This window comes from Streptomyces sp. SYSU D01066-1 (assembly GCF_054956795.1).
On sequence record NZ_JBUDHV010000015.1, the window covers coordinates 1 to 57671 of the forward strand.

Genomic DNA, 57671 nt, shown 5'->3' on the forward strand with positions numbered 1-57671 from the left:
GGGGGGACACCGCGGTCAAGGGCCGCTTGCCGAAAGGCTGTTACCGGGTCCGCGTCGGCCGGGCGTCCCGACGGCGGAAGGGCGGGACGGGGCGCCCGGCCGCGCGCACGGCCGTATCCGGAAGGCGTCCGAGGACGTGCCCGGGGCGTCAGTGAGCAGAGCGCGGGGGCATGCCCGGGACGGTCGGTCGAGCAGCCGCGCGGGGGGCGTGCCAGGGCGGTCAGCGGGCGGCCGCGCGGCGCAGTACCTCCGAGGCCGCACCACCCGTGCGCGGCGGGGGGAGCGGGGCCTCCGACGTGGCGAAGGGCTCCGGAGTCGAAGCCGAATGGGGGCGGCGTCCGCCCCGGCCCTCGCCGAACACCTGCCATCCGTCACGGGTCAGCGTGATGTACGCCCCGCAGCGCAGGCCGTGCAGGGTGCAGGCGTCCCTGAGGCCCCACATCCACGCCCCGTCCTCCTCCGTCCAGCGCGCGTCGCCGTCTCGGCAGCGCATCAGCACGGCGGTGCGGACCGGCGTACGGCGGCGCAGGTCGTGCGGGACGACCCGGCGGAGCTGGGAGAGCAGGACGTTGCGGAACATCCACCCGTCGGCCTGAGCCGGACGGCTGACGAACGAGGCGCTGGCACGCAGGCGTTCGTCCGGGTCCAGCACGGCAACGACCGTGGTGGCGGGCTTGGGATGATGGCGCGCGTGCAGTCCGCTGACGATCTCCCGGGGGTTGCGCAGCAGCGGGATGCCCGCGGCGGCCCACTCCGCCGGTTCGAGTACACGGGTGGCGGACGTGGTGGACGGCGACAGCGACGTCGCCGAGGACGGAGCGAATCCGAAGGTCACGTTCCTCCCTTCGGCTACGCGCCCGCACGCGGGCAGGGGTCGGATTCGGGGGACGCGCACCGCAGTGAAGCCCTGCCGGATCACGGACGAGCCGTGCGGGGAGCGGAGTCCAATTCTTCCTGTCGAACTGAGTTGCGGCAACGAGCAATCGGAATGATCGACCGTTATCGGGTGATGTGTGTTTTATATCCCTACCCAGGGTCGCCCCGGGTGACGCATGGGACCTCTGGAACGGGTGCCCGGGTTACGCGAACCTGTCACGTGAGCCGACACGGATGTCGCGGCCCGGCGTCGTCAAGCGGTGTCAGTGACCGCCTCCGCAGCCGGTGTCCGAGACCGGCCCTCCGAACCGGTCTCCGAAGCGGAGCCCGGAACAGACGTCCGGGAACCCGTACGGCCGTGCGCGGTCAGCCCTGTACGGCCAGGACCAGCGGCAGCGCCTCCTCCGCACCGGCCCGCCGGAGCAGGCGCGCGGCGACCGCGAGGGTCCAGCCGGTCTCGGTGAAGTCGTCTACGAGGAGCACGGGGCCCGGCTGCCCGGCGAGGGCGGCCGCGAGGTGGGGCGGCACGGTCAGCGCCCCGTCGAGGAACTTGAGGCGCTGGGCGCTGTTGCTGCGTGTCGCCCGGGCGGCGTCGGCCGTGTACTCGACGGATCCGAGCAACGGCAGCCGTCCGACCTCGGCGATGCGCTCGCCGAGGGAACGGACCAGCCGGGGCCGGGTACGGGAGGCGACGGTGACCACGCCGACCGGGCGTGACCGGGCTTCCGGCGCGCCCGGGGCCCAGCCGCCGGGCGCCTTCGCCCAGTCCGCCAGGACTCCGACGACGGCTCGGGAGACGTCGTCGGGCACCGGCCCGTCCGGGGCCTGCGCCGTGAGCATGGGCCGCAGCCGGTTGCCCCAGCCGATGTCGGACAGCCGCCCCAGCGCCCGTCCCGTCGCCGCCTGCTCACCGGCCGGGATCCGGCCCTTCAGCTCGACTCCGATCGCGGGCAGTCCGGTCGGCCACATACGGCGCGGCTCGACCTCCACGCCCGCCCGGCCCAGATCCGCGCGGGCGGCGTCGAGCGCGGCGACGGACGTCTCGGCGGTGAACCGCGGCCCCGCGCAGTTGTCGCAACGGCCGCAGGGCTTGGCGCCCTCGTCGTCCAGTTGCCGTCGCAGGAACTCCATGCGGCAGTCCGTCGTCGACGCGTAGTCGCGCATCGCCTGCTGCTCGGCCTTCCGCTGCCGGGCGACCCAGTCGTACCGCTGGGTGTCGTACGTCCACGGCCGTCCGGTGGCGATCCAGCCGCCCTTGACCCGGCGCACCGCGCCGTCCACGTCGAGGACCTTCAGCATGGTCTCCAGACGGGACCTGCGCAGCTCGACCAGCGGCTCCAGCGCGGGAAGCGACAAGGGCCGTCCGGCGTGGGCCAGGACGTCGAGCGTACGGCGCACCAGGTCCTCGGGGGGGAAGGCCAGCGAAGCGAAGTACTCCCAGATGGCCTCGTCCTCCCGGCCGGGGAGGAGGAGCACCTCCGCGTGCTCGACGCCGCGCCCGGCACGGCCGACCTGCTGGTAGTAGGCGATGGGAGAGGAAGGTGAACCGAGGTGCACCACGAAGCCCAGGTCCGGCTTGTCGAAGCCCATGCCGAGCGCCGAGGTGGCGATCAATGCCTTGACCCGGTTGGCCAGCAGATCGTCCTCCGCCTGCTGCCGGTCGGCGTTCTCGGTCTTGCCGGTGTAGGAGGCGACCGTGTGCCCGCGCTGCCGGAGGAAGGCGGTGACCTCCTCGGCCGCGGCCACGGTGAGCGTGTAGACGATCCCCGACCCCGGCAGCTCGTCGAGGTGGTCGGCGAGCCACGCCATCCGGGCCGGCGCGTCCGGCAGCCGCAGCACGGACAGGCTCAGGCTCTCCCGGTCCAGCGGGCCGCGCAGCACCAGGGCGTCCGAGGTGCCTCCCGTGCCGAGTTGCTCGGCGACGTCGGCGGTCACGCGCGCGTTGGCGGTGGCCGTGGTGGCGAGCACCGGGACCCCGGGCGCCAGGTCGGCGAGCATGGTGCGCAGACGCCGGTAGTCCGGCCGGAAGTCGTGGCCCCAGTCGGAGATGCAGTGCGCCTCGTCCACCACGAGGAGGCCGGTCGCGGCGGCGAGCTTCGGCAGGACCTGATCGCGGAAGTCCGGGTTGTTCAACCGCTCCGGACTCACCAGCAGCACATCGACCTCACCCGCGGCGATCTCGTCCTGGACCATGTCCCATTCCTCGGTGTTGGAGGAATTGATGGTCCGGGCACGGATGCCCGCCCGGGCGGCGGCGTCGACCTGGTTGCGCATCAGCGCGAGCAAGGGGGACACGATCACGGTGGGCCCGCTGCCGCGAGCGCGGAGCAGCGCCGTCGCGACGAAGTAGACCGCGGACTTGCCCCAGCCGGTGCGCTGGACCACCAGGGCCCGGCGCCCGTCGGCGACCAGCGCCTCGATCGCCCGCCACTGGTCCTCGCGCAGCCGGGCCTCGCCGGAGGCATCCCCGACGAGACGGGAGAGGACCGCGTCGGCGGCTGCCCGCAGGTCCGCGTTGCTCGTGTGCTCCATGCGCTCCATACAACAGGAAGCCACTGACAATCGGGGCGTCGCCCCGGGGCCGGGGGCGCCCGCCGGGGAACCGGCTGCCGTGCTGGCGGACGGCCGGAAGGGGAGCGGCCGCTCGGCGCGGGTGCCGGCCGCCGCGCCTTTCAGGATGACGTGTTCCTGATCGAAGTTATCCACAGGCAAAGCGGAGATTCGTATTCCGCGAGATTGTCGGGCCATGACGAACCACAGCGGATCGACCGGATTCCCCGAGAACGGCGACATCAGCGGGCGTGAGCGGCCGGAGGCCGCCCTGCTCCCGTACGGGCACGAGGACGAGCACCCGATCACCCTGCGGACCCCGGCCGAACTGGCCGACGCGCTGCCCTATCTCCTCGGTTACCGGCCCGAGGACAGCATCGTCCTGGTCGCCCTGCACGAACGGGACGGGCGGGGCCGGTTCGGCGGCCGGGCCCGGCTGGGCATTCCTCCGCACCCTGACGACTGGGACGCCGCCGCCAGGCAACTGGTCCACGGCCTCGTGACCGGAAGCGAGCGCAGGGGCGACCGGCCCGAGCAGATGGTCGCCTACCTCTGCCAGGAACCCGCCGAGGGCGAGACCGGACAGCAGGTCATGGCCCGGCTGCGGGCACTGGCACAGACACTGCGCGTCGAATGCGGCACCCTCGACGTGCCCGTGGTCGAGGCCCTGTGCGTCTCGGGCGGACGGTTCTGGTCGTACTGCTGCGACGACCAGTCGTGCTGCCCGGCAGAGGGGACCGCGATGGGCCTGCCCGGCACGTCCGTGCTGGCCGCCGCCGCCACGTACGCGGGCATCCAGGTGCGGGGCACGCTGCGCGAGCTGCACGCCAGGCTGCGTCCCCGGGAGGGCTCCGCCGCCCGTGAACAGGAGACCGCCCTTGACGCGGCCAGCATGACGCTGGTCTCCCGCATCCTCGACGACGGGAGCCGCGCCGAGGTGGCTGAGGAGACGCTCGACCTGGCGGAGCGGGTCATGAGGCGGCTGGCCGACGCCCCACCGGTGACCGGTGCGGACCGGGCGGACCTCCGTGACGACGGACTTCTCAGCCATGACGAGGCAGCACGGCTGATCCTCGGTCTCCAGGACCGGACGACACGCGACCGCGCGGCCGAGTGGATGGAGGGCGAAGAGGCCCACCGGGCCCTTCGGCTGTGGCGCGCGCTGGCCCGCCGCTGCGCCGGGTCCTACGCAGAGTACGCGGCAGCGCCGCTCACCTTGGCGGGATGGGTCGCGTGGTCCACCGGTGACGAATGGGAGGCACGGGAGGCGCTGGCCATGGCCCTGGCGGCGGACTGCGACTATCTCTTCGCCCGACTGCTGCACCAGGCCTGCAACGAGGGCCTCGACCCGGAGTCGCTCCGCGCCTGCCTGCGCGGCGAACGGGACAGCCGGGACCGTCCGGACCCAGGGACGCGAACCGGCGGCGGGGCTGCCGAGGACGAGGTCGAGGGCACGCCGGCCCCGCGGGAGGACGCGTCTTCTTCCGCTCCGGGGGACGGGCCTTCCTCCGCTCCGGAAGCCGCGGCCGGGCGGCCGGCGCGCGCGTGCGCCGCGGGATCGGCGGGCGGTACCCGCCGCCGTCCCGCGGACCGCGCCCGGAGGACGGCTACGAACCGCGTCCGCCCGCGTACACCGTTGGGCGGTACGCGTCCGGGGGCGGCGCCGTCGGGCCGTACGCGACGAGCCGGCCGACGGCCGCACGGGTGAGCGGCGTGAGTGCCCGCGCCCACCTCCTCGACACCGGGCTGCTGGGCGGGGGCGCCCACGCCCCGGGCCTGCTGGACAAGGCGCAGACCGATCAGCTGGCCCGGCTGCTGGGCACGCCGGCCCTGGATTGCGGCTGGGGCCTGCGCGGACTCGGTGCGAAGGAGAGGGGATACAACTCGTTCGGTCACCGCGCGGGCGCCGTACGGGTTCACGAGACGGCGGTCGCGGTGGCGGGGCTGGCCGCCGCCGGGTACGAGAAGACGGCGGGTTCGCTGCTGAGCGGGGTACTGGCGGCGGCCGGAGCCTTCGGCCACCAGTTGCCCGAGATGTACGCGGGGGAGCAGCGCACGGAGGGGAGCGCGCCACTGCCGCACCGGGCCGCCTGCCGGCCGGCCGCGACCGCGGCGGCGGCAGGCGTCCTCCTGCTCACCACGCTCGTCGGCATCCGTCCCGACGCCCCCGCGGGGACGGTCGCGCTGCGCCCCTTGCGCGGCGCGCCCCTGGGAGAGATCTGCCTGACCGGGTTGCGGGTAGCGGGCGCACCCTTCTCCGTACGAGTCGGCAGACTGGGGCCGGCCATGGTCGAGGAGGCGGCTGAAGGGCTGCGACTGGGGGAGTGACCTGGCGTGACATCCCATCGAACGACCATCGGGAGCAGAAGGTGAGCCCCATCCCGTACCCGGCTGGGCCGGCGGCTGGTGCAGGCACCGGAGCGCGTGTTTATCGTCAGGAAGACGACTATGATCGCGGTATGCCCTACGACCCGTCAGCCTTTCCGCCCTTCGCCGTCACAGTGGACCTGGTCGTGCTGACCGTGCGACGCCATTCCCTGTGCTCGCTGGCGGTGCGCAGGGGTGAGCCGCCGTTCCAGGGACGCTGGGCCCTTCCCGGCGGTTTCGTACGGACCGACGAGGACCTCGCCCAGGCCGCGGCGCGCGAGCTGGCCGAGGAGACGGGGCTGTGCGTCCACGATCCCGCCGCACCCGTCCAGGACAACGGCGCGCACCTCGAACAGCTGGCTACGTACGGTGATCCCGAGCGTGATCCCCGGATGCGGGTGGTGAGCGTGGCCCACCTCGCCCTCGCCCCCGACCTGCCCGCGCCCCGGGCGGGCGGTGACGCCAGCAACGCGCGCTGGGCGCCGGTCGAGGAACTGCTGGGCCGGAGCGCCTGCGGCCGGGAGGACGAGCCCGTCGCTCCGCTGGCCTTCGACCACGCCCAGATCCTGGCCGACGGGGTGGAACGGGCCCGGTCCAAGATCGAGTACTCCTCGCTGGCCACGGCTTTCTGCCCGCCCGAGTTCACGGTGGGCGAGCTGCGCCGTGTCTACGAGGCGGTGTGGGGAGTGGCGCTGGATCCGCGCAATTTCCATCGCAAGGTCACGGGCACCCCGGGGTTCCTCGTCCCCACCGGCGGCACGACCACCCGCCAAGGCGGCCGCCCGGCCCAGCTCTTCCGGGCCGGCGGCGCGACCCTGCTCAACCCGCCCATGCTGCGTCCCGAGGTGTGACGACCGGGATCCGACGGGAACCGTCGGCCCGCATCGGAGGGAAGGGACGAGCGGACGGCACGCGACGCGGTGGGCCGTGGGGCCGGATGCCCGTGGAGCCGGACGTCCGGCGTCGGGTGGGCCGCGCGGTGCCCGGAAAAACGGACATACCGCGCTATCTTGCTGCGGGTGATCCAGGCCTTCGGACTGACCAGCACCCCACGCAAAGAACTGCCACCCGCCGTCGACGACGTCTCCTTCGCGGCCCGCGCGGGTCGCGTCACCGCGCTGCTCGGAGCGCCGGGCGCCGGCAAGACCACGGTGCTCAGACTCATGCTCGAGCTGCAACGAGGCCGGGGCGTCACGCACTTCAGAGGCCGCCCCCTGCACCGGATCGCACACCCGTCACGCGAGGTCGGCGTGTTGTTGGGTGAGGTGCCCGGACATCCGGCCCGCACGGTCCGCGGACATCTGCGCATGCTGTGCGCGGCGGTCGGCGTCCCGGCGCGGCGCGCCGACGAAGTGCTGGAAGCGGTGGGACTCATGAGTCTGCGCGACGAACGCCTGGGCACCCTGTCACGCGGCATGGACCGCCGCCTCGGCCTCGCCTGTGCGCTGTTGGCGGACCCGCACACCCTCGTCCTCGACGCCCCCGCCGAGGGGCTCTGCGCGCGTGAGACCCGCTGGCTGCACGACGCCCTGCGCGCGTACGCGGCCCAGGGCGGCACGGTGCTGTACACCACGGCCGACCCCAAGGAAGCCGCCCGCACCGCCGACCACGTCGTGACGCTGGAGCGGGGCAGGGTCGTCGCCGACCAGCAGGCGGCGGATTTCCGGCGCACCCGGCTGCGTCCTCGCGTCGCCGTCCGCAGTCCGTACGCCGCCCGCCTCGCCACCGTCCTCGCCAAGGAAGCGCGTACGGCCCACCGCTCGGTCGAGGTGGTCCACGAAGGGGGCAACCGCCTCTTCGTGTACGGCAGTACCTGTGCCGACGTCGGTGAGACCGCGTACCGGCACGGCATCCTGGTCCACCAACTGGCTCACGAGATCGGCGACATGGGGTCCGGCGCCGGTACGGAGGGGCGGTCCGGCCCGGGAGGTGCCACGGTCGCGGCGGGGAACGGGCCGGAGTCCGGGCGCCCCGCGGCCAGGGACACGGACACCGCGCGCGCGGAGCGGACGACGGACCCGCCCGCCCGGGTGAGCCAGGGCGGCACGGCGGGGAACGGGACGGAAAGCGGCCGGCCCGCTGCCGCGGCCGTGGCGCCGACGGGCGCGCGACAGGCGGCGAACGGGTCCGCACCGGCAAGCACCGGGGTCGCAGCGGAAAACCGGACCGGGGCGGACCGACCGGACAGCGCCTCCCTTCCGCCCGCACCGACGTCAGCCTCCCGCATCCCCCTCCGTGTTCCCTCCCCAGCCCCCTCCGCCATCCCCGGCGACGGCCCCCTCGGCGGCGCCTCGTCCGCCCTTCCGCCCCCCATCTCCGTCCGGTCCGCGCCCAGCCCGCTCCGTCCCCTGCGGTACGAGTTGCGCCGCGTCACCGGTGTCGGTACCGGGATCGTCACCGGGGCGGTCGTGCTCGCCCTGTCCGCCGTCACCGCCGTACTCCTCGCCCATGCCGGACATACCCCGCAGCCGCGCCTGCTGGCCGCGTGGCCGCGGCAGGTGCCCCTGCCGCCGGCGGCGCTCGGGGCGGGGCTGCTGGGGGCACTCGCGTTCGGTGACGAGTTCCGCCATCCCGCGCTGGCGGCGGATCGCGGCACGGTGCCCCGCCGACTGGGGCTGCTGACCGCCAAACTCGTCGTCTCCGCCGCCACCGCACTGCTGCTGGCCGCCCTCACGGTGGGCTGTGACGCGCAAGTGCTGCACCTGTTCTACGGACGGGAGCTGGTACGGGTCCCCGCCGACTGGGCCGCTCTGGGCGCGGGTTGGGCCGGTCTGATGATCGGCTGCGCCTGGGCCGGTGTGCTGGCCGCGGGACTGTTCCGGTCCACCACGGCCGGACTGGCGGCGGTGGTCGCCGTACCCGTCCTCGTCGTTCCCCTGGTGCAGAAGGTCTGGCACGACCGGTCCGTACGTGCCGCCGCCGACCTTCCGCTGCGGGTGCGCGAGGTCCTCCTGAGCCAGTGGCCCTTCGGCGGGGAGCGTTACGTGGTGGCGGTGCTGCGGGCGGTCGCCCAACCCGTGGGCAGCGCGCTGGCGTTGTCGCTGACCGCCCTGCTCTGCGCGTATCTGCTCATGACCCTGCGCGGACGGGTCCGGTGACGACCGCTCGGAACCGCCCGGCCCGGGAGTGCGCGCAACTCCCCGGGGAAAGTCCATTTCTTTCCGATAAGGCGTCAATTGCGGTGAGGTGAGCGATCACCCTTTCGTGTGCTTTTCACTAAAGACCTCAAGGGAGTTGGGAACGGCGCCGACAAAGGATGCGTGAGTACCCTTGCGCACACCATGATGACCGCCGCCCGCTCCGCAGACTCCGGCCTCCAGGGTCCGGGCGAACTCGACCGCTACCCCTACGCGGAGACGCCTGGCGTCGACCGCGCCGGGGCCCCCGCCTGGGAAGGGGCGGACCCCGAACTGGGCCGCGTGGGCCGGCGTACCGCGGGCAGCCGCGGCCGCGGACTGCACGGACAACTGGTTCAGCAGCTCGGTCAGATGATCGTTTCCGGAGACCTGGGCGCCGACCGGCCCCTGGTGCCCGAGGAGATCGGCCAGCGCTTCGAGGTCTCCCGCACCGTCGTCCGGGAGTCGTTGCGCGTCCTGGAGGCGAAGGGGCTGGTGAGCGCCCGTCCGAACGTGGGCACGCGCGTGCGCCCCGTCAGTGACTGGAACCTGCTGGACCCCGACATCATCGAGTGGCGGGCCTTCGGACCGCAGCGCGACGACCAGCGCCGCGAGCTGAGCGAGCTGCGCTGGACGATCGAGCCGCTGGCCGCGCGCCTGGCCGCCGGACACGGCCGGGAGGATGTGCAGCAACGCCTCTCCGACATGGTCGGCGTCATGGGACACGCCATGGCGCAGGGTGACGCCCTCACCTTCTCCCGCGCCGACGCGGAATTCCATGCGCTGCTCATCCAGGTCGCGGGCAACCGCATGCTGGAGCACCTCTCCGGGATCGTGTCCGCCGCCCTCCAGGTCTCGGGCGGTCCGGTCACGGGCTGTGACCGGCCGAACGACGTGTCGCTGGCCCAGCACGCACGGATCGCCGATGCCCTCGCGGCCGGTGACGGCGCGGCGGCCGAGACGGCCATGCGCCAGCTGCTCACCGTCCACCCCGAGGTGGAACGCGTGGTGCCCGCCCCGCGCGAGCACTGACCGCGTCCCCGTTCCAGCGGCACGGCCGGACCCGCCATCCCCCCTCCTGTGGCGGCGCACGGCCGGGTCGCCGCCGCCGTCGACCCCGCAGCGCCTGGACGGCTCTGCGGGGTCGACGGCGTGACGCCGTACTGTTGGCACGGTCGGACCGGATGGCCGTCGTCGGCGATTGCTCCTGACCGCATTTGGCTGAGTTTTGACCCTTATGAGGTGTGACTCGGGCCACGCGGATTGGGCGTAACGCTCGTGGGGACAACGCGATGACCTAAGAGGTGACAGCCGAGGAGGGAATACGGACGCCGTTCACGGCGCTGTGCCTCTCCCGGCCCCGCCCGCGCCGTCGGCCCATCCCCAAGCCGGCGGTCGGCACCTGTCCGCCAGGACGGGGCCGAAAGCCGTTTTCAACGTTCCGAGAGGTTGTTCGTGTCGGCCAGCACATCCCGTACGCTCCCGCCGGAGATCGCCGAGTCCGTCTCTGTCATGGCGCTCATTGAGCGGGGAAAGGCTGAGGGGCAGATCGCCGGCGATGACGTGCGTCGGGCCTTCGAAGCTGACCAGATTCCGGCCACTCAGTGGAAGAACGTACTGCGCAGCCTCAATCAGATCCTCGAGGAAGAGGGTGTGACGCTGATGGTCAGTGCCGCGGAGCCCAAGCGCACCCGAAAGAGCGTCGCAGCGAAGAGTCCCGCCAAGCGCACCGCCACCAAGTCGGTCGCGGCCAAGACGGTGACCAGCAGGAAGACCGCCGCCAGCGCGGCGCCGCCCGCGACCGAGCCCGCCGCCGGGGACGAGACGCCCGCCAAGAAGACGGCGGCGAAGAAGACGACCGCCAAGAAGGCGGCGGCGAAGAAGACCGTCACCGCGAAGAAGACGGCGGCCAAGAAGACCGCGGCCAAGAAGGACGACGCCGAGGTCCTCGAGGACGAGGTGCTCGAGGAGACCAAGGTCACCGAGGAGCCCGAGGGCACCGAGAACGCGGGCTTCGTGCTGTCCGACGACGACGAGGACGACGCTCCGGCCCAGCAGGTCGCCGCGGCCGGTGCCACGGCCGACCCGGTCAAGGACTACCTCAAGCAGATCGGCAAGGTCCCCCTGCTCAATGCCGAGCAGGAGGTCGAACTCGCCAAGCGCATCGAGGCGGGGCTGTTCGCCGAGGACAAGCTGGCGAACTCCGACAAGCTCGCCCCCAAGCTCAAGCGCGAACTGGAGATCATCGCCGAGGACGGCCGCCGCGCCAAGAACCATCTCCTGGAGGCCAACCTCCGCCTGGTGGTCTCCCTGGCCAAGCGCTACACCGGCCGCGGCATGCTCTTCCTGGACCTCATCCAGGAGGGCAACCTCGGTCTGATCCGCGCGGTCGAGAAGTTCGACTACACCAAGGGCTACAAGTTCTCCACGTACGCCACCTGGTGGATCCGGCAGGCGATCACCCGCGCGATGGCCGACCAGGCCCGCACCATCCGCATCCCGGTGCACATGGTCGAGGTCATCAACAAGCTCGCGCGCGTGCAGCGGCAGATGCTCCAGGACCTGGGCCGCGAGCCCACCCCGGAGGAGCTGGCCAAGGAGCTCGACATGACCCCGGAGAAGGTCATCGAGGTCCAGAAGTACGGTCGCGAGCCCATCTCGCTGCACACTCCCCTGGGTGAGGACGGCGACAGCGAGTTCGGTGACCTCATCGAGGACTCCGAGGCGGTCGTCCCGGCCGACGCGGTCAGCTTCACGCTCCTGCAGGAGCAGCTGCACTCCGTCCTCGACACCCTGTCCGAGCGCGAGGCGGGCGTCGTCTCCATGCGCTTCGGCCTCACCGACGGCCAGCCGAAGACCCTCGACGAGATCGGCAAGGTCTACGGCGTCACGCGGGAGCGCATCCGCCAGATCGAGTCCAAGACGATGTCGAAGCTGCGCCACCCCTCGCGCTCCCAGGTGCTGCGCGACTACCTCGACTAGGCCGGACCGACACGGTCGGCAAGGGCCCGCCTCCCGTCCCGGCGCTTTCGGCGCTTTAGAGGGGGGGCGGGCCCTTCCCCGTGCCGGGAGGGCGGGGCGTTCGTCCGCGCGGGGTGCGGGGTGACGGCGGCTGGATCACTCTGGGTGTTTCATGAACACCGTGAGTGAGGAGTCCGTATGCGTCGTCCCTGTGCTCGGTCGCTGGTCCGGCCGCTGGTCCTGGCGGCCGCCGCGACCGTCATATCGGCGGTGTCACCGTTGGCGACCGCGCATCCCGCGACCGCCGACAGCGTCGTCGTCGGGGGATTTCCGGTGAGCGCCGCCGACAGCCCGTGGACGGTGGCCCTGTCCAGCCGTGACCGGTACGGCGGGACGAGAGCGGGGCAGTTCTGCGGGGGAGTGGCCGTCGGCCGGACCACCGTGCTCACGGCCGCCCACTGCCTGGACCAGGAGGTCCTCGGGGCGCCGCCGACGCGGCCGGGTGACCTGAAGGTCATCGCGGGCCGTACGGACCTGCTGGGGGGCGGGGGCGAGGAGATCCCGGTACGGGACGTGTGGGTGAACCCGGCCTATGACAGCGTGAGCAACGCCGGCGACTTCGCCGTGATCACCCTGTCCGAAGCCCTGCCGGACGGATCCGTCCTGGCGATGGCGGCCGAGGGCGACGCCGCGTACGAGCCGGGGACGGCCGCGGTGGTCTACGGCTGGGGCGACACCACGGGGGCCGGGGACTACGCGCGGAGTCTGCGCGGATCACGCGTGCGCGTGCTGCCCGACTCCGTCTGTGAGCGGGCGTACCCGGGCGGTGAGGAGGGCGAGTACCGCGCGGGAACGATGGTGTGCGCCGGGGAACGGGCCGGTGGCCGGGACGCGTGCCAGGGGGACAGCGGGGGGCCGCTGGTGGCCGACGGGAAGCTGATCGGGCTGGTGTCCTGGGGGAACGGCTGCGGGCGGACGGGCAGCCCGGGGGTCTACACGCGCGTCTCCGCCGCGCTGCGGAGTCTGGGGTGGGGCCCGAGTGGCAGGCGCCCCCTCCACGGGTGGCACGGGGGCGTTCGGTGCGTCCTGAGGGGTTCTGCGGGCGAGCGAAGGCGGCCCGCCTCCGGGTGGGAGGCGGGCCGCCCTGCCGGCCTGTGCCGGTCTCGCTCGTCGTGGGACGCGAAAGGTCAGCGCTCGTCTTCCGAGTCGCTTGCCGGAACGGAGGTCAGGCGCTCGGTCTCGTCCTGTATCTCAGCGGCGATCTTCTTGAGTTCCGGCTCGAACTTGCGCCCGTGGTGGGCACAGAAGAGCAGTTCTCCGCCGCTCAGCAGGACGACGCGCAGGTACGCCTGGGCGCCGCAACGGTCGCAACGGTCGGCGGCCGTCAGCGGGTTCGCGGAAGTCAGAACAGTAGTCACGTCGCCTCTTCTCTAGCTCGACGAGCTGTCGTACCAGGGTCAACATCCAACCAGCCCCAAAACGTTCCCGCTCGTGGCTTTTCCTCGAAAAAATTTTCCGAGGAGGCTGGCTGTTGCCGGTTGGCGGCGAATGTGCCGTATTGCGTGTCTATGTGTCGTACGGGTTCGCGCTCTCGGTCAGTGTCGGTCCCCGCCGGCTGGCTTGCCGGTTGTTCATGAGGACGTGCCCGGAGCCTAAATGGTTCATGCCTCGAAGGGAACGTGATGTGTGCTTCACCCCATCCAGGGATCGAACAGGTATGCGATCGTGGACTAGGCTGCCGTCGTGACGAGGGTGGCGTTACAACGGCTCTACCTGGGCTCGGTACCCTCTGAGCGGTGAACGACGCCGCGCCCTTACCCAACGGGGCCCCATCTGAAATTCAGCGAGGAGCGAACCGCGTGACCGCCGAGACGTCCGTGCCGTCCACTGCGCTGCTGGCAGGAGCAGACCGGGACGGTTCCAACTACACCGCGCGGCACCTGCTCGTCCTCGAGGGGCTCGAGGCCGTACGCAAGCGCCCCGGCATGTACATCGGGTCGACCGACAGCCGTGGTCTGATGCACTGCCTGTGGGAGATCATCGACAACTCCGTGGACGAAGCCCTCGGCGGCTACTGCGACCACATCGAGGTGATCCTCCACGACGACGGCTCGGTGGAGGTCCGTGACAACGGCCGGGGCATCCCGGTCGACGTCGAGCCCAAGACCGGACTCTCCGGTGTCGAGGTCGTCATGACCAAGCTGCACGCCGGCGGAAAGTTCGGCGGTGGCTCGTACGCCGCCTCCGGCGGTCTGCACGGCGTCGGCGCCTCCGTGGTCAACGCCCTGTCCGCGCGGCTGGACGTCGAGGTGGACCGGGGCGGTCACACCCACGCCATCAGCTTCCGGCGAGGCGTCCCCGGTGCCTTCGCCGGCGGCGGTGCGGACGCCAGGTTCGAGGCCAGGAGCGGGCTGCGCAAGGCCAGGAAGATCCCGAAGTCGCGCAGCGGCACGCGCGTGCGGTACTGGGCGGACCGGCAGATCTTCCTGAAGGACGCCAAGCTCTCGCTCGACACGCTGCACCAGCGGGCCCGCCAGACCGCCTTCCTGGTGCCCGGCCTGACGATCGTCGTCCGGGACGAGTTCGGCCTCGGTGAGGGCGGCAGCAAGGGCGAGGAGTCCTTCCGCTTCGACGGCGGCATCAGCGAGTTCTGCGAGTACCTGGCCAGCGACCGGGGTATCTGCGACGTCCTCCGCTTCACCGGGCAGGGCAGCTTCAAGGAGACGGTCCCCGTCCTGGACGAGCACGGCCAGATGACGCCCACGGAGGTCACCCGTGACCTGGGCGTCGACGTGGCGATGCGCTGGGGGACCGGTTACGACACGACCGTCAAGTCGTTCGTCAACATCATCGCCACACCCAAGGGCGGCACCCATGTCGCCGGCTTCGAGCACGCCGTCGCCAAGACCATGAACGAGGTGCTGCGCGCCAAGAAGCTGCTCCGCGTCGCCGAGGACGACATCGTCAAGGACGACGCCCTCGAAGGGCTCACGGCGGTCGTCACGGTGCGGCTGGCCGAGCCGCAGTTCGAGGGGCAGACCAAGGAGGTGCTCGGCACCTCGGCCGCCCGCCGGATCGTGAACAATGTGATCACCAAGGAACTCAAGGCGTTCCTGACCTCCACCAAGCGTGATGCCGCCCAGCAGGCGCGGGTCGTCATGGAGAAGGCCGTCGCCGCGGCCCGCACCCGCATCGCCGCCGGTCAGCACAAGGACGCCCAGCGCCGCAAGACGGCCCTGGAGTCCTCCTCGCTCCCCGCCAAGCTCGCCGACTGCCGCAGCGACGATGTCGACCGCAGCGAGCTGTTCATCGTCGAGGGGGACTCCGCCCTCGGTACGGCGAAGCTGGCCCGGAACTCCGAGTTCCAGGCCCTGCTGCCGATCCGCGGCAAGATCCTCAACGTCCAGAAGTCATCCGTGACGGACATGCTGAAGAACGCCGAGTGCGGCGCGATCATCCAGGTCATAGGGGCCGGCTCGGGGCGGACCTTCGACATCGACACGGCCCGCTACGGCAAGATCATCATGATGACCGACGCCGATGTCGACGGTTCGCACATCCGCACGCTGCTGCTGACCCTCTTCCACCGCTACATGCGGCCGATGGTCGAGGCCGGCCGGGTCTTCGCCGCGGTGCCGCCGCTGCACCGCATCGAGCTGACCCAGCCGAAGAAGGGCCAGGACAAGTACGTCTACACGTACTCGGACCGTGAGCTGCGCGACAAGCTCATGGAGTTCCAGAGCAAGGGCGTCCGGTACAAGGACTCCATCCAGCGCTACAAGGGTCTCGGTGAGATGGACGCCGACCAGTTGGCGGAGACGACCATGGATCCGAGGCGCCGCACCCTGCGCAGGATCAACCTCACCGACCTCGAGGCCGCCGAGCAGGTCTTCGATCTGCTGATGGGCAACGACGTCGCGCCCCGCAAGGAGTTCATCTCCAACTCGGCGGCGACGCTCGACCGGTCGCGGATCGACGCGTAGGGCGCCCGGGCGTCCGGGCGACCAGGTGCCTGGCGAGGAGCGGTAGCGGACGGTCACGGAGCGTTCGTGGCGGGGCCAGGAGCGGCGATCCGGAGCCTGGGTTGCCGGTTGCCGGTTGCCGGTTGCCGGTTGCCGGTTGCCGGGGAGCGGGCTGTCTGCTATCGAGTCACCGGTTCACCGGCATCATCGACTCACCGGCGTCACCGAGTCACCGGCGTCACCGAGTCGCCGTGAGTGGCGGCCGGCCAGCCGTCTCCACCCGTGGGTGGAGTCCCACTGTTCCGAGGCTCCACCCATGATCCACCCGAGCTCCGATCTTCCCGCCCGACACTTTCCGTAACGTCGAAGGCGTCGGCGGGACTCGCTGCCGACCTCCCCTTCTCGTACACGGAGGCTTGGATGTCCGGGGTTGTCGACGTGCTGGTGATCATGGCCGTGGTCGGCCTGGTGTTCTCTCGCCAGTTCCGCCCGAGCCGGATCGACACGGAGAAGCACTGGTGGACCATGCCCGTGGTGCTGGCTTTGGTGGCGCTCAAGCAGGGGGAACCGCTCGGCGCCGGCCACTACACCGCGTCGGCCGCCCTGCTCGTCACGGAACTGCTCCTGGGAGCGGCGGTCGGAGCGGGGCTGGCCTGGACCACCCGCATATGGCTGGAGGCGGACGGCACGGTCTGGAGCAAGGGCAGCAAGGCGACCGCCGCGGTATGGGGCGTCGGCACAACCGTCCGCGTGGCCGTGTTCCTCCTCGGCTCGGTCCTGGGCGTGGACCAGGACACCTCCGCCTTGCTCCTCACCCTCGCGGCTACCCTGCTGGCCCGCTCCGCGACGCTTGCCTGGCGTCTGCGCGCAGTGCGCCCGACCGCCCCCTCGGCCGTGACACACGGCGCCGTCGTGTCCTGGTCCGCTCGGAAGGAACCGGTGTGACGGAGAACGCCTGGACGCGGTGGCCGTCCAAGGAAGCGCTCGGCCGGGAGAGGCGCTCGGCTCACCGGCGCCTGCTGGCCGTCGCCGTACGGGTGGGGGGACTGGGGGCGCTCCTGTGGGGGGCGGTCGCCGACGGCGAAGGCTGGGACGCGTTCGGTGCGACCGCGGTGGTCCTGCTGTCCGTGGTGGTGACCTGGGGTCTCTTCCGGACCACGCTCGCACACCGGCTCTGGCCGTCCCTGAGCCTCGTGGCGGCTCTCCTCGGCCTGGCGGGCATCGCCCATGCCGCCGGCTTCGGCATCCCCGCGGCGGTCCTCTGGTGCGGGTGTGCGGTCGTCGCACTGGAGCGGCTCCCCCTCGTGGCGGCGCTGCCCGTGAGCCTGGTGGCCTTCGCCGCCTACGCCGTGGTCGGTGACAACTCATGGACGAGCAGCGCCGCCCTGGCGGCCGGGCTGGCCCTGGGCGGGTACGTCCTGCGGCTCGACGCGGAGGCCCGCGGTCACGCACAGCGGCTGCTGGCCCAGGAGCGCGCCGCTCGGGCGGCCGAGGCGGAGTCGGCGGCGCTCGCCGAGCGGGCCCGCATCGCACGGGAGATCCACGACGTGCTGGCGCACAGTCTGTCGGCACAGATGGTCCACCTGGAGGCGGCACGGCTGCTGATCGAGGGGGGAGCGGAGCGGGAGCGGATCCTGGAACGAGTGGTGGCGGCGCGGGGGATGGCCCGTGACGGACTCGCCGAAACCCGGCAGGCGCTGTCCGCCCTGCGCGGAGAGCTGACGCCACTGGAGGATTTCCTGGAGCAGCTTGTGGGCACGTCGGACGGCGCCCATGCGACCGTCACCATTACGGGTGAGCGCCGGCCGCTGCCGGCCGAGGCGTCGCAGACCGTACGCCGGGTCGCCCAGGAGGCGATGACCAACGTCCGTATGCACGCTCCGGGCGCGGGGGTCCGGATGGTTCTCGACTACGGAACGCGCGAAGTCACCCTGGACGTCCGGGACTCGGGCGGCGGAACCGGTGAACTGACCGGCACGGGAGGCGGCTACGGTCTTCTGGGCATGCGGGAGCGGGCCGAACTGCTGGGCGGCTCGCTTCGGGCAGGACCGGGCGAGGAGGGGTTCGTGGTGACGTTGAAGGTTCCCGTATGACGGGGGAGGGCCAGGACAAGGGCTCCTGGGGCAAGGACGCCAGGGTCCTGGTCGTGGATGACCAGACGGTGGTGCGCGAGGGCATCGTCATGCTGCTGGGGCTGCTGCCGGGCGTCGAGGTGGTGGGCGCCGCGGCCGACGGCGAGGAGGCGGTGCGGCTGGTGGCCGAAATGGCTCCGGACGTGGTGCTGATGGATCTGCGCATGCCGCGGTGCGACGGGGTCGAGGCCACCCGGCGGATCCGGGCCGAGCACCCTGGGACGCAGGTCGTGGTCCTTACGACGTACGTGGACGACGAGTCGTTGTTCCCGGCGCTGCGAGCGGGGGCGCGCGGTTATCTCACCAAGGACGCGGGCGGGGAGGAGATCGTGCGGGCTGTGCACAGCGTGCTCTCCGGAGACGCGGGCCTGTCACCGGCCATCCAGCGCCGGTTGCTGGAGAGGCTGTCGGAAGCGGAAACGCCCCCCGCACCGCCGGCCGAGGCACCGGACGGGCTCACCGCGCGGGAGACCGAGGTGCTGGTGCTGATCGCCGAGGGACTCAGCAACCAGGAGATCGCCCGCAGACTGCATGTCTCCACCGCGACGGTGAAGACCCACATCAACAACCTGTTCGCCAAGACCGGCATCAAGGGCCGTGCACAGGCGGTCCGTTACGCCTATGGGAAGGGGCTTGTACGGCCTCCAGCGGGATGAGTCACCTGAAGGAGTGAACAGCGGGAGGAAGAAGAGTCGGGGATCTTCCCGTTCTGTCCATCCTTTGGCATGCAGTCAAGCAACGATCGCCTCCGTGAGGCGGGGACCTACGACGACCCTTGGTACGAGGCTCTCGCCTCCGGATGGGGTGAGGTGGCGGAAACGGCCGCCGCGGCGACGCCGGTTTCCCCGCCGACGCGACGGGGACCGTGTGACGACGGTACCCCGGCCCCGGCCTCTTCCACGACCACGACGAGGGCTACGAGCAGGGCTGCGGCCGCGGCTACCGCCGAGGCGTACTTGGAGGCGCAGGGGAGTGCGGCGTTCCAGGAGGTGCGCAGCCGGTATCGAAGGTTCGTGGTACCGGCGGGGGTCGGTTTCCTCGTGTGGTACCTGGCTTACGTGGTGGCCGCCACGACCGCGCCGGGGCTGATGGGCCGGCCGGTGGCGGGCGCCGTGAACGTGGCGATGCTCGCAGGGCTCGGCCAGTTCCTCACCACCTTCCTGCTGACCTGGGCCTACACCCGGCACGCTCGCCTCCGGCGGGACCGGGCGGCGCTGGAACTGCGCTGGCACACGCAGGAACGGGCCCGCGTCCGGGACGGTGCGGTATGACCGGGGAGCACCAGACGCTGGCGTTGGCGCTGTTCAGTTGCTTCGTGGCGGTCACGCTGGGGATCACCACCTGGGTGAGCCGGAACCGGCGGGGATCGGCGGAGGAGTTCTACGCGGGGGGCCGTCTGTTCTCCCCGTCGGAGAACGGCTTCGCCCTCGCGGGGGACTACATGTCCGCCGCCTCCTTCCTCGGCATCTCGGGCCTGATCGCGCTCTACGGCTATGACGGCATGCTCTACTCGGTGGGCTTCCTGGTGGCGTGGCTCGTGGTGCTGCTCCTCGTCGCCGAACTGGTGCGCAACTGCGGGAGGTTCACCCTCGCCGACGTGGTGGCGGCGCGGATGCGGGAGCGCCCGGTGCGGATCGCCGCGGGCACGTCCTCGGTCACCGTGTCCGTGCTGTACCTGGTGGCGCAGATGGTGGGGGCGGGCAGTCTGGTGGCGTTGCTGCTCGGCGGCACCGGCGAGGCGGGGCGGGCCTGGACCGTCGTGGGAGTCGGCGTGCTCATGATCGTCTATGTGTCGTTGGGCGGGATGCGGGCCACTACCTGGATCCAGATCGTGAAGACGGTGCTGCTGCTCGGCGGCACGACGGCGCTGACCGCGCTGGTCCTGGTCCGTTTCCACGGCGACTTCAACGATCTGCTGCTCAGCGCGGCCGGGCGCAGCGGGCAGGGGGAGGCGTTCCTGGCGCCGGGGCTGAGGTACGGCGGGGACTGGACCGCCCGTCTCGACTTCATCAGCCTCGGGCTCGCCCTGGTCCTGGGCACCGCCGGGCTGCCGCACATCCTGTCCCGCTTCTACACCGTGCCCACGGCCCGGGCGGCCCGGCGGTCGGTGGTCTGGTCGATCGGACTGATCGGCGGGTTCTACCTGATGACGATCGTGCTCGGCTTCGGCGCGGCCGCTCTCGTCGGACCCGACGCCGTGCGGCAGTCCAACCAGGCCGGTAACACCGCGGTGCCGTTGCTGGCGCTCGAACTCGGCGGCGGCCCGGACTCCACCGGCGGAACCGTGCTCTTCGCGGTCGTCGCCGCGGTCGCCTTCGCCACGATCCTCGCGGTGGTCGCCGGAATCACGCTGGCCTCCTCCACGTCCGTGGCCCACGACCTGTACGCCTCGCTGCGCCGCCGCGCCGAGCCGCGCGGTGAGGTGGCCGTGGCCCGCTGCGCCGCCGTCGGCGTCGGGGCGGTGGCGATCGCCCTCGGGCTGCTGGCCAGGGACCTCAACGTCGCCTTCCTGGTGGGTCTCGCCTTCGCCGTGGCCGCCTCCGCCAACCTGCCGGTACTGCTGTACTCACTGTTCTGGCGGCGCTTCACCACACGCGGCGCCGTGTGGGCGGTCTACGGCGGTCTCGTCCCGGCGGTGGTGCTGGTGCTGGTGTCGCCGGTGGTGTCGGGCGGCTCCGGGGCGCTGTTCCCGGGCGCCGACTTCGCCTACTTCCCGCTGCAGAACCCCGGCCTGGTCTCGATCCCGCTGGGGTTCGTCGCGGGCTGGCTCGGCACCGTCACCTCCGCCGAGCCCGCGGACCGGGCCAAGCACGCGGAGACCGAGGTACGGGCGCTGACGGGGGCGGGAGCCGTGTGACGGGGTCCGTCCCCGGTGCCGTACCGGCGCGTCGTACTCCGCTGCTGGTCGGCGTCGGTCGGCGTCGGTCGCCGTCGGTCGCCGGGGAGACAGGAAGGGCCGGGCAGGAGCGAGACGCGGCGCGGTCCGGCGGGCCTCAGGTGTGGGTCACCCATGCGTACCGGTGTTCCGGGCGGCCCGCGTCGCCGTATCGCAGGGTGAGCCTGGCCCGTCCCGTCCGCTCCAGGAGTTTCAGGTAGCGCTGGGCGGTCTGCCGGCTCACGCCCGTCCGGTCGGCGATCTCCTGGGCCGACAGCGACCCCTCGGCCCGCATCAGACACTGGCGCACCAGCTTTGCGGTGGTGGGGGAGTGGCCCTTGGGCAGCCCCGGCTCCGACGGCGCCGACAGGGCCCCGAACATCCGGTCCACCTCGGCCTGTTCGGCCTCGCCGCCGCCGTCCAGGGCACGGCGCAGCTCCGCGTACGCCTCCAGCTTGACGCGCAGGCCCGCGAAGGCGAACGGTTTGACCAGGTACTGCAACGCGCCCTGCCGCATCGCCGCCTGCACGGTGGCCCGGTCCCGCGCGGCCGTCACCATGATCACGTCGGTCTGGTGGCCGCGCCGGCGCATCTCCTGGACGACCGTCAGACCGGTCAGGTCCGGCAGGTAGTGGTCCATGAGCACGAGGTCGAGGCGGGGCAGCGTCTCCAGCCGCCGCAGGGCCTCGGCCGCGCTGTGCGCCTGGCCGGCCACATGGAAGCCGGGCACTTTCTCGACGTAGGCGGCGTTCACGCGCGCGACGCGGGTGTCATCGTCCACGACCAGGACCTCGATCATCGCGACTCCTCCTCGTCGTCTGCCCCGGCGGCCGGCCGGGAGGAGGGCCCGGGGACACCGGACCCGGGCGGGGACACGGTGGCGGTCGTCGTGGGATGGGCTCGGGCAGCGGTCGTCGTGGGGCGGAGTGGGGTGCCGGTCGCCGTGGGACCGGGTTCGGTGGCGGTCGTCGCAGGACCGGGCTCGGCCAGTGCCTCGGGCAGGACGACCGTGAACTCGGCTCCCCCGCCGGGAGCCTCGCCGACCACCGCGCTGCCGCCCTGCCGCTCGGCGAACGTCCGGACCAGGGAGAGCCCGATCCCGCGCCGGCGGTGCGCCGGCGGCTCCTTGGTCGACCAGCCCTCCGTGAACACCACCTCGCGTCGCGAGGCCGGTATACCAGGCCCCGTGTCCCGCACACGCAGGACCGCCGTACGCCCCTCGCCCCGCAGTTCCACCTCCACGCGCGCGTGCCGGGTGCCCGCGGCGGCGTCGACGGCGTTGTCGACCAGGTTGCCGACGACCGTGACGAGTCCCCTGGGATCGATCAGCCGGTCCGGCAGCCGGGTCCGGTCCGACACCCACAGGGTGACGCCGCGCTCGGCCGCGACGGTCGCCTTGCCGACCAGCAGCGCGGCCAGCAGCGGGTCGGTGATGCGCTCGGTGATCTGTTCCGCGGTGGCGCGGTGGTTGCCGACCACCTCGCCGACGAACTCCGCGGCGTCGTCGTACATCTCCAGTTCGAGCATCCCCAGCAGGGTGTGCATGCGGTTGGCGTGCTCGTGGTCCTGGGCGCGCAGGGCGTCGATCAGGCCGCGGGTGGAGTCCAGTTCCCGGCCGAGCTGCTCCAGTTCGGTGCGGTCGCGCAGGGTGGCGACGGCGCCGCCGTCACCGGTGGGCATCCGGTTGGCGACCAGCACGCGCGGGCCGCGGACGGTGAGCAGGTCGGTACCGCTCACCCGGCCGGCCAGCACATCCGCCGTACGGCCCTCACCGAGCGCCTCGCCGGGCGTTTGGCCCACCGCCTCGTCACCGAGGTCGAGCAGGCGCCGCGCCTCGTCGTTGAGCAGGCGGACACGGCCCGTCCGGTCCAGGGCGACGACGCCCTCCCGGATGCCGTGCAGCATCGCCTCGCGCTCCGAGAGCAGCGCCGAGATGTCGGAGAAGGCGAGGTCACGGGTCTGCCGCTGGACCCGGCGCGCGATCAGCCAGGCGGCCAGCGCGCCGACCGCCAGCGCGCCCCCGGCGTACGCGAACAGTCCGGGGACGGCCCGCAGCAGACGGGCCCGGACGCTGTCGTAGGCGATCCCGACCGAGACCGCCCCGACGACGTCACCGTCACCGTCGCGCAGCGGCACCTTGCCGCGGGCCGAGCGGCCCAGGGTGCCCTCGTCGATCTCCATCACCTCGTGCCCGGCCAGGGCCTCGCCCGGGTCGGTCGACACGACCGCGCCGATCCGGTCAGGATCGGTGTGCGACCAGCGCACGCCCCGCCGGTCCAGGACCACGACGTACTCGGCCCCGGTGGCCTTCCGGATCCGTTCCGCCTCCCGCTGCACCGGACCGTCCGCCGTCGCCGGGGTGCTCCGCAGGTCGGCCGCGAGCTGCGGCTGCTGCGCGGTCGTCTGCGCGATGGCGAGCGCCCGGCGCATCGCCTGGTCGTCCAGCTGATCACCGAGCGGCGCGAGGAACAGCCCGGTGGCCAGCACCGCGACTCCGGCGGCGATCGCCAGCTGCATCAGCAGTACCTGGGAGAACACCCGCCGTGGCAGACCGAGGCGCAGGCGGCGCGGGCGAGGAGTGGGGCTCATGGCCCTCGACGGTACGTGGTGCCGGCACTCAGCCGAAGACGGTGTGACGCGGATCTACCACAAGCGCCGGCAGTGGGGGACGGCCGGTGGTGTCCGCGTACCAGGGACGGTCGGCGGCGTCCGCGTACCGGGGACGGCCGGCGGCATCCGAGCCCCGGCAGGCGGTCAGCCGGCGAGTGCCACCGCCACCGCAAGTTCACGGATCCCGCCGACCTCCATCCGCGCCGGTGAGCCGAGGACCGACGCCCCGCAGCTCTCCGGGCGCGGCGGCAGCGACGCGCCCTGGGCCACCGTGACCCGCCAGTGCCGTCCGTCGACGTGGGCCACGGTCACCTCCCAGCGCGGTGCCGCGCCGTCGGTGCGCACGACGCTGAGCGTCTCGGCCGTGTACTCGCCCACCGCCGCGCGGACGGCCAGCTCGGCGGCTTGCCCGGGCCGCTCCCAGGCCGAGCTGCCACGGCAGCCCGTGAGGACGATCCGCTGGTCCCGCACGCCCCGCAGGACCTCCCCGACCGCCCGCGCGTCGACCCTGCCGTAGGCGTATCCGTACGGCAGGACGAGCACGGTCGGCGAGAACCGGTGGCCGCCCAGGTGGGTGACCTCCCAGACGCCCTCGGTGCCGGCGGCGGCGAGTTCCGCGGCCAGCGGCCGGCCCAGCAGCGCACAGCACCGGTCGCGCTTGCCGTTGGTGCAGACGAGGACGAGCGGGTCACCGGTGTGCGGCCCGCCCCGGAGCGCGGTGTCGAAGCCACGGTGGTCGCCCCGGCCGAGCGCGGCGAAGTCGAGGTCGAGCAGCCGGGCGGGATCGGCGACCGTGGCGGCGCGCAGCCAGGTGTTCCCCGGCGCGGTGTGGGCCGTGTAGACCCGCCGCGCGGCGGACGCGCCGGGGTCCGCGTGACGCCCGGGACGGCGGATGAGCGCGATCCGCACGCCCGTGCCTCGCGTGGCCTTCTCCAGGGCACGGCCCAGGGCGGGGTCCAGGTGGCTCGAAACGAGCGCCTTGGCACCCCACGGGCCGGGCTGCTCCAGCAGCAGCCAGGTCCGGGCGGTCGCCGCGGTTCCCGAAACGGGCTCGTCGAGGTCCTGGGAGACGGTTGAGCACCTACTCACACAGGTGAGCCTAACCTGAGTTGAGTGCGACGACTTCCCGCCGCACTCGAACAGCCGCCGGTGGAGTGACGCCGGAGCGGTCGCGGAGCGTGCGCGCCGCCCCCGGGGGAGGAGCGTGCGGCCCGGCGCCGGGCCGCATCGGTGGAGCGTCGAGCGGGGACGGGGTACCGGGCTGCTCGCCGGGTGGCCGGTCCGGCTCGGGCAACGGCGGGTGCGGCCGGAGTGGGCGGCGGGTCAGGCGTCGGGGATGTCCGCCTCGGCGCGTACGCGCGTACGAGGGTCTCCCGGCTCACGACGACGATGCGTTCGTAGTCGGCGCGGGCGGCGTCGGCGGGCAGCTCGCGTTCCAGCGCCTCGGCGGCCTCGGCGGCGATGACGGCGTCAGCCCCCGTGTCAGGCGGCCGTCCGCCGGTCGTCGCGTGCGGGGCGGGCGACGGGAACCGGCGAGCGGTGGGCGGTGGGCGGTGCTTGCCGGCACCGGAGTGCCGAGCGGCTCCGACCGGCGAGGAGGCGGGGAGGCGGGGAGGTGGCGCACGGAGGGGAACGAGGGCCGCGCGCATCGGTGTCTTCCCCCACACCTGTCCCGTACGCGCCGCTGGCAACCGTTCACTCCGAGGCGTTCGGGAGACTCGTATCCTGAGGCGGCACACGGTCCGGCAGACGTCGAGGAGGCAGCGCATTGGGGCAGCGTCCGACCCCGCGGGTTCCGGCCCCGCAGATTCCGGTGGTCATCCTCGCCGGATTCCTCGGTTCCGGGAAGACCACGCTCCTCAACCACCTGCTGCACCGCTCCGGGGGCAGCCGTATCGGTGCGATCGTCAATGACTTCGGTGCCATCGAGATCGACGCGATGGCGGTGGCCGGCGTGCTCGGGGACTCCACCGTCTCGCTCGGCAACGGCTGTCTGTGCTGTGCCGTCGACCCCGGTGAACTGGACGTCTACCTGGCCCGGCTCGCCCGGCCGGAGGCCGGCGTCGACGTCATCGTCATCGAGGCCAGCGGTCTCGCCGAGCCCGAGGAACTGGTGCGCATGCTGCTCGCCAGCGAACTGCGGGGGATCGTCTACGGCGGCCTGGTCGAGGTGGTCGACGCCGCCGAGTTCGACGGGACGCGGGCCCGGCACCCGGAGATCGACCGGCATCTGGCCCTCGCCGACCTGGTCGTGGTCAACAAGCTCGACCGGGCCCCGGACGGCGGCGAGCGGGTACTCGGTCTGGTCGGCTCGCTCACCGACCGGGCCGCCGTCGTCCCGGCCACCTACGGCCGCGTCGACCCCGAGTTCCTCTTCGACTGCCGGCCGGCCGAGGAACGCGTGGGACAGCTGTCCTTCGACGACCTGCACGACCGCTCCCGGACCGACGGCCACGCCGACCACCTGCACAGCGCCTACGACAGCCTGTCGTTCGTCTCCGACGTCCCCCTGGACCCGCGGCGCCTGATGCGGTTCCTCGACAGCCGGCCCGAGGGCCTGTACCGGATCAAGGGGTACGTCGACTTCGGCCCGTACGACCCGCGCAACCGCTACCTCGTGCACGCCGTGGGGCGCTTCCTGCGCTTCTGTCCCGAGCCCTGGCCGCCCACCGGCCCCGGCCCCGGTACCGGCCCGGAGCGGCTGACCCAGCTCGTCCTGATCGGCTCCGGCATCGACGCCCCCGCCCTCACCGAGGAACTCCAGGAGTGCGCGAGCCACGCCCCGCACGCCGACGAGCACGGCATGTGGGGCGTCCTGCGCTACGTACAGGGCCCGGAGGAGCAGGCCCCCGACGACGGGACGGAGCCGGACCCGGGCCCCGACGAAGAGGCGTACCCGGCTCCGGAGCCGATCCTCTAGTACCGATACCGGCGATCCGGTCCGTTTTCCGGCGAATCGGCTTGGCTCTGATCGGCCCGGTCCGGGTGGGGACGGTCGAGGGAGACGGTCTGGCGGCGGACCATGACCGTGCCGTCCACCGCGACCAGCCGCCCCCCCGATACCAGGACCCGCTCGTGTCCCCGGCCGCCACGGGCCGGCGCACCCGGGCGAACAGTGCCTTCGGCGGCTCCGGGCCCGGCCGCGGACAGCCCGGGCCGATCGCCGCGGTGGGCCGGCCGGTCGCCGCGGTGGCCGGCACCCGCCACGTCCCCCTTCACCGGCCGTCCGCTGAAGTCCGTGTGCCAGGAGCCGGACGACCTCGCTTGTGGCCCTGTCCGGAGGACACGCACACCGTCGGCACGGAACGGACCGCGACCCGGGCGGACAGCAGCAGCCGCCGGCGTCGCCCGGCCCGGCCGCGATCCGCGACCACCTCGCCCACCGGCTCCGGGGGAACGCGCGGGCCGGCACCCCCAGCGCGACCCGAGCCGGCAACCGCTCATCCGGCGACGACCTCACCGGTCCGGGCCTTGACAGCCTCGGCACACCACACCCGACGGACCAGGAGCCCGAAACCGCCGGTATCGCGTCTAGGCCGGACCGGCCACCACCGAGACCGTCTTCGGCAGTGACACACCCGACCCGTCGCGGCGCGGGTCGATCTCCGGCAGCTCGGCCGGTGTGCCGTTCTTCTGCGCGGCCCGGGCCGGCGCGGGACCCGCCCAGGCCAGCGCCAGGCAGTCCTCGCCCTTCAGGAACCGCTGGCAGCGCACACCGCCCGTGGCCCGGCCCTTGCGCGGATACTGGTCGAACGGCGTCAGCTTGGCCGTGGTCTGCACGGAGTCGTCCAGCGTCCCGCGCGAGCCCGCCACGGTGAAGACCACCGCGTCCGTCGCCGGGTCGACCGCCGTGAACGAGATGACCTTCGCACCCTCGGTGAGCTTGACGCCGGCCACGCCGCCCGCCGGACGGCCCTGCGGACGGACCTGCGAGGCCTGGTAGCGCAGCAGTTGGGCGTCGTCCGTGATGAAGACCAGGTCCTCCTCGCCCGTGCGCAGCTCGACCGCGCCGACGATCCGGTCGCCCTCCTTGAGGGTGATGACCTCCAGCTCCTCCTTGCTGGCCGGGTAGTCCGGCACCACCCGCTTGACGACGCCCTGCTCCGTACCGAGCGCGAGGCCCGGCGAGGACTCGTCGAGGGTGGTCAGGCAGACCACCGTCTCGTCGTCCTCCAGGGAGACGAACTCCGCCAGCGGCGCGCCGCCCGCCAGGTTGGGCGTGGGCATCTCCTCGGGCAGCTGCGGCAGGTCGATCACGTTGATCCGCAGCAGGCGCCCGGCGGACGTCACCACGCCCACCTCGCCGCGGGCCGTGGCCGGCACCGCCGAGACGATCAGGTCGTGCTTGACGCGCTTGCCGCCGCCGTCCGGGGCGAACGGCTCGTCGTTCGCCGTACGGGCCAGCAGTCCGGTCGAGGAGAGCAGCACCCGGCACGGGTCGTCCGCCACCTGGAGCGGCACGGCGGCCACGGGGGTGGCCGCCGACTCCAGCAGCACGGTCCGGCGGTCGGTGCCGAACTTCTTGGCCACCGCGGCCAGTTCCGCCGAGACCAGCTTGCGCAGCTCCTGGTCGGAGTCGAGGATGCGGGTCAGCTCCTCGATCTCCGCGGTGAGCCGGTCCTTCTCGGCCTCCAGCTCCACGCGGTCGAACTTGGTGAGCCGGCGCAGCGGCGTGTCCAGGATGTACTGGGTCTGTACGTCGCTCAGCCCGAAGCGCTCGATCAGGCGCTCCTTGGCCTGCGCGCTGTTCTCGCTGGAGCGGATGAGACGGATGACCTCGTCGATGTCGATCAGCGCGGTGAGCAGGCCCTCGACCAGGTGCAGCCGGTCGCGGCGCTTGCCGCGGCGGAACTCGCTGCGCCGCCGTACGACGTCGAAGCGGTGGTCGAGATAGACCTCCAGCAGCTCCTTCAGGCCCAGGGTGAGGGGCTGGCCGTCCACCAGGGCGACGTTGTTGATGCCGAAGGACTCCTCCATCGGCGTCAGCTTGTAGAGCTGCTCCAGGACGGCCTCCGGCACGAAGCCGTTCTTGATCTCGATGACCAGGCGCAGTCCGTGCTCGCGGTCGGTGAGGTCCTTGACGTCCGCGATGCCCTGGAGCTTCTTCGCGCCGACCAGGTCCTTGATCTTGGCGATCACCTTCTCCGGGCCGACCGAGAACGGCAGCTCGGTGACGACGAGGCCCTTGCGGCGGGCCGTCACCGTCTCCACGGTCACCGTCGCGCGGATCTTGAACGTGCCGCGGCCCGACGCGTACGCGTCCCGGACACCCGGCAGTCCGACGATCACACCGCCCGTGGGCAGGTCGGGACCGGGGACGTGCTTCATCAGGGCTTCGAGATCGGCGTTCGGGTACCTGATGAGGTGCCGGGCGGCGGCGATGACCTCGCGCAGGTTGTGCGGCGGCATGTTGGTGGCCATGCCGACGGCGATGCCCGAGGCACCGTTGACCAGCAGGTTGGGGAAGGCGGCGGGCAGCGCCTGCGGCTCCTGCTCCTGGCCGTCGTAGTTGGGGGCGAAGTCGACGGTGTCCTCGTCGATCGACTCCGTCATCAGCCCGGCCGCCTCGGCCATCCGGCACTCGGTGTACCGCATGGCGGCGGGCGGGTCGTCGTTGCCCAGCGAGCCGAAGTTGCCGTGGCCGTCGACCAGGGGGACGCGCATCGAGAACGGCTGGGCCATGCGGACCAGGGCGTCGTAGATCGACGCGTCGCCGTGCGGGTGCAGCTTGCCCATCACCTCGCCGACGACGCGGGCGCACTTCACGTACCCGCGCTCGGGCCTGAGGCCCATCTCGTTCATCTGGTAGACGATGCGGCGGTGCACCGGCTTGAGTCCGTCGCGTGCGTCCGGCAGGGCACGGGAGTAGATGACCGAGTACGCGTACTCAAGGAATGAGCCCTGCATCTCGTCGACGACGTCGATGTCGAGGATCTTCTCCTCGTACGGGTCGTCGGGCGGCGGGGTCTTCGTACTACGGCGGGCCATCGCTGCCGGCTCCTCGCTGAAGCGTGAACGGTGATCTGACGCGGTCCATTGTGGACCGAGGCACTGACAGCGACCGACCAGGACCCGTCGCGGGCGCCCGGCCCGGTGCTGTCCCGCAGGGTACGCCCTCACCTTTGCGGCCTCACGCGCACGCCCGGGCCCGCCGTCGGCGGCGCCCGCCGGGCAGCCTCGGAGCGATCTGCCGGCCCCGACGCGCGTCACCACGAGCACCGGCCGGTTCCCGCTGAGGCGCGCGCCGGGGCGCTCGCCCGCTCGCGGCCTCCGTCCCGTGCCCCTGCCTGCCCGCGCCCTCCCCTTGGTGCGTGCCCGCACCCGCGCCCGCACCGCCCGCGACCCCCCGCCGCCGCGCCCGCGCCGCCCGCACCGCCCGCGACCCCTCACCGCCGCGCCCGCGCCGCCCGCACCGCCCGCGACCCCTCACCGCCGTGCCCGCGACCCCTCACCGCCGTGCCCGCGGAGCTGCTCGCTCTCGGCGTACGGGAGGCGGGAACTTCTCCAGTGGTCCGCGCGCTTGCATACAGTGGCAGGACCGATAGGAATTCCGCAGTTCCGGCCCGTGACGCGGTCGGCACCGGTGATTCCGTCCAAGGTTTCCGCGATCGAAGGGACGTACATGCCCATGGGTCACACGGCCACAGCCGAGGCAGGCTCCGGCGGGCTGACAGCGACCGAGCACCGCCTGGCCAACGGCCTGCGCGTGGTGCTCTCCGAGGACCACCTGACCCCGGTCGCGGCGGTGTGCCTCTGGTACGACGTCGGCTCGCGCCACGAGGTCAAGGGCCGTACCGGTCTGGCTCACCTTTTCGAGCACCTGATGTTCCAGGGCTCCGCCCAGGTCAAGGGCAACGGTCACTTCGAACTGGTGCAGGGCGCCGGCGGCTCCCTCAACGGCACCACCAGCTTCGAGCGCACCAACTACTTCGAGACCATGCCCGCCCACCAGCTGGAGCTCGCCCTCTGGCTGGAGGCCGACCGCATGGGCTCCCTGCTCGCCGCCCTCGACGACGAGTCGATGGAGAACCAGCGGGACGTCGTCAAGAACGAGCGCCGCCAGCGCTACGACAACGTGCCCTACGGCACGGCGTTCGAGAAGCTGACCGCCCTCGCCTACCCGGAGGGCCACCCCTACCACCACACCCCGATCGGCTCCATGGCCGACCTGGACGCGGCCACCCTGGAGGACGCCCGCGCGTTCTTCCGCACCTACTACGCGCCGAACAACGCGGTGCTGTCCGTGGTCGGCGACATCGACCCCGAGCAGACGCTCGCCTGGATCGAGAAGTACTTCGGCTCCATCGCCTCCCACGACGGCAAGCCCGCCCCCCGGGACGGCTCGCTGCCCGAGGTCATGGGCGGGCAGCTGCGCGAGGTCGTCGAGGAGGAGGTCCCGGCCCGCGCCCTGATGGCCGCCTACCGCCTGCCGCACGACGGCACGCGCGCGTGCGACGCCGCCGACCTGGCCCTCACCGTCCTCGGCGGCGGCGAGTCCTCCCGCCTCTACAACCGCCTCGTACGGCGCGACCGTACGGCCGTCGCGGCCGGCTTCGGTCTGCTGCGCCTGGCCGGAGCGCCCTCCCTGGGCTGGCTGGACGTGAAGACCTCCGGTGACGTCGAGGTGCCGGTCGTCGAAGCCGCCATCGACGAGGAGCTGGCCCGGTTCGCCGAGGAGGGGCCCACCGCCGAGGAGATGGAGCGGGCCCAGGCCCAGCTGGAGCGCGAGTGGCTGGACCGGCTCGGCACGGTCGCCGGCCGCGCCGACGAGCTGTGCCGCTACGCCGTCCTGTTCGGCGACCCGCAGCTCGCCCTGACCGCCGTACAGCGCGTCCTGGAGGTGACGGCGGAGGAGGTACAGGAGGTCGCCAAGGCCCGCCTGCGCCCCGACAACCGCGCGGTGCTCGTCTACGAGCCCACCGCCCCCGCAGCCGACGCCGACGCCGACGACGCCACCGACGAGAACGAGGAGGCGGCCAAGTGACCGAGCTCGCCACCATGGACTTCCACCCCCGGCCGCAGGCGGGCGAGCCCAAGCCCTGGGCCTTCCCCGCCCCCGAGCGCGGCACGCTCGGCAACGGCCTCACCGTCCTGCGGTGCGACCGCCCCGGCCAGCAGGTCGTCGCCGTCGAGCTGTTCCTGCGCGCCCCCCTGGACGCCGAGCCGGCCGGTCTCGACGGCGTCGCCACCATCATGGCCCGCGCCTTCTCCGAGGGCACCGACAAGCACTCCGCCGAGGAGTTCGCCGCCGAACTGGAGCGCTGCGGGGCCACCCTGGACGCGCACGCCGACCACCCCGGCGTCCGGCTCACCCTCGAAGTGCCCGCTTCCCGCCTCGCCAAGGCGCTCGGCCTGGTCGCCGACGCCCTGCGGGCCCCCGCGTTCGCCGACAGCGAGATCGAACGCCTGGTGCGCAACCGGCTCGACGAGATCCCGCACGAACTGGCCAACCCCTCGCGCCGGGCCGCCAAGGAGCTCTCCAGGGAGCTGTTCCCGGCGGACTCCCGGATGTCCCGTCCGCGCCAGGGCACCGAGGAGACGGTCGCCGGCATCGACTCCGCGGCCGTCCGCGCCTTCTACGAGAAGCACGTCCGCCCCGCCACCGCCACCGCCGTGGTCGTCGGTGACTTCACCGGCGTCGACCTCGGCGCGCTGCTCGACGACACCCTCGGCTCGTGGACGGGCTCGGCGGCCGAACCGCGGCCCGTGCCCCCGGTGACCGCCGACGACACCGGCCGCGTCGTCATCGTGGACCGCCCCGGCTCCGTCCAGACGCAGCTGCTGATCGGCCGTACCGGTCCCGACCGGCACGACAGCGTCTGGCCCGCCCAGGTGCTCGGCACGTACTGCCTGGGCGGCACCCTCACCTCCCGCCTGGACCGCGTCCTGCGCGAGGAGAAGGGCTACACCTACGGCGTCCGCGCCTTCGGCCAGGTCCTGCGGTCCGCGCCCGACGGCACGGGCGCCGCGATGCTCGCCATCAGCGGCTCCGTCGACACCCCCAACACCGGCCCGGCCCTCGACGACCTGTGGAAGGTGCTGCGCACGCTCGCCGAGGGCGGGCTCACCGACGCCGAACGGGACGTCGCCGTGCAGAACCTGGTGGGCGTGGCGCCGCTGAAGTACGAGACCGCGGCGGCCGTCGCGAGCACGCTGGCCGACCAGGTCGAGCAGTACCTGCCCGACGACTACCAGGCGACGCTGTACCAGCGGCTCGCCGAGACCGGCACGGTCGAGGCCACCGCGGCGGTCGTCAACGCCTTCCCGGTGGACCGTCTGGTGACCGTCCTGGTGGGTGACGCGGCGCGGATCAAGGAGCCCGTCGAGGCCCTCGGCATCGGCGAAGTCACCGTGGTGAGCGCCGAGTAGCGGCACGCGCGCGTGGGGCGGTTCCGGCGACCTTCGTGCCGCCGGAACCGCCCTGTGTCCGAATGGGGTGGATTGGTGCAGAGGTTGCCCGTCTGCCCTGTGGGATGGACAACAAAAACCGTGATGCGTTTGAGTCTTGAACCGACGCCCGCTTAGCGTCTCCCCGGCTGTCCGTCAGGCAGTGCGCCGCACCCGCGGCACCGGACAGTCATCGCCGAGTCCCCGTACGGCGCGAGCCAGGGGAGCCGGGGACCCACCAGTCCCTGGGGTGAATCGGACGCCCGCGCGCAGCGAGGGGGCCCGTAGGAGACCTTCCTGCTCCGAACCCGTCAGCTAACCCGGTAGGCGAGAGGGAAGGAAAGGACCAGCCTCTACATGGCGTTCACGCGCGCCACCGGCAAGCACCGCCGTCCCGGCCGGGTACACCGCACCACCGTCCGCGCGGCCGGGGTCGCGACCCTCACCACCACCGGCGTCATCGGCACCCTCACGGCCCCCGCGTTCGCCGCCGAGCCGTCCCCCCAGGACACCGGCCTCACCCCGGTCATCACCCTCGGCGACTCGGTGGCCGAGGAGGTCAGCGCCCAGGCCGCCGCCCAGCGGCAGGCCGCCGAGGACGCCGCCGCCCGGGAGCAGGCCGAGCGGGCCGCCCGCGAGCGGGCCGCCGAGGCCGCCGAGCAGGCCCGCGAGGACCAGGAGCGCGCCGCCCGCGAGGCCGAGCGCAAGCGCCTGAACACCTACGTGGCCCCCATCAGCGGCTCCTACGTGTCCACCGCGTACCGGGCCAGCAGCGGTCTGTGGTCCTCCGGCACGCACACCGGCATCGACTTCCACGCCGCGTCCGGCACCGCCGTCCGCGCGGTCGGCGCCGGCACGGTCGTCGAGGCCGGCTGGGGCGGCGCGTACGGCTACCAGGTCGTGATCAAGATGCACGACGGGACGTACACCCAGTACGGCCACCTGTCGTCCATCGGCGTCTCCGTCGGCGAGACGGTCACCCCCGGCCGGCGGATCGCCCTCTCCGGGGCGACCGGCAACGTCACCGGGGCGCACCTGCACTTCGAGGCCCGCACCGGGCCGGAGTACGGCTCGGACATCGACCCGGTGGCCTACCTCCGCTCCCACGGCGTCACCGTCTGACGCCCCGCGGCACGGCACACCCGAAAGCCCCGGCTCCCCGAGCCGGGGCTTTCGGACGTTAAAGGTGACCAAAAACAGACCAAAAACAGCCAGGGAAACCGCCCCCCCGTCGGAAAGCGCGGCGCATTGCAATAGAGTCACTGAACACGCGTCAATCGTCGACGTTTCACGGGGATTAAGGCGGAGGTCGGTCATGCGTATTCCGGCGCATTCGGTGTGCACGGCGATCCGGGACGACATCGTCGCCGGTGTCTACGAGCGCGGCAGCCGGCTCACCGAGGAACTCCTCGCCCGGCGCTACGGCGTCTCCCGCGTCCCCGTGCGCGAGGCCCTGCGGACCCTGGAGGCCGAGGGATTCGTGGTGACGCGGCGCCACGCGGGCGCGTGCGTGGCCGAACCCACCGAACAGGAGGCCGCCGACCTGCTGGAGATGCGGCTGCTCCTGGAGCCGCTCGGCGCCGCCCGGGCCGCCCAGCGGCGCACCGAGGCCCATTTGAAGGTGCTGCGCGGCCTGGTGCGGCTGGGCCAGGAGCGGGCCAGGCGGGGCAACAGCGACGACCTGCGCTCGCTGGACGGCTGGTTCCACGAGACGCTCGCCCAGGCCGCCGGCAGCGCGGCGATGACCTCGACGCTGACCCGGCTGCGGCACCGGATCGCCTGGATGTACACCGTGGAGGCGCCCGCCAGCCCGGTCGACACCTGGGCGGAGCACGGCGCGATCGTCGACGCCGTGGCCCGGGGCGACGGCGAACGCGCCCGGTCGCTCACCGCGCTGCACACCGAGCGGTCGACGGCCGCGCACCGCCTGCGCCCCGCCCCGGGCGCCGACCGCGCGGAGCGTGTGAGGAACTCGCAACGTGCCGTAAACATGCCGAGCCTGCGGTATTAACACGGACGCCGTATACAAAGAGGAGTTATTCAGCGGGGTATTTTTCTGCTGCCGTTTCATTACCGTCCCCGTGTCTTTTCCGCCGGGGAACGCGGCTGGTTCACGGTGCCCGGGTACCGGGTGCGGAAAACACGGAAGCCGTGCCGGCCCCGAAGGACCGGCACGGCTCGCCCCGGGGCGCGCGACGGCTCAGACGGTCTCCGGAAGCTCCTCGAGCCCCTCGGCGACCAGCTTGGCCAGGCGGTCCAGCGCGGCGTCCGCGCCCTCGGCGTCCGACGCGAGGACGACCTCTTCGCCGCCCTGGGCGCCCAGACCCAGAACGGCCAGCATGGAGGCGGCGTTGACGGGGTTGCCGCCGGCCTTGGCGATCGTCACCGGGACGCCGCTGGCCGTGGCGGCCCGGACGAAGATGGAGGCGGGGCGGGCGTGGAGGCCCTCGGCCCAGCCGACGTTGACGCGGCGCTCAGCCATGTGTTTCTGCCCTTCGGTCGTGCAGGCTTGTCTAGACCAGTCTTCCATACGGCGCTCCCGCCGGACGGCCCCCTTCGGCCCCGGGCCGCTGTCGTACCCGAGCCGTACGCTGGGCCCCATGCAGACCGCGTCGGACCGGCACGAGTACCCCGCCCACTGGGAGGCGGACGTGGTGCTGCGCGACGGCGGCACCGCCCGCGTGCGCCCCATCACCGCCGACGACGCCGAGCGCCTGGTCAGCTTCTACGAGCAGGTCTCGGACGAGTCCAAGTACTACCGCTTCTTCGCGCCCTACCCCCGGCTGTCCGCCAAGGACGTCCACCGCTTCACGCACCACGACTTCGTGGACCGGGTGGGACTCGCGGCCCTGGTGGGCGGCGAGTTCATCGCCACCGTACGCTACGACCGGATCGGCGCCGGCGGCACGCCCGCGCACGGGCCGGCCGACGAGGCGGAGGTCGCCTTCCTCGTCCAGGACGCCCACCAGGGACGCGGCGTGGCCTCCGCGCTCCTGGAGCACATCGCCGCGGTCGCGCGCGAGCGCGGCATCCGCCGCTTCGCCGCCGAGGTGCTCCCCGCCAACACCAAGATGATCAAGGTGTTCACGGACGCCGGGTACACCCAGAAGCGCAGCTTCGAGGACGGCGTCGTCCGCCTGGAGTTCGGCCTCGAACCCACCGACCGCTCGCTCGCCGTGCAGTACGCGCGCGAACAGCGCGCCGAGGGCCGTTCCGTCCGGCGGCTGCTCACCCCCGGCTCGGTCGCGGTCATCGGCGCCGGCCGCACCCCCGGCGGCGTGGGCCGCGGCATCCTCGGCAACATCAGGGACGCCGGTTTCACCGGCCGCCTGTACGCCGTGAACCGCGCCTTCGAGGAGGGGCGGACGGAGCTGGACGGAGTGCCGGCCCACCGCTCGGTGCGGGAGATCGAGGGGCCCGTGGACCTCGCGGTCGTCGCCGTCCCCGCCGAGCGGGTGCCGGAGGTCGTCACCGAGTGCGGCCGGCACGGCGTGCAGGGACTGGTCGTCGTCTCCGCCGGGTACGCCGAGAGCGGTCCCGAGGGCCGTGAGCGCCAGCGCGCCCTGGTGCGGCACGCGCGCGCGTACGGGATGCGGATCATCGGCCCCAACGCCTTCGGCGTCGTCAACACCTCACCCGAGGTCCGGCTCAACGCCTCCCTCGCCCCCGAGCTGCCGCGCCCCGGCCGGATCGGGCTGTTCGCCCAGTCGGGCGCCATCGGCATCGCCCTGCTCTCCCGGCTGCACCGGCGCGGCGGCGGGGTCACCGGCGTGACCGGCGTGTCGACCTTCGTCTCCGCAGGCAACCGGGCCGACGTCTCCGGCAACGACGTCATGCAGTACTGGTACGACGACCCCGACACCGACGTCGCCCTGATGTACCTGGAGTCCATCGGCAACCCGCGCAAGTTCACCCGCCTCGCGCGCCGCACGGCGGCGGTCAAGCCGCTGGTCGTGGTGGCGGGCGCCCGGCACGGCGGCGCGGCGCCGCGGGGCCACCCGGTACGGGCCACCCGGCTGCCGCACGCGACGGTCTCGGCCCTGCTGCGGCAGGCCGGCGTGATCCGCGTCGACACGATCACCGAGCTGGTCGACACGGGGCTGCTGCTGGCCCGGCAGCCGCTGCCCGCCGGACCGCGGGTGGCCATCCTGGGCAACTCGCAGTCGCTGGGCCTGCTCACCCACGACGCGTGCCTCTCCGAGGGGCTGCGCCCGCTGCCCCCGCTGGACCTGACCACGGCCGCGGCACCGGCGGACTTCCGGGCGGCGCTCGCCGAGGCGCTCGCCGACGACGCGTGCGACGCCGTGGTGGTGACCGCGATCCCGGCCTTCGGCGAGGGCGCGGCCGGCGACGCCGCCCTGGCGGAGGCCCTGCGTTCGGCCACCGTCGAGTCGCCCGCCAAGCCCGTCCTGGTGGTCCACGTGGAGCTGGGCGGCCTGGCACGGGCCCTGTCGGCGGCCACGAGCACGGCCCCGGCCCCCCGCCCGGCCCCGCCCCCGCCGGCCGGCCGGCCCCCCGCCCCGGCGGAGGAGCCCGCCGTCCCACCCGGGCGGCCCCCGGCCCACGTTCCCGCCGAGAGTCCCGCCCAGGGCCCCGCCGAGAGCCCCGCCGAGGGCACCCGCCTCATCCCCGCCTACCCCGCCGCCGAGCGCGCGGTCCGGGCCCTCGCCCAGGCCGTCACCTACGCCCGCTGGCGTCGCGACACCGCCGAGCCGGGCAAGGTGCCGGAGTACGAGGACGTGGACGAGAAGGGCGCCGCCGAGCTGATCCAGCGCCTCCTCGCGCGCGGCGAGGGGCTCACCCTCGGCGCCGAGGAGACCTGCGAACTGCTCGGCCGCTACGGCGTCCACGTCCACCGCGCCCTGCCCGCCCCCACCCCCGACGCCGCCGTCGCCGCCGCGCGCGGCCTGGGCCGGCCCGTCGCCCTGAAGGCCACCGCCCCCCATCTGCGCCACCGGGCCGACCTGGGCGGCGTACGCCTCGACCTGGCCGACGAGGAGCAGCTGCGACGCGCGTACGAGGAGCTGACCGAGCTGTTCGGGACCCCGGCCGAGCTGCGGCCCGTGGTGCAGGCCATGGCGCCGCGCGGCGTCGACACCGTCGTACGGGCCGTCATCGACCCGGCGGCCGGCGCCGTGCTCTCCTTCGGGCTCGCCGGAGCCGCCACCCAGCTGCTCGGCGACACGGCGCACCGGCTGATCCCGGTCACCGACCGGGACGCGGCATCGCTGATACGTTCGATACGTACCGCTCCGCTCCTCTTCGGCTGGCGCGGTTCCGACCCGGTCGACACCGCCGCCCTGGAGGAGCTGCTCCAGCGCGTCTCCCGCCTGGTCGACGACCATCCGGAGGTCGTCGCCGTCACCCTGGAGCCGGTGGTCGTCGCCCCGCGCGGTCTCAGCGTCCTGGGCGCCTCCGTGCGCCTGGCGCCGCCGCCCGCCCGGGACGACCTCGGTCCGCGCACGCTCCCGGCGTACTGAGCACGGCCCGCGGTGGTCCCGCGCGCCCACGACCGTGCCGGGCAGTCAGTGGGTCCCCGTAGGATGGACGGCATGGCCAAGACCAGTACGACGACCCAGGGGCTGCGTGCGGCGATCGAGCGCAGCGGCTACTACCCGGCCCTCGTGGCCGAGGCGGTGGAAGCCGCCGTGGGCGGCGAACCCGTCCGGTCGTACCTGGTCCACCAGGAGACCACGTTCGACCAGAACGAGGTGCGGCGGCACGTGACCGTGCTCGTCCTCACCGGCAACCGCTTCATCGTCAGCCACACCGACGAGCAGGCCGCCGACGACACCTCCCCGTCGCCCTACGCCACGACGTCCACGGAGTCCGTCAGGATCGGCCGGATCTCCTCCATCGTCGTCAGCCGGGTGGTCGCCGACCCCGAGCAGTACAAGCCGGGCACCCTGCCCCGCGAGATCGTGCTGACCATCGGCTGGGGCGCCGTCGCCCGCATCGACCTGGAGCCCGCCGCCTGCGGCGATCCCAACTGCGAGGCCGACCACGGCTACACGGGCAGCTCCACCGCCGACGACCTCAGCCTCAGGGTCAGCGAGGCCGGGGACGGCCCGGAGACCGTGCGGCAGGCCCTCGCCTTCGCCCAGGCCCTCTCCGAGGCGACCGCGGACAGCGCGCGCTGATGCACCGGTCCACCGCCTGGGACGTCCATCCCGAACCCCTCCCGGTCGCCTCCGCCCCCGTCCCCGCGTACGGCAGCGGCTCGCTCGCCGACCTGCTGCCCACGCTCGCCGCCGGCATGGGCGTCCCCGGCATGAGCGCCTCGATCGGGGAGCTGGCCCCCGCCGACCGGAACTGCGTCTTCCTGATCGACGGCCTCGGCTGGGAGCAGCTGCGCGCGCACCCCGAGTACGCGCCCTTCCTGACCTCGCTCCTGGGCAGCTCACGCGGTGGCACCGGGCGCCCGGTCACCGCCGGTTTCCCGGCGACCACCGCGACCTCCCTCGCCTCCGTCGGCACCGGCCTGCCCCCCGGCGTCCACGGCCTGCCCGGCTACACGGTGCGCGACCCGGCCACCGGCGAGCTGATGAACCAGCTCCGCTGGCAGCCCTGGACCGACCCGCACGTCTGGCAGCCCCGGCCCACCGTCTTCCAGCTCGCCCACGACGCGGGCGTGCACGCCGTGCAGGTCTCCGCCCCCGCCTTCCAGCACACCCCGCTGACCAAGATCGCGCTCAGCGGCGGCACCTTCCTGGGACGCGAGTCCGGCGAGGACCGCATGGACCTGGCCGCCGAGCGGCTGGCCGCCGCCGACCGCGCCCTCGTCTACACGTACTACTCCGAGGTCGACGGCGCCGGCCACCGCTTCGGCGTCGACTCCGACACCTGGCGCGGCCGGCTCTCCCACGTCGACCGGCTCGTCCAGCGCCTGGCCGAGCAGCTCCCGCCGCGCACCGCCCTCTACGTCACCGCCGACCACGGCATGGTCGACGTCCCCTTCGACGAGGAGCACCGCGTCGACTTCGACGCCGACTGGGAGCTGCGGGCCGGCGTCGCCCTCCTCGGCGGCGAGGGCCGCGCCCGCCACGTCTACGCCGTACCGGGCGCCCATGACGACGTCCTCGCCTGCTGGCGCGAGGTGCTCGGCGAGCAGTTCTGGGTGGCCTCGCGCGACGAGGCGGTCGAGGCGGGCTGGTTCGGCCCGCACGTGGAGCAGCGGGTGTACGACCGCATCGGCGACGTCCTCGCCGCCGCCCGGGACGACGTCCTGCTCATCGCCTCCGAGCGGGAGCCGAACGAGTCGGCGATGGTCGGCAACCACGGCTCGATGACCCCCGCCGAGCAGTTCGTCCCCCTCCTCGAAGTACGCTCCTGAACCGCCCCCTGTCGAAAAACCCGCCGAAAGGTGCCCGTCCCACCATGCCCGAGCTGGTCTTCTTCTCCGGAACGATGGACTGCGGGAAGTCGACCCTGGCTCTCCAGATGGAGCACAACCGCGCCGCGCGCGGCCTGGTCGGCATGATCTTCACGCGGGACGACCGCGCGGGCGAGGGCAAGCTCTCCTCACGGCTCGGTCTGGTCACCGACGCGGTGGAGGTCGAGGACGGCACCGACCTGTACGCGTACCTCGTCGGCCACCTCTCCCAGGGCGGCCGGGCGGACTACGTGATCGCGGACGAGGCCCAGTTCCTGGCGCCCGACCAGATCGACCAGCTCGCGCGCGTCGTCGACGACCTCGACCTGGACGTCTACGCCTTCGGCATCACCACCGACTTCCGCTCCAAGCTGTTCCCCGGCTCCCAGCGCCTGGTCGAACTCGCCGACCGGGTCGAGGTCCTCCAGGTCGAGGCCCTGTGCTGGTGCGGGGCCCGCGCCACGCACAACGCCCGTACGGTGGGCGGCGTCATGGTCGTCGAGGGTGCCCAGGTGGTCGTCGGCGACGTCGACCAGCCCCTGGACGAGGTCGGCTACGAGGTGCTCTGCCGCCGCCACCACCGCCGCCGCATGACCAGCGCCACGGCACGGGCGGCGGCGCTGTCGCCGGACGTGCTGCCGGTGGCTTCCACCTGAGGAGCGCCGGCCGGCGGGAGGGCGTGCTCCGCCGTCCGGCCGGTCCGGGACAGGGACTTGGACGGACATCCGAACCGTGTCAAGAGAGCGTCGCCCGTTCCGTAGGATTCCTGGAGCCGGGCCGGCACCCGGGGGAGGCGAGCCACGGGCCGCCGGACCCGGGGCGCGGGAAAGCGCAGACACGGGCGGAGGAGCGGGAGTGGCCACGATCTACCGGGTGGTGACCGTGGACGACGAGGACGGCCGCGAACTCGCCGCACAGTACTTCGACGAAGCCGGCCGGCTGATCCCGCCTCCGGCCGCCCTGCGGGAGGCGGGCGGCCCCGGACCGGTCCGCGGGGCCGCGGCCGGGGGACCGCCGCACCGGTGCGTGCCGGACCCGCGGAGCGGCGGTGTCTCCGCGCCGGGCGACGGCCGTGGAGCGACGGCCGGTGCCGGGCGGGCGAGGCCGGCCCAGGCGGACGAGAGGCGGGCGAGGCCGGCCCAGGTGAGCGACGGACGGGCGCGACCGGCCCAGGTGGGCGACGGACGGGCGCGGCCGGGGGCCGGGACCCTCGCCGACGAGGACTGGACGGCGCTGTTCGGCTGCCGGGCGGTGTTCCTGCCGGGTGATCCGGCACGGAGCGGACGGATGGCGTTCCACACGGGCGGCTCCTGTGGTCTTTCCGGCGGTCTTCCGGCGGAGGCGGTCGGGGAACTGGAGGTGGTGGTCCCGCACGGGCGAGGCGCCCGCCGCCGTACGGTCCCGGCCGTGGTACGGCCGCTGTCGGAGGTGCTGCCACGGCTGCTGGGGGAGCGCGCGGAGGCCGCGGCGGACAGTGCGGGGCGACGGCTCGGAAGGACCTCGGCGGTGTGGCGGCACGCTGCCCTGTACGCCCTGCACATGGCGGGGCGCGGACTGCTGCTGCCGGGCGTGAGCGAGGAGGGGCACGACGCGTGGCGGCTCGGGCCCTACGCCCCGCAGGACGCAGCCTGGGTACGGGCGCTGGCGGAGGCGATGCCGCCGGCCGCGTACGGAGTGCCGGCGGAACCCCGTGCTCCGCGGGGAAGGCGGACGCGACGGGGACCGGTGCTGCTGCCCGATCCGTACCTGCGGCTGCGGGACTTCCTCGACGCCGTCGCCGACCTCCTGCCGCGCACGCCGGCCGCCGTGGCGGCGGCCGGGACGCGGGCCTTCGCCGCCACCGAGCCGCAGCGGGTCCCCGAGTTGCGGGGGTGGGCGGCGCGGGTGGCGGACGGACGCGACACCGGGGTACGGGTCTCGCTGCGCGTGGAACTCACCGACGGCCCGGGGCGCGCTGAAGACGAGTGGGACGGCGAAGACGAGTGGGACGAGGAGCGGGACGGCGCACCGGGGCCGTCCCCGTCGCCCGGTGCGCCGGCCGCCGAAGCCTCGAACCACCACGACACACCCGACACACCCGACACACCCGACATGCTCACCGTGCGTGCCGTGCTGCAACTGCACTCCCTGGCCGACCCGCTGCTGATCGCGGACGCCGCCGAGGCGTGGCGCGGCGACGCCGAGGGCTTCGGGCGGGCCGCCCGGGACCAGGCGCTCAGGCGACTGCGGTGCGCGGCCCCGGCCTGGCCGCCTCTGACGAGGCTCCTGGAACAGCCCGTGCCGGACGAACTCGACCTGAGCGACGAGGAGTTCCTCGGCCTGCTGAGCGGTGACGCGGTGCTCGCCCTGCAGCAGGCCGGGGTGGCGGTGCACCTGCCCCGCGACCTGGTGCGGGACCTGACCGCGTACGCCGTCGTGGAACCGGCGGACGCCGCCGACCGGGATCGGGACGAGGAGATCCCCTCCCTCTTCTCCGGTGAACAACTGCTGGACTTCCGCTGGAAGTTCGCCGTCGGCGACCGCACGCTCACCCAGGCCGAACTCGACCGCCTGACCCACGCCCGGCGCCCCCTGGTCCGGCTGCGGGACCAGTGGGTGGTGGTGGACGCGGCGCTGGTCGCCCGGGCCCGCCGTGCCACCCGCCGCCTGGGCGCCCTGGAGGCGCTGAGCGCCGCGCTGACCGGGAGCGTGGAGGACCCCGACGGCGCGCTGGTGCCCGTCCGGGCCGACGGCTGGCTGCGTTCCCTGCGGGACCGGCTCACCGCTACCGAACGGGCGTCCGAGGATGAACTCGCCGTACCCGAAGCCCTGTCGGCGACCCTGCGCGACTACCAGCGCCGCGGGCTCGCCTGGCTGGACCGGACGACCCGGCTGGGCCTGGGCGCCTGTCTCGCCGACGACATGGGCCTCGGCAAGACGATCACCGTGATCGCCCTCCATCTGCGGCGGCAGGCGGACCCGGCCACCACCGGCCCGGCCCTGGTGGTCTGCCCGGCCTCGCTGCTCGGCAACTGGGGCCGGGAGATCAGCAGATTCGCCCCGGACACGCCCTGGCGGCGCCACCACGGACCGGGCCGCGACCTCGACGGCATCGAGCCGGGCGAGATCGTGCTCACCACGTACGACACCATGCGCCGCGACGTGACCGAACTGACCGCCGCCGGGCCCTGGGGGCTGATCGTCGCCGACGAGGCGCAGCACGTGAAGAACCCGGCCGCCGCCACCGCGAAGGCCCTGCGCGCCCTGCCGGGAGCGGCCCGCGTCGCGCTGTCCGGGACCCCGGTCGAGAACGACCTCACCGAACTGTGGGCCCTGCTGGACTGGACCACCCCCGGGCTGCTCGGCCCGCTGAGGACGTTCCGGGAACGCTACGCCCGAGCCGCCGAACGCGCCGCCCGCGCGGCCGAACCCGACGGCGCCGACGGCACCGGCCCGCGGAGCGGCCCCGACGCCGCCGCCGAACGGCTGTCCCGGCTGGTCAGGCCGTTCGTGCTGCGCCGCCGCAAGTCCGACCCGGGCATCGCCCCGGAGCTGCCGCCGAAGACCGAGACCGACCAGCGGGTGCTGCTCACCCGCGAACAGACCGTCCTGTACGAGGCCCAGGTCCGGGAGTCCCTCACCGCGATCCGCGAGGCCAGGGGCATCGCCCGGCGCGGGCTCGTCCTCAAACTGCTCACCGCGCTCAAACAGATCTGCAACCATCCCGCCCAGTACCTGAAGGAGCCCGAAGGCACCGCCCGGCTGGCCGGCCGCAGCGGCAAACTGGAACTGCTCGACGAACTCCTCGACGTGATCCTGGCCGAGGACGAGTCGGTCCTGCTGTTCACCCAGTACACACGGATGGCCGGGCTCCTGCGCGGCCACCTGTCCGCGCGTGGTGTCCCCGTCCTCTACCTGCACGGCCGGGTCCCGGTGCGGCGCCGCGAGGAGATGGTGGACGACTTCCAGCGCGGGGCGGCGCCGGTCTTCCTGCTGTCCCTCAAGGCGGCCGGCACCGGCCTCAACCTCACCCGGGCCGGTCACGTCGTCCACTACGACCGGTGGTGGAACCCGGCGGTCGAGGACCAGGCCACCGACCGGGCGTACCGGATCGGGCAGACCCGGCCGGTGCAGGTGCACCGCATGATCAGCGAGGGCACGGTGGAGGACCGCATCGACCGGCTCCTGGCGAGCAAGCGCGCGCTGGCCGACGCGGTGCTCGGCGGCGGAGGCGAAGCCGCCCTCACCGACCTCACCGACGCCGAACTCGCGGACCTGGTCAGCCTGCACACCACCACCGGGCGGGGCAGCCGATGAAGAACAGCCGCCGCACCCGGCCGGCCCGGACCGTGTCCCTCACCCTGCCCGCACCCGGCCCGCTGACCGGACGGGGCAGCCGGGACATCGCCACCGGCCCCTGGGGCGGCCTGTGGATCTCCCGGATGGAGGACCCGGACACCCCCGTCCGCCACTCCTACGACTACGGCGGTGGACGCGACGACCGGCTCTCCCGTGCCCGCGCGCTCGCCCGCCGGGGAGCCGTCGGCGATCTCACGGTCCGGCCGGGGCTGATCTCCGCGAAGGTGCGCGGCAGCCGCCCCACCCCGTACCGGTGCGAGATCCACGTGCCCGAACTGCCGGCGGCGGACTGGGACCTGCTCGTCGACGAATGGGCCGCCGACGCCGAGCGGGTGATCGCCGAACTCGCCGGTGACCGGATCGGCCCGCACTGCCGGGACGCCGCGTTCCGCGCGGGGGTGGATCTGGTCCCCGAGCCGGGCGGATTCACGTACTTCTGCTCCTGCCCGGACTGGGGCGACCCCTGCAAGCACGCGGCGGCCCTCGGGTACCTCTGCGCCCGCTGTCTCGACGACCGGGGTGAGGCCCTGCTCGTCCTGCACGGGCGGAACCTGGCCGACGCCTGCGCGGCGGTGGCCGCCCGCCGCGACGAGACCGCGCGGGCGGAGTGGGAACAAGCGGCCGAGGAAGCCCGTGCGGACGCCGGGGCCGCGCGCGGCCGGGGCGTCCCGGCGGCCGGGGCGTTCGCCCGGGAGGCGGCCCGCGGCGCGGTGGCGGAGCTGCCCCCGCTCCCCGCACCGGCACCGCACCACGGGGAACCGGCCGCCTTCCCGGAGAGCAGCGCGGTGGGCGAGTCGGTGGACCCGGCGGTCCTGCACATGCTCGCCCGTGACACGGCCCGCCGGGCCGCCGACGCCTACCGCCACCTCCATCCCGTCCCGGCCGCCTTTGGCACGGGCCACGGGAGCACGGACGGCGTGCGCCCCGACGACGCGGTCGGGCCGGCCGGCCCGGGGGACCGACCGGACACCCTCCTGTGGCTGGACGCCGCCCTCTGGCACGACACCGTACGCCGCGCGGCGCACGACGCGGAAGGAGAGCCGCACCTCCTCGGACGGCTGCTGAACAGCTCGGACCAGGCACGCACCCGACTCGCCCGGGCGAGCGCCGCCTGGCGCCACGGCGGTCCGCCCGCCCTCTCCGCCCTGGACGCCGCGCACCCGCCCGACCCGGACAGCGAGCGCGCCGCCCGCGAGCAGCTGGCCGAGGTGCGCGTCAGGGGCCGCGGCACCCCTCTCCGCCTCCAGCGGACCCGGGGCCGGCTCCGCCTGGTCGGCGAGGACGTGGAACTGCGCTGGGGCACCGACGCCCGCTGGTACCCGTACGTCAAGCACCACGGCCAGTGGCAGGCGGCGGGCCCGCCCTCACCGGACGCCGCCGAGGCACTGCGGGGGGCCGTCCCGCTGGAGTAGGGGCCGGGCCCCCGGGCGCACCGCGCCCCGAACGGGACCGGGGCGGGGACCGGCGGCCGTCACGTGCGGGGCACCGGCCCGCGGGCCGTCGTCCGGGCCGGCCGCCGGCTCGGACCCGGCCGGAACGCCCGCGAGTCCGTCCGCGCCCGCCTGCGCGGCACCGTCACGCGCCGGCCGCCCCGCGACGACCACCGGCCGGACAGCGGAAGGAGACCGCCGGCCCGGTCCACCACCCGATGGAGCGCTCCGCCGGGGAGGGGTCCGGGAACGGGTGTTCCTCGTCGCCCCCCCCCGCCCTCGTACGACGCCGGTGCCGAGGGGAGCGGTCACCATCTGGTCCCCGGGGCGCGGCTCGCGGTCCGCCGGCGACGGCGACCGCGCCCGGCGGGCCGGACAGGGCCGTCGGGACCGAGTAGGCGTGAAGCGGCGACCGGACGGCCGGCGACCAGGGTTGTCGATCTCCGGGATCCCGCCCGGACACCGGACGGGGCCCCGCGCGCCCTCACGGACCCTCCAGCAGCGCGAACCGCGCCCCCTCCCGGTCCGCCGCCACCGCCACCCGCCCCCGCGCCCCCTCCGCGACCGGCTCCAGCACCCGCCCGCCCAGGCCGGCCACCCGCGCCACCGCGGCCTCCACGTCGGCCGTCGCGAAGTACGTCACCCAGTGCGGTCCCCGCTCCCGGGGCAGGGCGTCGCCCATGCCGCGGAGGCCGGCGACGGGACGGCCGCCGGCGTGCAGGACCACCTGGTCGACGCCGGCCGCGGACACCGCCTCGGGCACGTGGCCGAACACGGTGCCGTAGAACCCGGCGACGCCCGCCGACCCGTAGGTGACCAGCTCGTGCCAAGCGGGTGCGCCCGGTATGCCGGTGACGGCCGTGCCGAGGTGGGCCGCGGCCTGCCGGACGCCGAAGACGGCGCCGGCCGGGTCGGAGGCGATCAGTATCCGCCCGGCCTCGGCCGCGTCCAGCGGCCCCACGGCGACCGTGCCGCCGCACGACCGGACGGCGCCGGCCGTCCGGTCCGCGTCGTCGGAGGCCAGGTACGGCGTCCAGGCGACGGGCAGGTGCCGGTCCGGGGGGAGCCGTCCGACGCCGGCCACTTCCCGTCCGTCGAGCAGGGCCCGCACGTGGGGGCCGGCCCGCCGGGGGCCGGGGTGGAACTCCCAGCCGAACAGCGCCCCGTAGAACTCCCGGGCGGCGTCCAGGCCGTGCGCCGTCAGGCTCACCCAGCACGGTGTGCCGGGCGGGCGCCGGGCGGCCCGGTCGCGTGACTCGGTCATCGCCGCTCTTCTCTCGGCCCCTCGCGGTGGCCGGTCGCTTCCGCACCGGGGACTGAGGACCCCAGGGCCGTACGGCGCCGCGCCGACGCCGAGCGCGCCGGCCCTCTCCGCGCTGTCCGTGTCCGCACGCCGGCTGACGGATGCCGGTCGTCCGTACCGCTCGCGCCCGATCCCGCGCGCCCCGTGACCGGTACCGCCCGGCGGGCAGGTTAGCCGGGCATCGACGTGCCGGCCAGACGGTGCGTCAGGATGGTGGCCATGAACGCCATAATCTCCGCGTCCGACCTCGCGAACGACCTCGCGAGCGCCGACCCGCCGGTCCTGCTCGACGTCCGCTGGCAGCTCAGCGCGGCCAGGGCGGCCGGTGAGCCACCGTTCGACGGCCGGGCCGAGTACGCGGCCGGTCACCTCCCCGGCGCCGTCTACGTCGACCTGGACCGGGAACTCGCCGCCCCGCCCGGGCCGGGCGGCCGGCACCCGCTGCCCGACCTCGCGGAGTTCGGCGCCGCGATGCGCCGGGCGGGCGTGTCGGCCCGGCGGCCGGTCGTCGCCTACGACGGCGGGCAGGGCTGGGCGGCGGCCCGCGCCTGGTGGCTGCTGCGCTGGACCGGCCACCCGGACGCACGGGTCCTGGACGGCGGACTGCCGGCCTGGCGGGGGCCGCTGGTGACCGATGTGCCGACGCCCGCGCCCGGCGACTTCGAGCCGGCCCCGGCCGCCACCGGCCTGCTCGACGCGGACGGCGCCGCCGGACTGGCCCGCACCGGGCTGCTGCTGGACGCCCGGGCGGGGGAGCGCTACCGGGGCGAGACCGAGCCGATCGACCCGGTCGGCGGGCACATCCCGGGCGCGGTGTCGGCCCCGACGGCCGAGAACGTCACGGCGGACGGGCGGCTGCGGCCCGCCGGGGAACTCCGCGCCCGCTTCGAGGAACTGGGCGCCACCGGGGACACCGAGGTCGGCGTGTACTGCGGCTCGGGCGTCTCCGCCGCCCACGAGGTGCTCGCCCTGGCGGTGGCGGGCATTCCGGCCGCGCTGTACGTGGGGTCGTGGTCGCAGTGGTCGGGGGACCCGGAACGGCCGGTCGCCGTGGGACCGGACCCGCGCTGAAGGAGGTGGGCGAGGGTCCGGTCCCACGGCGACCGGTCCCGCGCTGAGGAGGGTGGGCGAGGGCCGCCCTCCTCGGGAGCGGCCCTCGCCGAAGACGCCTCGGGGCGCCTACTCCTGCTTCTTGCGCCGCGTGCCGAACACGATCTCGTCCCAGCTGGGGACCGCCGCCCGGCGCCCGGGCCGGACGCCGTCGGCCTCGGCCTGCCGGTCGGTGGAGCCGACCAGCCGCTCGCGGTGGCTGCTCACCGAACGCGGCATGAGCACATCGGCGTACGCGGACCCCGCGCCGGCCGACGCGGCGGGGGCCGGGGGCTCCTCGGCCTCCGGTTCCTCGGCCGGCTCCTCCACGGGCTCGGGCGCGGCGGCCGGACGCTCGGGCACGACCAGGTCGCCCCGGAAGCTCGGCACCGCCTCGAGGAGGCTGGTCAGCGAGTCCCGCTCGCCCGCGCCCTCCTCGGCGACGGGCTCGGACGGCTGCGCCGGCAGGATCGGCCGCTCGCGCTCCCGGTCGCCGGGCCGGTCCAGCGGCCGGTCGCGCGGCAGCCGGGCGATGCGCGGCACGAACGGGAAGCTGGGCTCGGGCGCGGCGAGGTCGTCGGACTCGCCGATCAGCGCGCGCGCCTCGTCGTCGACGGCCTGGACGAGCCGCCGGGGCGGGTCGTACGTCCAGCTCGCCGAGTGCGGTTCGCCCGCGACCAGGTAGACCAGCAGCACTTCCCAGGTGCCGTCGTCGCGGCGCCAGGAGTCCCACTGGACGGTGTCCTTGTCGGCGCCGCGCAGCGGCAGCCGCTCCTGGACGGCTTCGCCGAGCGGCGGACCGGAGTTCTCGCCGGGGCGGCGTACGGGGGTCTTGCGGGCCCGCTCGGCCATGAAGGCGCGCTCGGCGAGGACGGGGCCCTCGAAGCGGCGCACCCGGTCGACGGGGATGCCGGCCATCTGGGCGACCTCTTCCGCGGTCGCGCCGGCTCGTATGCGCGCCTGGATGTCGCGGGGGCGGAGGTGGCTCTCCACCTCGATCTCGATCTGGCCGAGGCGGGGCCGGTCGCCGCGTACGGCGGCACGGAGACGCTCGTCGATCGGAAGCGTGTACTCCGTCGCGTCGGCAGCCTTCAGCACCAGCCGTGTGCCGTCATTCGAGACGGCCACGACACGCAGTTCGGGCATGGGGACCTCCCGGGTGGTGCCTGCCGACGTCACGTGCGTCGCTGCTTCCGCTCTGTCGAGTGTGGCCTGCCCGGGTGCAGCCTGCCACAACCTTGCCGAGTTGCCCGGCGTGTCGGGCGAGTGCCCTGGACCGCCGTTATGGCACGGTTACCTGTTCGCAACGCTAAGTGACCACTTTAGTCACCCAGTGCAACTAGCCCCCTCCCGGCGGTCCTCGCGGGTCCTGAACTCCCTGACGGGAGACCGGACCCAGGGCTCGCCACAGTACTCCATTCGGGCCACGCGCGTGGATCGACGCGCCGCCCGACTTCCACCGGGAAGGGCCGCCCGGCCCCTTCCGGCCCGGTACCTGGACCTTTCAGGTGGCGTACTTCACGCAATCACCAGAAACGGAACTAAAGGTTTCGCCCGTACGTCCCCTTCTCGTGCGGTTGTCGGCTCACGTTCGGGAAAGACAGGCAAGGTCCGGTGATGCGGGAAAAGTCCGTTGACGACGTCACGGAGAACGGTGCGGAGGGCGAGCGGGACGGGGAGGGCCGGCGGATCGACCTGAGCGTGCCCCAGGTCGCGGGCAGCGCCCTGGCGGCCGTGGTGGCCGCCAAGCTCGCCGCCTCCTTCGGGGTGTACGGCACGATCCTCGGTGCCGGTGTGGTCAGCGCCGTCGCGACCTGCGGCGGCACGCTCTTCCAGCACTTCTTCCGGCGCACCGGTGAGCAGCTGAGGGTCCGGCGCACCGCCGGGCAGCCCCGGACGGCCGCGGGGGCCGGTCCGCCCCTCCCCGGGGAGTTCGGCGAGGCCACGGTCTACCGGGCGCGGGTCGGGAACCGGCGGCGGCCGGTGATCGCCGCGGCCCTCGTCTTCGGTGTCGCCATGGGCGGCATCACGGCCTACGAGCTGGTCACCGGCCAGAACCTGAGCGGCGGCGGCAGCACGACGGTGAGCGACGCGCTCTCCGGCCACAGCGGCTCCTCCTCGGACTCCGGGGACTCGGGCGACTCCGACGGGGCGGGGGACGAGGACGGCTCCACCCCCTCGCCCGACCCGGCGGAGTCCGCCGGCTCCGGTCCGGGCGGCACCCCGGCGGCCACCCCGTCCGGCTCGGCGGACGCGACCGGCGACGGCGCGTCCTCGTCCGGCGACGACTCCGCGCAGGACGGCGGTACGGCGTCCTCCCCGGCGCCCGCGCCGAGCGCCACCGACGGCGGCGGGCAGGACGGCACCGGCACCGGCGGCACCGCCGCCCAGGACCCCACCGCGTCGGCTACGGCCCCAGAATCCTCCGCAAGTGGTCGTTCCGGAACCGGCGGTCAGGGTCAAGACGGTCCCGCAACGCCGTGAACTCACCGAAGCGCGGATACACCCGGGAGAAGTACTCCGCGTCCCGGGTGTGCAGCTTGCCCCAGTGCGGCCGGCCCTCGTGCGCGACGAAGATGCGCTCGGCGGCGGTGAAGTACGGCCGGTAGGGCGTGCCGCGGAACATGTGGACGGCGATGTAGGCGCTGTCCCGGCCGGAGGCGGTGGAGAGCGTGATGTCGTCGGCCGGGGCGGTGCGCACCTCCACCGGGAAGCTGATCCGCAGCCGGGAGCGGTCCACCATCGCCTTCAGCTCGCGCAGCGCCTCGACCACGGCCGCGCGCGGAACGGCGTACTCCATCTCCACGAAGCGCACCCGGCGCGGTGAGGTGAAGACCTTGTAGGGGATGTCCGTGTACGTGCGCGCGGCCAGGGCCCTGCTGGAGATCCGAGCGATCACCGGGACCGTGGCGGGCACGGCGCGGCCGACCTGGTTGACGACCCGGAAGAGGCCGTTGGAGAGGAACTCGTCCTGGTAGAAGCCCCGCAGCCGTCCCACCGGGCGTTCCGGTCCCGCGCTGCGGTTGTTGCGCTTGGTGTTGGTGTTCCCGGTGTGCGGGAACCAGTTGAACTCGAAGTGCTCGTTCTCCGCCCACAGTTCGTCGAACCGGGACAGCGTCTGGTCCAGCGGCATCGGCTCCTCGCGGGCGGTGAGCAGGAAGAGCGGTTCCACGGCGAAGGTGAGGGCGGTGACGACGCCCAGCGCGCCGAGGCCGATGCGGGCGGCCGCGAAGACCTCCGGGTTCCGGTCCGGGGAGCAGGTGAGGACGGAGCCGTCGGCGGTGACCAGTTCCAGGGCGCGGAGCTGGGCGGCGATCGAGGCGGATGCGCGGCCCGTGCCGTGGGTGCCGGTGGAGGTCGCCCCGGAGACGGTCTGCTCCATGATGTCGCCCATGTTGGTCAGCGACAGGCCCTCGCGCGCGAGGGCGAGGTTGAGCCGCCTGAGCGGTGTGCCGGCCTCCACCGTGACGGTCATCGCCTCCCGGTCGATGTGGCGGATGCCGGTCAGCAGGTCGGGACGTATCAGCAGTCCGTCGGTGGCCGCTATGGACGTGAACGAGTGCCCGGTGCCCACGGCCTTGACCGGCAGCCCGTCCTCGGCGGCCCGGTACACCGCCTCGGCCAGTTCCTCGGCCGAGGCGGGGGTGACCACCCGCGCGGGGCGGGCGGAGACGGTGCCGCCCCAGTTACGCCAGATGCCGTTCCCGCCGCTCGCGCTCGCTGTGCTGTTCAACGATGCCTCCCCGATCCGCGGCCGGCCGCTTGAGCCGGCGGAACCCGAGGAAACCGACCGTCAGCGCGACGGCACCGGCCACCGCCGGAACCCCGTACCCGGCACCGGCCCCCGCCGCGTCGATCACCCAGCCGCCCGCGGCGGAGCCGAGCGCGACGCCGACCGCGAGGCCGGTGCTCACCCAGGTCATGCCCTCGGTGAGCTGTGCGCGTGGTACGTGCTCTTCGATGAGGGACATCGTCGTGATCATCGTCGGAGCGATGGACAGGCCCGCCACGAACAGCGCCACGGCCAGAGACGGCAGGTTTCCGACCAGTAGGGGTGGGATCATACTCACGGCCATCGCGCAGACGCCCAGCAGCCAGCGGCGCGCGGGCGGCCCCGCGAAGCGCAGCAGCCCGAACACCGCGCCGGCCACGCAGGACCCGGCCGCGTAGACGGCGAGGACCAGGCTGGCGGCGGCCTTGTGCCCCTGCTCCTCGGCGAAGGCCACGGTGACCACGTCGACCGACCCGAAGACCGCGCCGGTGGCCACGAAGGTGCCGACGAAGACCTGGAGCCCCTTGGAGCGCAGCGCGCTGCCGCCGCCCCGGTCACGCGGGTGCGGCTCGGGCTCGGTGGCGCGCTGCGCGGTCAGCCAGAAGACGCCGACCGCCAGGAAGCAGGCGGCCAGCAGCGGCCCCGCCTCCGGGAACCAGGCCGTGGACAGGCCGATGGAGATGATCGGACCGAAGATGAAGCAGACCTCGTCGACCACGGACTCGAAGCTGTACGCGGTGTGCAGCCGGGGCGTGCCCCGGTACAGGGCCGCCCAGCGGGCCCGGACCATCGCGCCGAGACTGGGCACACAGCCGACGCCGGCGCAGCACACGAACAGCACCCAGTCCGGCCACCGCAGGTGCGCGGCGAGCAGCAGCCCGGCCGCGGCGGCCAGCGAGACCAAGGTGGCGGGCCGCAGCACCCGCCGCTGCCCGTACTGGTCCACCAGTCGCGACACCTGGGGGCCGCACACGGCGGCGGCCAGCGCGATGGTGGCGGAGAGCGCCCCGGCCAGCCCGTACCGCCCGGTGAGCTGCGACACCATGGTCACCACGCCGATGCCCATCATCGACAGCGGCATCCGGCCGAGGAAGCCCGCGGCGGAGAAGCCCTTGGAGCCGGGGGCGGCGAACAGGGCGCGGTAGGGGCTGGGCAACGGGGTCTCCGGGGAACGGCTCGGTGAACGGGGTCGGTCAGCGGCGGGTCAGCGGGGCGCGAGCGGGTGCGGGTGAGTGGGGTGCGGCGCGAGTGGGGTGCGAGCAGCCTCAGTAAGGCCCGAACACAGTCGATACAGCTTACTCGGAGGCTGGTGCGGGTGCACCCGTCCGGACCAGCCGGTACCGGGAACACCCCCGCCGTGGCCCCGCTGTCAGTGAGGGGTGGCAGGATCGAGACATGCCAGACGTGCTCGATGCCACCCCCTACGACGCCCTCCTCCTGCTCTCCTTCGGCGGCCCCGAAGGACCCGACGACGTCGTCCCGTTCCTGGAGAACGTGACGCGTGGCCGCGGCATCCCCAAGGAACGCCTGAAGGAGGTGGGCCGGCACTACTTCCTCTTCGGCGGGGTCAGCCCGATCAACGACCAGAACCGTGCCCTGCTGGACGCCCTGCGCAAGGACTTCGCCGAGCACGGCCTGGACCTGCCGGTCTACTGGGGCAACCGCAACTGGGCCCCCTACCTGACGGACACCCTGCGCGAGATGGTCCGTGACGGCCGCCGCCGCGTCCTGGTCCTCGCCACCAGCGCCTACGCCTCCTACTCGGGCTGCCGCCAGTACCGCGAGAACCTCGCCGACTCCCTGGCCGTCCTCCAGGAGGAGGGCCTGGAGCTGCCGAAGATCGACAAGCTGCGGCACTACTTCAACCACCCGGGCTTCGTCGAGCCGATGGTCGACGGGCTGGTGCGGGCGCTGGAGGACCTTCCCGAGGAGGTCCGCGACGGCGCCCACATCGCCTTCACCACCCACTCCATCCCCGACTCCGCCGCCGACACCTCCGGCCCGGTGGAGGGGCACGGCGACGGCGGCGCCTACGTCCGCCAGCACCTGGACGTGGCCCGGGTGATCGCCGACGCGGTCCGCGAGCGCACCGGCGTCGACCGGCCCTGGCAGCTCGTCTACCAGTCCCGCTCCGGCGCCCCGCACATCCCGTGGCTGGAGCCCGACATCTGCGACCACCTGGAGGAGCGGCACGCGGCCGGCGTCCCGGCCGTCGTGATGGCCCCCATCGGCTTCGTCTCCGACCACATGGAGGTCCTCTACGACCTCGACACGGAGGCCACGGCCAAGGCCGAGGAGCTGGGGCTGCCGGTGCGCCGCTCGGCCACCGTCGGAGACGACCCGCGGTTCGCCGCCGCGATCCGGGACATGATCCTGGAGCGCGCCGCCGTCGAGCAGGGGCGGAGCGTCACACCGTGCGCCCTGGGCGCGCTGGGCGCCAGTCACAACCTCTGCCCGGTGGGCTGCTGCCCGGCCCGCGCCCCCCGTCCCGCCGCCGCGGGCGCCGACAGCCCCTACGCGTGAGGAAGGCCGTGACCAGCCCTGTGACCGACGTGACCGACCCCCTGCACGCCGAGCTGCTGGAGATCGCCCGGCAGGCCGCCCGCCGCGCGGGCGACCTGCTGCGGGACGGGCGCCCCGCCGACCTCGCCGTCGCCGCCACCAAGTCCAGCCCGATCGACGTGGTCACCGAGATGGACATCGCGGCGGAGAAGCTGATCACCACGCTGATCGCCGACCGCCGCCCGGACGACGGCTTCCTCGGCGAGGAGGGCGCCTCCGTCCAGGGCACCAGCGGCGTCCGGTGGGTGATCGACCCGCTCGACGGCACGGTGAACTACCTCTACGGGCTGCCGACCTGGTCCGTCTCCATCGCCGCCGAGCAGGACGGTGAGACGGTCGCCGGGGTGGTCGCGGCGCCGATGCGCGGCGAGACGTACCACGCGATACGCGGCGGCGGGGCCTGGGCGACCGGCTCCTGGGACGGCGAGCGCCGGCTCTCCTGCCGGCCCGCGCCGCCGCTGGACCAGGCCCTGGTCTCCACCGGGTTCAACTACGTCGCCGAGGTCCGCGCCCACCAGGCCGAGGTCGCCCGGCGGCTGATCCCGCGGCTGCGGGACATCCGGCGCGGCGGCTCGGCCGCGATCGACCTGTGCGACCTGGCCGCGGGCCGCCTCGACGGGTACTACGAGCGCGGTCTGCACCCCTGGGACCGCGCCGCCGGCGACCTCATCGCCCGGGAGGCGGGCGCGCTGACCGGCGGACGCCCCGGGGAGCGCCCGACGGACGACCTGACGGTCGCCGCCACCCCTGGTGTCTTCGAGCCGCTCCAGCGGCTCCTGGAGGAGCTCGGCGCCTGGCACGACTGAGGCCGGTCGTCCGCCCCGACGCGGACACCGCACCTCCGGCGCTGGATTCGCCGGGGGTGCGGTGTCATGCGGGAGGGCGGGACGGTCAGCCGCTGGTCGCGGTGACCTCCACGCCGTGCTCGGCGGCGAGGCGGCGGAGATCGTCCAGCTCGCCGAGTTCCACCTCGACGAGGAAGTCGTCCCCCTCGTCACGAGCCCGCGACAGGTCGGACTCGGTCGCCTTTATGCGCTGCAGAAGTCCTGTGGTGAAAGCGTCCATGCTGCGCCCCCTCGTCCTGGGTCGTGGGTCGTCGGCACGGGGGTGTGCCGTTCGGAAGGGACGATCACGTCTGCGACAGGTGCCCGGAGCCGCGTGGCCGGGCGGCGACGGTGCCGGACACCCGCGCCCGCCCTGCGGCGAACGGTCGTCGCGCACCGCTGGTCGTGCGGTACGGGCAGAGAGTGATCGCGGGGTGTAAAGCCGTCCTCCCCCCGCTCCCTTCCGCGGAAACCTCGCCCCCCGAGAAAATCTCGCCTTCCCCGGCGAACCGCTCGCTCCACGCCCCGGTCCACCGGCCACCGCGCCCTGGCCCACTGGACACCGCGCGTCGCCCGCCGGACACCGCGCCCCTCCTGCCGGGCACCGTCTCCCATCCCGCCGGGCACCATGCCCCCATCCCGCCGGGCACCATGCCCCCATCCCGCCGGGCACCGTCTCCCGGCCCGCCGGTCCTCCCGGGCCCGGACGAGCCCCGCCCCCGCCTTACAGCCGACTTATGGCCGAAAAGGGCAGGATGGAGGTCAACACACCCACCGGACCCCCGCCCGCGTGCGCCCGCCAGGCGCCGCCGGGCGGACACAGGAAGGACAAGCGACGTGCGCGTACTCGTCGTCGAGGACGAGCAGCTGCTCGCCGATGCGGTGGCCACCGGACTGCGCCGGGAGGCCATGGCCGTCGACGTCGTGTACGACGGTGCGGCCGCCCTCGAACGCATCGGCGTCAACGACTACGACGTGGTCGTCCTCGACCGCGACCTCCCCCTCGTCCACGGCGACGACGTCTGCCGCAAGATCGTCGAGCTGGGCATGCCCACGCGCGTGCTGATGCTCACGGCCTCCGGTGACGTCAGCGACCGGGTCGCGGGGCTGGAGATCGGCGCCGACGACTACCTGCCCAAGCCCTTCGCGTTCAGCGAGCTGATCGCCCGCGTGCGCGCCCTCGGACGGCGCACCAGTGTGCCCCTCCCGCCGGTCCTGGAGCGCGCCGGCATCAAGCTCGACCCCAACCGCCGCGAGGTCTTCCGCGACGGCAAGGAAGTGCAGCTCGCGCCCAAGGAGTTCGCCGTCCTGGAGGTGCTCATGCGCAGCGAGGGCGCGGTCGTCTCCGCGGAGCAGCTCCTGGAGAAGGCCTGGGACGAGAACACCGACCCGTTCACCAACGTCGTCCGGGTGACCGTGATGACCCTGCGCCGCAAGCTCGGCGAGCCCCCGGTGATCGTCACCGTGCCCGGCTCCGGCTACCGGATCTGATCGCCCGTGGCCACGTCCCCCGCACCCCCGCAGGCACCCCCGAAACCCACCTGGGACCCCCCGTCGACCGCTCCCTTCCCGTGGCTGCGCCCCACCATCCGGATAAGGCTCACGCTGCTGTACGGCGGCATGTTCCTGATCGCCGGCATCGTGCTGTTGTCGATCATCTACCTGCTGGCCGCCCAGGCGCTCAACGCGGGCAGCGATCTGCCGTTCAAGATCACCTCCGGCAGCATCATCAGCGACACCTGCAACCTGCCCACCAAGGCCTCGCCCGAGGTCGTCAACGCGGCGATGAACGACTGCGTCAACGAGCAGCGCCAGCACGCCCTGGACAGCCTGCTCAGCCGCTCGCTGCTGGCCCTGCTGGGCCTCGCGGTGATCGCCTTCGCGTTCGGCTACGCCATGGCCGGCCGCGTCCTGTCGCCGCTGGGCCGGATCACCCGCACGGCGCGCGCGGTGGCGGGCTCCGACCTGTCCCGCCGGATCGAGCTGGACGGCCCCGACGACGAGCTGAAGGAGCTGGCGGACACCTTCGACGAGATGCTGGAGCGCCTCCAGCGGGCGTTCACGGCCCAGCAGCGCTTCGTCGGCAACGCCTCGCACGAACTGCGCACCCCGCTGGCGATCAACCGCACGCTCCTGGAGGTGCAC

At 73.6% G+C, this 57671-nt stretch carries 42 protein-coding genes, 1 pseudogene and 1 riboswitch (1 of these 44 running past the window's edge); of the genes and pseudogenes, 30 read left to right on the forward strand and 13 right to left on the reverse strand.

All coding sequences use genetic code 11. The annotated features are described in order from the left end of the window. Positions 1–220: 220 nt before the first annotated feature. Positions 221–835 (reverse strand): hypothetical protein, encoded by a 615-nt coding sequence (locus tag ACY1JF_RS16515; RefSeq protein WP_462705888.1) that lies wholly within the window; start codon positions 833–835, stop codon positions 221–223. 407 nt (positions 836–1242) lie between these two features. Then, a complete protein-coding gene (locus ACY1JF_RS16520) occupies positions 1243–3408 on the reverse strand; it encodes a RecQ family ATP-dependent DNA helicase (protein WP_462705889.1) in 2166 nt (721 codons plus the stop codon). A 214-nt stretch (positions 3409–3622) separates the two neighbouring features. Here ACY1JF_RS16520 and ACY1JF_RS16525 point away from each other — a divergent pair, with 214 nt between their 5' ends. The 7 genes and pseudogenes from ACY1JF_RS16525 to ACY1JF_RS16555 all read left to right on the forward strand — a co-directional run. Continuing rightward, the gene (locus tag ACY1JF_RS16525) at positions 3623–5134 is read left to right on the forward strand and encodes a DUF4192 domain-containing protein (protein ID WP_462705890.1); all 1512 of its coding nucleotides are present in this window, start codon (positions 3623–3625) and stop codon (positions 5132–5134) included. Continuing rightward, positions 5131–5754 (forward strand): hypothetical protein, encoded by a 624-nt coding sequence (locus ACY1JF_RS16530; RefSeq protein ID WP_462705891.1) that lies wholly within the window; start codon positions 5131–5133, stop codon positions 5752–5754. The genes ACY1JF_RS16525 and ACY1JF_RS16530 overlap by 4 nt, the downstream gene beginning before the upstream one ends. Positions 5755–5885: 131 nt before the next feature. Then, positions 5886–6644: an NUDIX hydrolase gene (locus ACY1JF_RS16535; RefSeq protein ID WP_462705892.1), complete on the forward strand. Its 759-nt coding sequence runs from the start codon at positions 5886–5888 to the stop codon at positions 6642–6644. 168 nt (positions 6645–6812) lie between these two features. Further along, positions 6813–8891: an ABC transporter ATP-binding protein gene (locus tag ACY1JF_RS16540; RefSeq protein ID WP_462705893.1), complete on the forward strand. Its 2079-nt coding sequence runs from the start codon at positions 6813–6815 to the stop codon at positions 8889–8891. Positions 8892–9053: 162 nt separating this feature from the next. Continuing rightward, a complete protein-coding gene (locus ACY1JF_RS16545; RefSeq protein WP_462705895.1) occupies positions 9054–9941 on the forward strand; it encodes a FadR/GntR family transcriptional regulator in 888 nt (295 codons plus the stop codon). Positions 9942–10364: 423 nt separating this feature from the next. Further along, complete coding sequence (locus ACY1JF_RS16550; protein WP_462705896.1) at positions 10365–11891, forward strand: RNA polymerase sigma factor; 1527 nt, start codon at positions 10365–10367, stop codon at positions 11889–11891. Positions 11892–12068: 177 nt separating this feature from the next. Next, positions 12069–12902, forward strand: a pseudogene (locus ACY1JF_RS16555) (S1 family peptidase); the annotation flags it as partial. 155 nt (positions 12903–13057) lie between these two features. Here the strand turns inward: ACY1JF_RS16555 and ACY1JF_RS16560 are convergent. Then, positions 13058–13288, reverse strand: coding sequence for a DUF7455 domain-containing protein (locus ACY1JF_RS16560; protein WP_462705897.1), 231 nt, complete (start codon positions 13286–13288; stop codon positions 13058–13060). Between the two features lie 441 nt (positions 13289–13729). Between ACY1JF_RS16560 and ACY1JF_RS16565 the strand changes: the two genes are divergently transcribed. The 6 genes from ACY1JF_RS16565 (at position 13730) to ACY1JF_RS16590 (ending at position 20821) form a co-directional block, all read left to right on the forward strand. Continuing rightward, positions 13730–15853 carry a DNA gyrase/topoisomerase IV subunit B gene (locus tag ACY1JF_RS16565; RefSeq protein WP_462705898.1) on the forward strand — a complete coding sequence of 708 codons (2124 nt, stop codon included), beginning with the start codon at positions 13730–13732 and terminating at the stop codon, positions 15851–15853. A 399-nt stretch (positions 15854–16252) separates the two neighbouring features. Then, positions 16253–16777, forward strand: coding sequence for a DUF1453 domain-containing protein (locus tag ACY1JF_RS16570; protein ID WP_462705899.1), 525 nt, complete (start codon positions 16253–16255; stop codon positions 16775–16777). After that, positions 16774–17925: a sensor histidine kinase gene (locus ACY1JF_RS16575; protein ID WP_462705900.1), complete on the forward strand. Its 1152-nt coding sequence runs from the start codon at positions 16774–16776 to the stop codon at positions 17923–17925. Before ACY1JF_RS16570 ends, ACY1JF_RS16575 begins: the two co-directional genes overlap by 4 nt. Continuing rightward, a complete protein-coding gene (locus ACY1JF_RS16580) occupies positions 17922–18620 on the forward strand; it encodes a response regulator transcription factor (protein ID WP_462705901.1) in 699 nt (232 codons plus the stop codon). The genes ACY1JF_RS16575 and ACY1JF_RS16580 overlap by 4 nt, the downstream gene beginning before the upstream one ends. Before the next feature lie 69 nt (positions 18621–18689). After that, the gene (locus ACY1JF_RS16585; RefSeq protein WP_462705902.1) at positions 18690–19235 is read left to right on the forward strand and encodes a DUF485 domain-containing protein; all 546 of its coding nucleotides are present in this window, start codon (positions 18690–18692) and stop codon (positions 19233–19235) included. After that, positions 19232–20821 carry a solute symporter family protein gene (locus tag ACY1JF_RS16590; protein WP_462705903.1) on the forward strand — a complete coding sequence of 530 codons (1590 nt, stop codon included), beginning with the start codon at positions 19232–19234 and terminating at the stop codon, positions 20819–20821. Before ACY1JF_RS16585 ends, ACY1JF_RS16590 begins: the two co-directional genes overlap by 4 nt. A 136-nt stretch (positions 20822–20957) precedes the next feature. On the opposite strand, the gene ACY1JF_RS16595 is transcribed toward ACY1JF_RS16590, so the two are convergent. From ACY1JF_RS16595 to ACY1JF_RS16605, 3 genes are all read right to left on the reverse strand, one after another. Next, positions 20958–21638, reverse strand: a complete 681-nt coding sequence (locus tag ACY1JF_RS16595; protein ID WP_462705904.1) for a response regulator — start codon at positions 21636–21638, stop codon at positions 20958–20960. Continuing rightward, on the reverse strand, positions 21635–23428 hold the full coding sequence (locus tag ACY1JF_RS16600) for an ATP-binding protein (protein ID WP_462705905.1): 1794 nt from the start codon (positions 23426–23428) through the stop codon (positions 21635–21637). Before ACY1JF_RS16600 ends, ACY1JF_RS16595 begins: the two co-directional genes overlap by 4 nt. 165 nt (positions 23429–23593) lie before the next feature. Next, positions 23594–24538 (reverse strand): sucrase ferredoxin, encoded by a 945-nt coding sequence (locus ACY1JF_RS16605; RefSeq protein ID WP_462705906.1) that lies wholly within the window; start codon positions 24536–24538, stop codon positions 23594–23596. Between the two features lie 679 nt (positions 24539–25217). On the opposite strand from ACY1JF_RS16605, the gene ACY1JF_RS16610 reads away from it, so the two are divergent. Then, entirely contained in the window at positions 25218–26369 is a 1152-nt protein-coding gene (locus ACY1JF_RS16610) for a CobW family GTP-binding protein (protein ID WP_462705907.1), read from the forward strand. A gap of 611 nt (positions 26370–26980) precedes the next feature. Here ACY1JF_RS16610 and ACY1JF_RS16615 read toward each other — a convergent pair. Next, positions 26981–29437 (reverse strand): DNA gyrase/topoisomerase IV subunit A, encoded by a 2457-nt coding sequence (locus ACY1JF_RS16615; RefSeq protein ID WP_462705908.1) that lies wholly within the window; start codon positions 29435–29437, stop codon positions 26981–26983. Between the two features lie 634 nt (positions 29438–30071). On the opposite strand from ACY1JF_RS16615, the gene ACY1JF_RS16620 reads away from it, so the two are divergent. From ACY1JF_RS16620 to ACY1JF_RS16635, 4 genes are all read left to right on the forward strand, one after another. After that, the gene (locus ACY1JF_RS16620; protein WP_462705909.1) at positions 30072–31433 is read left to right on the forward strand and encodes a M16 family metallopeptidase; all 1362 of its coding nucleotides are present in this window, start codon (positions 30072–30074) and stop codon (positions 31431–31433) included. Beyond that, on the forward strand, positions 31430–32818 hold the full coding sequence (locus ACY1JF_RS16625; RefSeq protein ID WP_462705910.1) for a M16 family metallopeptidase: 1389 nt from the start codon (positions 31430–31432) through the stop codon (positions 32816–32818). The genes ACY1JF_RS16620 and ACY1JF_RS16625 overlap by 4 nt, the downstream gene beginning before the upstream one ends. A 202-nt stretch (positions 32819–33020) precedes the next feature. After that, a riboswitch (cyclic di-AMP (ydaO/yuaA leader) is annotated at positions 33021–33181 on the forward strand. A gap of 12 nt (positions 33182–33193) precedes the next feature. Continuing rightward, positions 33194–33958 carry a M23 family metallopeptidase gene (locus tag ACY1JF_RS16630; protein ID WP_462705911.1) on the forward strand — a complete coding sequence of 255 codons (765 nt, stop codon included), beginning with the start codon at positions 33194–33196 and terminating at the stop codon, positions 33956–33958. 193 nt (positions 33959–34151) lie between these two features. Further along, entirely contained in the window at positions 34152–34847 is a 696-nt protein-coding gene (locus ACY1JF_RS16635; RefSeq protein ID WP_462705912.1) for a GntR family transcriptional regulator, read from the forward strand. Between the two features lie 189 nt (positions 34848–35036). Here ACY1JF_RS16635 and ACY1JF_RS16640 read toward each other — a convergent pair whose 3' ends face one another. Continuing rightward, on the reverse strand, positions 35037–35318 hold the full coding sequence (locus ACY1JF_RS16640; RefSeq protein ID WP_361658492.1) for an HPr family phosphocarrier protein: 282 nt from the start codon (positions 35316–35318) through the stop codon (positions 35037–35039). Between the two features lie 118 nt (positions 35319–35436). Here ACY1JF_RS16640 and ACY1JF_RS16645 point away from each other — a divergent pair, with 118 nt between their 5' ends. The 6 genes from ACY1JF_RS16645 (at position 35437) to ACY1JF_RS16670 (ending at position 45958) form a co-directional block, all read left to right on the forward strand. Next, positions 35437–38316 (forward strand): bifunctional acetate--CoA ligase family protein/GNAT family N-acetyltransferase, encoded by a 2880-nt coding sequence (locus ACY1JF_RS16645; protein ID WP_462705913.1) that lies wholly within the window; start codon positions 35437–35439, stop codon positions 38314–38316. A 63-nt stretch (positions 38317–38379) separates the two neighbouring features. Continuing rightward, positions 38380–38976, forward strand: a complete 597-nt coding sequence (locus ACY1JF_RS16650; protein ID WP_462705914.1) for a DUF5998 family protein — start codon at positions 38380–38382, stop codon at positions 38974–38976. After that, on the forward strand, positions 38976–40169 hold the full coding sequence (locus ACY1JF_RS16655) for an alkaline phosphatase family protein (RefSeq protein ID WP_462705915.1): 1194 nt from the start codon (positions 38976–38978) through the stop codon (positions 40167–40169). The genes ACY1JF_RS16650 and ACY1JF_RS16655 overlap by 1 nt, the downstream gene beginning before the upstream one ends. 44 nt (positions 40170–40213) lie before the next feature. Next, complete coding sequence (locus ACY1JF_RS16660; RefSeq protein ID WP_462705916.1) at positions 40214–40864, forward strand: thymidine kinase; 651 nt, start codon at positions 40214–40216, stop codon at positions 40862–40864. A 631-nt stretch (positions 40865–41495) separates the two neighbouring features. Further along, positions 41496–44504, forward strand: a complete 3009-nt coding sequence (locus tag ACY1JF_RS16665; RefSeq protein WP_462705978.1) for a DEAD/DEAH box helicase — start codon at positions 41496–41498, stop codon at positions 44502–44504. Next, positions 44501–45958 carry an SWIM zinc finger family protein gene (locus ACY1JF_RS16670; protein ID WP_462705917.1) on the forward strand — a complete coding sequence of 486 codons (1458 nt, stop codon included), beginning with the start codon at positions 44501–44503 and terminating at the stop codon, positions 45956–45958. Before ACY1JF_RS16665 ends, ACY1JF_RS16670 begins: the two co-directional genes overlap by 4 nt. A gap of 502 nt (positions 45959–46460) precedes the next feature. Here the strand turns inward: ACY1JF_RS16670 and ACY1JF_RS16675 are convergent. Beyond that, positions 46461–47240 carry a VOC family protein gene (locus tag ACY1JF_RS16675; protein ID WP_462705918.1) on the reverse strand — a complete coding sequence of 260 codons (780 nt, stop codon included), beginning with the start codon at positions 47238–47240 and terminating at the stop codon, positions 46461–46463. A 258-nt stretch (positions 47241–47498) separates the two neighbouring features. Here ACY1JF_RS16675 and ACY1JF_RS16680 point away from each other — a divergent pair, with 258 nt between their 5' ends. Then, positions 47499–48350, forward strand: coding sequence for a sulfurtransferase (locus ACY1JF_RS16680; protein ID WP_462705919.1), 852 nt, complete (start codon positions 47499–47501; stop codon positions 48348–48350). Positions 48351–48458: 108 nt separating this feature from the next. Here the strand turns inward: ACY1JF_RS16680 and sepH are convergent, their stop codons facing one another. Beyond that, complete coding sequence (gene sepH / locus ACY1JF_RS16685; protein WP_462705920.1) at positions 48459–49514, reverse strand: septation protein SepH; 1056 nt, start codon at positions 49512–49514, stop codon at positions 48459–48461. Between the two features lie 471 nt (positions 49515–49985). Here sepH and ACY1JF_RS16690 point away from each other — a divergent pair, with 471 nt between their 5' ends. Then, on the forward strand, positions 49986–50852 hold the full coding sequence (locus tag ACY1JF_RS16690) for a hypothetical protein (RefSeq protein WP_462705921.1): 867 nt from the start codon (positions 49986–49988) through the stop codon (positions 50850–50852). Here ACY1JF_RS16690 and ACY1JF_RS16695 read toward each other — a convergent pair. Beyond that, a complete protein-coding gene (locus tag ACY1JF_RS16695; protein WP_462705922.1) occupies positions 50776–52101 on the reverse strand; it encodes a D-arabinono-1,4-lactone oxidase in 1326 nt (441 codons plus the stop codon). The genes ACY1JF_RS16690 and ACY1JF_RS16695 overlap by 77 nt on opposite strands. After that, positions 52055–53296 (reverse strand): MFS transporter, encoded by a 1242-nt coding sequence (locus ACY1JF_RS16700; RefSeq protein ID WP_462705923.1) that lies wholly within the window; start codon positions 53294–53296, stop codon positions 52055–52057. The genes ACY1JF_RS16695 and ACY1JF_RS16700 overlap by 47 nt, the downstream gene beginning before the upstream one ends. 239 nt (positions 53297–53535) lie before the next feature. Between ACY1JF_RS16700 and ACY1JF_RS16705 the strand changes: the two genes are divergently transcribed. Together ACY1JF_RS16705 and ACY1JF_RS16710 are read left to right on the forward strand one after the other, a co-directional pair. Further along, on the forward strand, positions 53536–54663 hold the full coding sequence (locus ACY1JF_RS16705; RefSeq protein WP_462705924.1) for a ferrochelatase: 1128 nt from the start codon (positions 53536–53538) through the stop codon (positions 54661–54663). A gap of 29 nt (positions 54664–54692) precedes the next feature. After that, entirely contained in the window at positions 54693–55508 is an 816-nt protein-coding gene (locus tag ACY1JF_RS16710; RefSeq protein ID WP_462705979.1) for an inositol monophosphatase family protein, read from the forward strand. 85 nt (positions 55509–55593) lie between these two features. Here ACY1JF_RS16710 and ACY1JF_RS16715 read toward each other — a convergent pair whose 3' ends face one another. After that, positions 55594–55767, reverse strand: a complete 174-nt coding sequence (locus tag ACY1JF_RS16715) for a hypothetical protein (RefSeq protein WP_215172632.1) — start codon at positions 55765–55767, stop codon at positions 55594–55596. A 596-nt stretch (positions 55768–56363) separates the two neighbouring features. On the opposite strand from ACY1JF_RS16715, the gene ACY1JF_RS16720 reads away from it, so the two are divergent. Together ACY1JF_RS16720 and ACY1JF_RS16725 are read left to right on the forward strand one after the other, a co-directional pair. Further along, complete coding sequence (locus tag ACY1JF_RS16720; protein ID WP_462705925.1) at positions 56364–57017, forward strand: response regulator transcription factor; 654 nt, start codon at positions 56364–56366, stop codon at positions 57015–57017. Between the two features lie 6 nt (positions 57018–57023). Continuing rightward, positions 57024–57671, forward strand: partial view of a sensor histidine kinase gene (locus ACY1JF_RS16725; protein WP_462705926.1) — the 5' portion only. The gene runs 582 nt beyond the window's last position; only the first 648 of its 1230 coding nucleotides appear in the window; the start codon lies at positions 57024–57026; its stop codon lies beyond the right edge, outside the window.

What these genes read in the sequence shown, in the direction of transcription:
- ACY1JF_RS16520 (WP_462705889.1), bottom strand. Translation starts at nt 3,408, where the DNA reads ATGGAGCACACGAGCAACGCGGACCTGCGGGCAGCCGCCGACGCGGTC.
- ACY1JF_RS16525 (WP_462705890.1), top strand. Translation starts at nt 3,623, where the DNA reads ATGACGAACCACAGCGGATCGACCGGATTCCCCGAGAACGGCGACATC.
- ACY1JF_RS16535 (WP_462705892.1), top strand. Translation starts at nt 5,886, where the DNA reads ATGCCCTACGACCCGTCAGCCTTTCCGCCCTTCGCCGTCACAGTGGAC.
- ACY1JF_RS16570 (WP_462705899.1), top strand. Translation starts at nt 16,253, where the DNA reads ATGTCCGGGGTTGTCGACGTGCTGGTGATCATGGCCGTGGTCGGCCTG.
- ACY1JF_RS16580 (WP_462705901.1), top strand. Translation starts at nt 17,922, where the DNA reads ATGACGGGGGAGGGCCAGGACAAGGGCTCCTGGGGCAAGGACGCCAGG.
- ACY1JF_RS16585 (WP_462705902.1), top strand. Translation starts at nt 18,690, where the DNA reads ATGCAGTCAAGCAACGATCGCCTCCGTGAGGCGGGGACCTACGACGAC.
- ACY1JF_RS16590 (WP_462705903.1), top strand. Translation starts at nt 19,232, where the DNA reads ATGACCGGGGAGCACCAGACGCTGGCGTTGGCGCTGTTCAGTTGCTTC.
- ACY1JF_RS16595 (WP_462705904.1), bottom strand. Translation starts at nt 21,638, where the DNA reads ATGATCGAGGTCCTGGTCGTGGACGATGACACCCGCGTCGCGCGCGTG.
- ACY1JF_RS16600 (WP_462705905.1), bottom strand. Translation starts at nt 23,428, where the DNA reads ATGAGCCCCACTCCTCGCCCGCGCCGCCTGCGCCTCGGTCTGCCACGG.
- ACY1JF_RS16615 (WP_462705908.1), bottom strand. Translation starts at nt 29,437, where the DNA reads ATGGCCCGCCGTAGTACGAAGACCCCGCCGCCCGACGACCCGTACGAG.
- ACY1JF_RS16620 (WP_462705909.1), top strand. Translation starts at nt 30,072, where the DNA reads ATGCCCATGGGTCACACGGCCACAGCCGAGGCAGGCTCCGGCGGGCTG.
- ACY1JF_RS16630 (WP_462705911.1), top strand. Translation starts at nt 33,194, where the DNA reads ATGGCGTTCACGCGCGCCACCGGCAAGCACCGCCGTCCCGGCCGGGTA.
- ACY1JF_RS16635 (WP_462705912.1), top strand. Translation starts at nt 34,152, where the DNA reads ATGCGTATTCCGGCGCATTCGGTGTGCACGGCGATCCGGGACGACATC.
- ACY1JF_RS16640 (WP_361658492.1), bottom strand. Translation starts at nt 35,318, where the DNA reads ATGGCTGAGCGCCGCGTCAACGTCGGCTGGGCCGAGGGCCTCCACGCC.
- ACY1JF_RS16645 (WP_462705913.1), top strand. Translation starts at nt 35,437, where the DNA reads ATGCAGACCGCGTCGGACCGGCACGAGTACCCCGCCCACTGGGAGGCG.
- ACY1JF_RS16650 (WP_462705914.1), top strand. Translation starts at nt 38,380, where the DNA reads ATGGACGGCATGGCCAAGACCAGTACGACGACCCAGGGGCTGCGTGCG.
- ACY1JF_RS16655 (WP_462705915.1), top strand. Translation starts at nt 38,976, where the DNA reads ATGCACCGGTCCACCGCCTGGGACGTCCATCCCGAACCCCTCCCGGTC.
- ACY1JF_RS16660 (WP_462705916.1), top strand. Translation starts at nt 40,214, where the DNA reads ATGCCCGAGCTGGTCTTCTTCTCCGGAACGATGGACTGCGGGAAGTCG.
- ACY1JF_RS16665 (WP_462705978.1), top strand. Translation starts at nt 41,496, where the DNA reads ATGGCGTTCCACACGGGCGGCTCCTGTGGTCTTTCCGGCGGTCTTCCG.
- ACY1JF_RS16670 (WP_462705917.1), top strand. Translation starts at nt 44,501, where the DNA reads ATGAAGAACAGCCGCCGCACCCGGCCGGCCCGGACCGTGTCCCTCACC.
- ACY1JF_RS16675 (WP_462705918.1), bottom strand. Translation starts at nt 47,240, where the DNA reads ATGACCGAGTCACGCGACCGGGCCGCCCGGCGCCCGCCCGGCACACCG.
- ACY1JF_RS16680 (WP_462705919.1), top strand. Translation starts at nt 47,499, where the DNA reads ATGAACGCCATAATCTCCGCGTCCGACCTCGCGAACGACCTCGCGAGC.
- sepH (WP_462705920.1), bottom strand. Translation starts at nt 49,514, where the DNA reads ATGCCCGAACTGCGTGTCGTGGCCGTCTCGAATGACGGCACACGGCTG.
- ACY1JF_RS16690 (WP_462705921.1), top strand. Translation starts at nt 49,986, where the DNA reads ATGCGGGAAAAGTCCGTTGACGACGTCACGGAGAACGGTGCGGAGGGC.
- ACY1JF_RS16705 (WP_462705924.1), top strand. Translation starts at nt 53,536, where the DNA reads ATGCCAGACGTGCTCGATGCCACCCCCTACGACGCCCTCCTCCTGCTC.
- ACY1JF_RS16715 (WP_215172632.1), bottom strand. Translation starts at nt 55,767, where the DNA reads ATGGACGCTTTCACCACAGGACTTCTGCAGCGCATAAAGGCGACCGAG.